This window comes from Ruegeria sp. AWH4_226, assembly GCF_056159225.1.
In genome coordinates this window covers 2,532,501-2,588,975 of sequence record NZ_JBSWUU010000001.1, presented here as the reverse complement: position 1 = coordinate 2,588,975, position 56,475 = coordinate 2,532,501, and the positions used below count along the sequence as shown (strand labels likewise).

General features: G+C 56.8%; 56 protein-coding genes and 1 tRNA gene (1 of these 57 cut by a window edge). 39 read left to right on the top strand and 18 right to left on the bottom strand.

Going from position 1 to position 56,475, the window contains the following annotated elements:
- The 5 genes from ACXAET_RS12830 to ACXAET_RS12810 all read left to right on the top strand — a co-directional run.
- Positions 1–442: the 3' portion of an aerobic carbon-monoxide dehydrogenase large subunit gene (locus tag ACXAET_RS12830; RefSeq protein ID WP_475185540.1), read on the top strand. The gene continues 1,976 nt to the left of window position 1, outside the view; only the last 442 of its 2,418 coding nucleotides appear in the window; the start codon falls outside the window, past its left edge; it ends in the stop codon at positions 440–442.
- Positions 443–546: 104 nt separating this feature from the next.
- On the top strand, positions 547–1,413 hold the full coding sequence (locus tag ACXAET_RS12825; RefSeq protein ID WP_475185538.1) for an AAA family ATPase: 867 nt from the start codon (positions 547–549) through the stop codon (positions 1,411–1,413).
- Positions 1,413–2,600 carry a vWA domain-containing protein gene (locus ACXAET_RS12820; RefSeq protein WP_475185535.1) on the top strand — a complete coding sequence of 396 codons (1,188 nt, stop codon included), beginning with the start codon at positions 1,413–1,415 and terminating at the stop codon, positions 2,598–2,600. Before ACXAET_RS12825 ends, ACXAET_RS12820 begins: the two co-directional genes overlap by 1 nt.
- A gap of 12 nt (positions 2,601–2,612) precedes the next feature.
- Complete coding sequence (locus ACXAET_RS12815) at positions 2,613–3,425, top strand: XdhC family protein (protein ID WP_475185531.1); 813 nt, start codon at positions 2,613–2,615, stop codon at positions 3,423–3,425.
- A gap of 106 nt (positions 3,426–3,531) precedes the next feature.
- Positions 3,532–3,984, top strand: coding sequence for an SRPBCC family protein (locus tag ACXAET_RS12810; RefSeq protein ID WP_224891260.1), 453 nt, complete (start codon positions 3,532–3,534; stop codon positions 3,982–3,984).
- 10 nt (positions 3,985–3,994) lie between these two features.
- Here ACXAET_RS12810 and ACXAET_RS12805 read toward each other — a convergent pair whose 3' ends face one another.
- Entirely contained in the window at positions 3,995–4,858 is an 864-nt protein-coding gene (locus tag ACXAET_RS12805; RefSeq protein ID WP_475185527.1) for an amidohydrolase family protein, read from the bottom strand.
- Positions 4,855–5,865: a nuclear transport factor 2 family protein gene (locus tag ACXAET_RS12800; protein WP_475185524.1), complete on the bottom strand. Its 1,011-nt coding sequence runs from the start codon at positions 5,863–5,865 to the stop codon at positions 4,855–4,857. Before ACXAET_RS12800 ends, ACXAET_RS12805 begins: the two co-directional genes overlap by 4 nt.
- 153 nt (positions 5,866–6,018) lie before the next feature.
- Between ACXAET_RS12800 and ACXAET_RS12795 the strand changes: the two genes are divergently transcribed.
- The 14 genes from ACXAET_RS12795 (at position 6,019) to ACXAET_RS12730 (ending at position 19,979) form a co-directional block, all read left to right on the top strand.
- Positions 6,019–7,065, top strand: a complete 1,047-nt coding sequence (locus ACXAET_RS12795) for an ABC transporter ATP-binding protein (protein ID WP_475185518.1) — start codon at positions 6,019–6,021, stop codon at positions 7,063–7,065.
- 74 nt (positions 7,066–7,139) lie between these two features.
- The gene (locus ACXAET_RS12790; RefSeq protein ID WP_475185516.1) at positions 7,140–8,351 is read left to right on the top strand and encodes an ABC transporter substrate-binding protein; all 1,212 of its coding nucleotides are present in this window, start codon (positions 7,140–7,142) and stop codon (positions 8,349–8,351) included.
- A 66-nt stretch (positions 8,352–8,417) separates the two neighbouring features.
- Positions 8,418–9,440, top strand: coding sequence for a carbohydrate ABC transporter permease (locus ACXAET_RS12785; RefSeq protein ID WP_475185510.1), 1,023 nt, complete (start codon positions 8,418–8,420; stop codon positions 9,438–9,440).
- 1 nt (position 9,441) lies between these two features.
- Positions 9,442–10,596 carry a carbohydrate ABC transporter permease gene (locus ACXAET_RS12780; protein WP_475185507.1) on the top strand — a complete coding sequence of 385 codons (1,155 nt, stop codon included), beginning with the start codon at positions 9,442–9,444 and terminating at the stop codon, positions 10,594–10,596.
- A 128-nt stretch (positions 10,597–10,724) separates the two neighbouring features.
- Positions 10,725–11,255, top strand: a complete 531-nt coding sequence (locus ACXAET_RS12775; protein ID WP_475185503.1) for an ester cyclase — start codon at positions 10,725–10,727, stop codon at positions 11,253–11,255.
- 11 nt (positions 11,256–11,266) lie between these two features.
- Positions 11,267–12,598: a histidinol dehydrogenase gene (gene hisD / locus ACXAET_RS12770; protein WP_475185498.1), complete on the top strand. Its 1,332-nt coding sequence runs from the start codon at positions 11,267–11,269 to the stop codon at positions 12,596–12,598.
- Positions 12,595–13,647 (top strand): ester cyclase, encoded by a 1,053-nt coding sequence (locus ACXAET_RS12765; RefSeq protein WP_475185496.1) that lies wholly within the window; start codon positions 12,595–12,597, stop codon positions 13,645–13,647. The genes hisD and ACXAET_RS12765 overlap by 4 nt, the downstream gene beginning before the upstream one ends.
- The gene (locus ACXAET_RS12760) at positions 13,647–14,411 is read left to right on the top strand and encodes an SDR family NAD(P)-dependent oxidoreductase (protein WP_475185492.1); all 765 of its coding nucleotides are present in this window, start codon (positions 13,647–13,649) and stop codon (positions 14,409–14,411) included. Before ACXAET_RS12765 ends, ACXAET_RS12760 begins: the two co-directional genes overlap by 1 nt.
- Positions 14,411–15,454, top strand: a complete 1,044-nt coding sequence (locus ACXAET_RS12755; protein WP_475185490.1) for a LacI family DNA-binding transcriptional regulator — start codon at positions 14,411–14,413, stop codon at positions 15,452–15,454. Before ACXAET_RS12760 ends, ACXAET_RS12755 begins: the two co-directional genes overlap by 1 nt.
- Positions 15,451–16,440 carry a nuclear transport factor 2 family protein gene (locus tag ACXAET_RS12750; RefSeq protein ID WP_475185484.1) on the top strand — a complete coding sequence of 330 codons (990 nt, stop codon included), beginning with the start codon at positions 15,451–15,453 and terminating at the stop codon, positions 16,438–16,440. Before ACXAET_RS12755 ends, ACXAET_RS12750 begins: the two co-directional genes overlap by 4 nt.
- 153 nt (positions 16,441–16,593) lie before the next feature.
- Positions 16,594–17,553: a cupin domain-containing protein gene (locus ACXAET_RS12745; protein ID WP_475185482.1), complete on the top strand. Its 960-nt coding sequence runs from the start codon at positions 16,594–16,596 to the stop codon at positions 17,551–17,553.
- The gene (locus tag ACXAET_RS12740; protein ID WP_475185477.1) at positions 17,550–18,152 is read left to right on the top strand and encodes a class I SAM-dependent DNA methyltransferase; all 603 of its coding nucleotides are present in this window, start codon (positions 17,550–17,552) and stop codon (positions 18,150–18,152) included. The genes ACXAET_RS12745 and ACXAET_RS12740 overlap by 4 nt, the downstream gene beginning before the upstream one ends.
- A gap of 10 nt (positions 18,153–18,162) precedes the next feature.
- Positions 18,163–19,287 carry a cobalamin-independent methionine synthase II family protein gene (locus ACXAET_RS12735; RefSeq protein ID WP_475185474.1) on the top strand — a complete coding sequence of 375 codons (1,125 nt, stop codon included), beginning with the start codon at positions 18,163–18,165 and terminating at the stop codon, positions 19,285–19,287.
- Complete coding sequence (locus ACXAET_RS12730; protein ID WP_475185471.1) at positions 19,284–19,979, top strand: alpha/beta fold hydrolase; 696 nt, start codon at positions 19,284–19,286, stop codon at positions 19,977–19,979. Before ACXAET_RS12735 ends, ACXAET_RS12730 begins: the two co-directional genes overlap by 4 nt.
- 46 nt (positions 19,980–20,025) lie before the next feature.
- Here the strand turns inward: ACXAET_RS12730 and ACXAET_RS12725 are convergent, their stop codons facing one another.
- A complete protein-coding gene (locus ACXAET_RS12725) occupies positions 20,026–20,910 on the bottom strand; it encodes a LysR substrate-binding domain-containing protein (RefSeq protein WP_475187215.1) in 885 nt (294 codons plus the stop codon).
- A 136-nt stretch (positions 20,911–21,046) separates the two neighbouring features.
- On the opposite strand from ACXAET_RS12725, the gene ACXAET_RS12720 reads away from it, so the two are divergent.
- The gene (locus ACXAET_RS12720; RefSeq protein ID WP_475185468.1) at positions 21,047–21,556 is read left to right on the top strand and encodes a DUF6647 family protein; all 510 of its coding nucleotides are present in this window, start codon (positions 21,047–21,049) and stop codon (positions 21,554–21,556) included.
- Between the two features lie 133 nt (positions 21,557–21,689).
- Here the strand turns inward: ACXAET_RS12720 and ACXAET_RS12715 are convergent, their stop codons facing one another.
- The 3 genes from ACXAET_RS12715 to ACXAET_RS12705 form a co-directional block, all read right to left on the bottom strand.
- Positions 21,690–22,202 carry a hypothetical protein gene (locus tag ACXAET_RS12715; protein ID WP_475185463.1) on the bottom strand — a complete coding sequence of 171 codons (513 nt, stop codon included), beginning with the start codon at positions 22,200–22,202 and terminating at the stop codon, positions 21,690–21,692.
- Between the two features lie 93 nt (positions 22,203–22,295).
- Positions 22,296–22,772 (bottom strand): pseudoazurin, encoded by a 477-nt coding sequence (locus ACXAET_RS12710; RefSeq protein WP_475185460.1) that lies wholly within the window; start codon positions 22,770–22,772, stop codon positions 22,296–22,298.
- A gap of 213 nt (positions 22,773–22,985) precedes the next feature.
- Positions 22,986–23,870, bottom strand: coding sequence for a LysR family transcriptional regulator (locus tag ACXAET_RS12705; RefSeq protein ID WP_475185457.1), 885 nt, complete (start codon positions 23,868–23,870; stop codon positions 22,986–22,988).
- Positions 23,871–24,124: 254 nt separating this feature from the next.
- Here ACXAET_RS12705 and ACXAET_RS12700 point away from each other — a divergent pair, with 254 nt between their 5' ends.
- The 3 genes from ACXAET_RS12700 (at position 24,125) to ACXAET_RS12690 (ending at position 25,288) form a co-directional block, all read left to right on the top strand.
- A complete protein-coding gene (locus ACXAET_RS12700) occupies positions 24,125–24,373 on the top strand; it encodes an EF-hand domain-containing protein (protein ID WP_475185454.1) in 249 nt (82 codons plus the stop codon).
- 18 nt (positions 24,374–24,391) lie between these two features.
- Positions 24,392–24,757: a hypothetical protein gene (locus ACXAET_RS12695; protein WP_475185450.1), complete on the top strand. Its 366-nt coding sequence runs from the start codon at positions 24,392–24,394 to the stop codon at positions 24,755–24,757.
- An 81-nt stretch (positions 24,758–24,838) separates the two neighbouring features.
- A complete protein-coding gene (locus ACXAET_RS12690; protein WP_224891241.1) occupies positions 24,839–25,288 on the top strand; it encodes a CBS domain-containing protein in 450 nt (149 codons plus the stop codon).
- Between the two features lie 103 nt (positions 25,289–25,391).
- On the opposite strand, the gene ACXAET_RS12685 is transcribed toward ACXAET_RS12690, so the two are convergent.
- Positions 25,392–25,562 carry a hypothetical protein gene (locus ACXAET_RS12685; protein WP_169794889.1) on the bottom strand — a complete coding sequence of 57 codons (171 nt, stop codon included), beginning with the start codon at positions 25,560–25,562 and terminating at the stop codon, positions 25,392–25,394.
- A 270-nt stretch (positions 25,563–25,832) separates the two neighbouring features.
- Here ACXAET_RS12685 and ACXAET_RS12680 point away from each other — a divergent pair, with 270 nt between their 5' ends.
- Together ACXAET_RS12680 and ACXAET_RS12675 are read left to right on the top strand one after the other, a co-directional pair.
- On the top strand, positions 25,833–26,333 hold the full coding sequence (locus tag ACXAET_RS12680) for a Dps family protein (RefSeq protein ID WP_157770059.1): 501 nt from the start codon (positions 25,833–25,835) through the stop codon (positions 26,331–26,333).
- A 477-nt stretch (positions 26,334–26,810) separates the two neighbouring features.
- A complete protein-coding gene (locus ACXAET_RS12675; RefSeq protein WP_475185445.1) occupies positions 26,811–28,136 on the top strand; it encodes an MFS transporter in 1,326 nt (441 codons plus the stop codon).
- Between the two features lie 202 nt (positions 28,137–28,338).
- On the opposite strand, the gene ACXAET_RS12670 is transcribed toward ACXAET_RS12675, so the two are convergent.
- A tRNA-Leu gene (locus ACXAET_RS12670) sits at positions 28,339–28,425 on the bottom strand.
- A 198-nt stretch (positions 28,426–28,623) separates the two neighbouring features.
- On the opposite strand from ACXAET_RS12670, the gene ACXAET_RS12665 reads away from it, so the two are divergent.
- Positions 28,624–29,607, top strand: a complete 984-nt coding sequence (locus ACXAET_RS12665) for a complex I NDUFA9 subunit family protein (protein ID WP_475185442.1) — start codon at positions 28,624–28,626, stop codon at positions 29,605–29,607.
- Here ACXAET_RS12665 and ACXAET_RS12660 read toward each other — a convergent pair whose 3' ends face one another.
- Positions 29,608–30,411 carry an undecaprenyl-diphosphate phosphatase gene (locus ACXAET_RS12660; RefSeq protein WP_475185439.1) on the bottom strand — a complete coding sequence of 268 codons (804 nt, stop codon included), beginning with the start codon at positions 30,409–30,411 and terminating at the stop codon, positions 29,608–29,610. It abuts the gene before it with no gap.
- A gap of 230 nt (positions 30,412–30,641) precedes the next feature.
- Here ACXAET_RS12660 and ACXAET_RS12655 point away from each other — a divergent pair, with 230 nt between their 5' ends.
- The 8 genes from ACXAET_RS12655 to ACXAET_RS12620 all read left to right on the top strand — a co-directional run bounded on the left by ACXAET_RS12655 (position 30,642) and on the right by ACXAET_RS12620 (position 42,872).
- The gene (locus tag ACXAET_RS12655; RefSeq protein ID WP_475185436.1) at positions 30,642–32,075 is read left to right on the top strand and encodes an NAD(P)-dependent oxidoreductase; all 1,434 of its coding nucleotides are present in this window, start codon (positions 30,642–30,644) and stop codon (positions 32,073–32,075) included.
- 29 nt (positions 32,076–32,104) lie between these two features.
- A complete protein-coding gene (locus ACXAET_RS12650) occupies positions 32,105–32,539 on the top strand; it encodes a GFA family protein (protein WP_475185433.1) in 435 nt (144 codons plus the stop codon).
- On the top strand, positions 32,536–37,068 hold the full coding sequence (gltB, locus tag ACXAET_RS12645) for a glutamate synthase large subunit (RefSeq protein ID WP_475185430.1): 4,533 nt from the start codon (positions 32,536–32,538) through the stop codon (positions 37,066–37,068). The genes ACXAET_RS12650 and gltB overlap by 4 nt, the downstream gene beginning before the upstream one ends.
- 180 nt (positions 37,069–37,248) lie before the next feature.
- Positions 37,249–38,163, top strand: a complete 915-nt coding sequence (locus ACXAET_RS12640; protein WP_475185425.1) for a Hint domain-containing protein — start codon at positions 37,249–37,251, stop codon at positions 38,161–38,163.
- A gap of 39 nt (positions 38,164–38,202) precedes the next feature.
- Positions 38,203–38,937 carry a monofunctional biosynthetic peptidoglycan transglycosylase gene (gene mtgA, locus ACXAET_RS12635; RefSeq protein ID WP_475185424.1) on the top strand — a complete coding sequence of 245 codons (735 nt, stop codon included), beginning with the start codon at positions 38,203–38,205 and terminating at the stop codon, positions 38,935–38,937.
- A gap of 58 nt (positions 38,938–38,995) precedes the next feature.
- Entirely contained in the window at positions 38,996–39,661 is a 666-nt protein-coding gene (gene fzlA / locus ACXAET_RS12630; protein ID WP_475185420.1) for an FtsZ-binding protein FzlA, read from the top strand.
- 97 nt (positions 39,662–39,758) lie between these two features.
- Positions 39,759–40,796, top strand: a complete 1,038-nt coding sequence (queG, locus tag ACXAET_RS12625) for a tRNA epoxyqueuosine(34) reductase QueG (RefSeq protein WP_475185416.1) — start codon at positions 39,759–39,761, stop codon at positions 40,794–40,796.
- Positions 40,797–40,868: 72 nt separating this feature from the next.
- Positions 40,869–42,872, top strand: coding sequence for a hydantoinase/oxoprolinase family protein (locus ACXAET_RS12620; RefSeq protein ID WP_475185413.1), 2,004 nt, complete (start codon positions 40,869–40,871; stop codon positions 42,870–42,872).
- A gap of 21 nt (positions 42,873–42,893) precedes the next feature.
- On the opposite strand, the gene msrA is transcribed toward ACXAET_RS12620, so the two are convergent.
- Both msrA and msrB read right to left on the bottom strand, forming a co-directional pair.
- Positions 42,894–43,403, bottom strand: a complete 510-nt coding sequence (gene msrA, locus ACXAET_RS12615; protein WP_475185410.1) for a peptide-methionine (S)-S-oxide reductase MsrA — start codon at positions 43,401–43,403, stop codon at positions 42,894–42,896.
- Positions 43,403–43,849: a peptide-methionine (R)-S-oxide reductase MsrB gene (gene msrB / locus ACXAET_RS12610; protein WP_068341137.1), complete on the bottom strand. Its 447-nt coding sequence runs from the start codon at positions 43,847–43,849 to the stop codon at positions 43,403–43,405. The genes msrA and msrB overlap by 1 nt, the downstream gene beginning before the upstream one ends.
- A gap of 143 nt (positions 43,850–43,992) precedes the next feature.
- Here msrB and ACXAET_RS12605 point away from each other — a divergent pair, with 143 nt between their 5' ends.
- Positions 43,993–44,514 carry a glutathione peroxidase gene (locus ACXAET_RS12605; protein WP_475185406.1) on the top strand — a complete coding sequence of 174 codons (522 nt, stop codon included), beginning with the start codon at positions 43,993–43,995 and terminating at the stop codon, positions 44,512–44,514.
- Here ACXAET_RS12605 and ACXAET_RS12600 read toward each other — a convergent pair.
- The gene (locus tag ACXAET_RS12600) at positions 44,490–45,377 is read right to left on the bottom strand and encodes a DMT family transporter (RefSeq protein WP_475185402.1); all 888 of its coding nucleotides are present in this window, start codon (positions 45,375–45,377) and stop codon (positions 44,490–44,492) included. The two genes, ACXAET_RS12605 and ACXAET_RS12600, sit on opposite strands and share 25 nt — an antisense overlap.
- A 336-nt stretch (positions 45,378–45,713) precedes the next feature.
- Here ACXAET_RS12600 and ACXAET_RS12595 point away from each other — a divergent pair, with 336 nt between their 5' ends.
- Positions 45,714–45,947 (top strand): hypothetical protein, encoded by a 234-nt coding sequence (locus ACXAET_RS12595; RefSeq protein WP_475185401.1) that lies wholly within the window; start codon positions 45,714–45,716, stop codon positions 45,945–45,947.
- A gap of 74 nt (positions 45,948–46,021) precedes the next feature.
- Here ACXAET_RS12595 and ACXAET_RS12590 read toward each other — a convergent pair whose 3' ends face one another.
- From ACXAET_RS12590 to ACXAET_RS12575, 4 genes are all read right to left on the bottom strand, one after another.
- The gene (locus ACXAET_RS12590) at positions 46,022–46,309 is read right to left on the bottom strand and encodes an HU family DNA-binding protein (protein WP_068341148.1); all 288 of its coding nucleotides are present in this window, start codon (positions 46,307–46,309) and stop codon (positions 46,022–46,024) included.
- 130 nt (positions 46,310–46,439) lie between these two features.
- Positions 46,440–47,903 carry an AMP nucleosidase gene (locus ACXAET_RS12585; protein WP_475185399.1) on the bottom strand — a complete coding sequence of 488 codons (1,464 nt, stop codon included), beginning with the start codon at positions 47,901–47,903 and terminating at the stop codon, positions 46,440–46,442.
- Positions 47,900–49,702: an adenine deaminase gene (gene ade / locus ACXAET_RS12580; protein WP_475185397.1), complete on the bottom strand. Its 1,803-nt coding sequence runs from the start codon at positions 49,700–49,702 to the stop codon at positions 47,900–47,902. The genes ACXAET_RS12585 and ade overlap by 4 nt, the downstream gene beginning before the upstream one ends.
- A 144-nt stretch (positions 49,703–49,846) precedes the next feature.
- A complete protein-coding gene (locus ACXAET_RS12575; RefSeq protein ID WP_475185396.1) occupies positions 49,847–50,722 on the bottom strand; it encodes a LysR family transcriptional regulator in 876 nt (291 codons plus the stop codon).
- Positions 50,723–50,838: 116 nt separating this feature from the next.
- Between ACXAET_RS12575 and ACXAET_RS12570 the strand changes: the two genes are divergently transcribed.
- Both ACXAET_RS12570 and ACXAET_RS12565 read left to right on the top strand, forming a co-directional pair.
- Positions 50,839–51,594 carry a class II aldolase and adducin N-terminal domain-containing protein gene (locus tag ACXAET_RS12570; RefSeq protein WP_475185395.1) on the top strand — a complete coding sequence of 252 codons (756 nt, stop codon included), beginning with the start codon at positions 50,839–50,841 and terminating at the stop codon, positions 51,592–51,594.
- Between the two features lie 11 nt (positions 51,595–51,605).
- Positions 51,606–52,595, top strand: a complete 990-nt coding sequence (locus ACXAET_RS12565; RefSeq protein ID WP_475185392.1) for a sterol desaturase family protein — start codon at positions 51,606–51,608, stop codon at positions 52,593–52,595.
- A 4-nt stretch (positions 52,596–52,599) separates the two neighbouring features.
- Here ACXAET_RS12565 and ACXAET_RS12560 read toward each other — a convergent pair whose 3' ends face one another.
- Complete coding sequence (locus ACXAET_RS12560) at positions 52,600–53,232, bottom strand: class I SAM-dependent DNA methyltransferase (protein WP_475185389.1); 633 nt, start codon at positions 53,230–53,232, stop codon at positions 52,600–52,602.
- 89 nt (positions 53,233–53,321) lie between these two features.
- On the opposite strand from ACXAET_RS12560, the gene ACXAET_RS12555 reads away from it, so the two are divergent.
- Positions 53,322–54,167, top strand: a complete 846-nt coding sequence (locus tag ACXAET_RS12555) for an SDR family oxidoreductase (protein WP_475185386.1) — start codon at positions 53,322–53,324, stop codon at positions 54,165–54,167.
- A gap of 3 nt (positions 54,168–54,170) precedes the next feature.
- Here ACXAET_RS12555 and ACXAET_RS12550 read toward each other — a convergent pair whose 3' ends face one another.
- Entirely contained in the window at positions 54,171–55,790 is a 1,620-nt protein-coding gene (locus tag ACXAET_RS12550) for a GMC family oxidoreductase (RefSeq protein WP_475185382.1), read from the bottom strand.
- Positions 55,791–56,475: the final 685 nt, after the last annotated feature.

The window sequence follows — 56,475 nt, the reverse complement described above, 5'->3', positions numbered from 1 at the left end:
TTGCGTCATGGAGATCGACGTGGATACCGGCGAATGGGAGGTCCGGCAATTCTACGCGCTGGATGATTGCGGTACCCGGATCAACCCGATGATCATCGAAGGCCAAGTCCATGGCGGCGTGACCGAGGCGCTGGCTATCGCAATGGGTCAGGAGATCGCTTATGATGACATGGGCAATGTGAAAACCGGTACGTTGATGGATTTCTTCCTTCCAACTGCATGGGAAACGCCTAACTACACGACCGATCACACCGTTACGCCCTCACCACACCATCCGATTGGTGCAAAGGGCGTGGGGGAGAGCCCGAATGTAGGTGGCGTGCCTGCATTTTCCAATGCGGTTCATGATGCGTTCAAGCCGTTCGGGCTGGTTCAAAGCCACATGCCGCATGACCATTGGCGGATCTGGAAAATCGCGAATGGGCTTGGGATGCACAGGTAATCGGTTTCGAACCGGCCTAGCCGGTCCGATCAAACGGAGGGGGTTCTACCCCCTCCGAACCTCCCCCGGGATATTTTTGACCAGATGAAGAATGGATCCTGGTTGTGACGCTGAGTGACGTAAAGAACGGATTGGTAAAGCAGGGGTATGTAGCCGATGACCGGCTGGCAATGGCCCTGCATCTGGCAGATAGCCTCGGCCGGCCCTTGTTGCTGGAAGGTCCTGCGGGTGTGGGCAAGACCGAAGTGGCCAAGGCGCTGGCGGCTTGGCGCGATACTCGATTGATCCGCCTGCAATGCTACGAAGGGCTAGACGCCAGTCACGCCATTTACGAGTGGAATTATCAACGTCAGCTATTAGCGATTCGGGCCAGTGAAGCGCAGGGTGGGACCAGTGAAGCACAGCTGTTTTCTGATGAATACTTACTGAAAAGACCTTTGTTAGAGGCTATATCAGAAGACAACCCCCCGGTACTTCTGATTGATGAGATTGATCGGGCGGACGAGGAGTTCGAAGCGTATCTTTTGGAAATATTGTCCGATTTCCAAATCACGATACCCGAGTTGGGCACGATTTCGGCACGGGTTAAACCTATCGTCATTCTCACCGCGAATGGTACGCGGGATCTGTCCGACGCCTTGCGGCGCAGGTGTCTGTACAGTTTTCTGGATTACCCGTCACGTGATACGGAACTTGCCATCTTGCGCGCTCGGATGCCGGAGGTCGAGGAAAGACTGGCTCGCCAGATCATCGGTGTCGTGCAAGCGCTGCGGAAAGAAGAGCTTGAGAAAACCCCCGGCATTGCCGAGATGCTGGACTGGGCTGCGGCGCTGTCCGGATTGGGGGTCAACGATCTTGCCAAATCAAGGGATGAGGTGCAGGCAACGCTTGTCTGCCTGCTGAAAACCGCCGCCGACTATGATGCGGCCCCGCCCGAGGTGATGGATCGGCTTATCGGGAAAGTGGCGTGATGCAGGTTACGCGTTTCCCCTCTCGTGCCGACGGTCTTTCTGACCGTATTTCGGGGTTTATCGCTCATCTACGCATGAATGGCTTGCGTGTCGGGCCGCGGGAAACAGGGGATGCGTTGGCTGCCCTGGCTGCGGTCAACGCGACCGACGTACGGCAAGCGCGGCAAGCCCTATGCGCCGTTTTGGCAGGCGATTCCGAAGACTGGCGCCGATTTGATGACCTGTTCGATGCTTATTGGTTCAACATGGGCAAACAACGCAAAGGTGCGGCACAGACGTCACATGTCCGGGTTCAAACCGCAAAGCCAATGATCTGGCAACAAAACGACCAGACAGAAGAGGGTGCGAACTCGGATACGGATCAGAGGGCCACAGCTGATCCGCGCGATAGGTCGGCCACGGGGATAGACGGGAAGCTTGTTGCAACCCGTCAGGCCGACCTATCGCGTCAAGACCTGCGCGAGTTGATGGACGAACAGAGCCTATTGAAGGCAGAAAAGGCCGCTATTGCGATCGCTCGTGCAATTCGCGACAGGCGCTCACGCAGACGTAAACAGGCGCTTCGCGGCCCGGCGCTGGATATTCGTCGTATTCAACGCGCCAGTCTCGCGCGGGGCGGAGAGCCGATTGACCTCTTTCACCGCGCTCGTCCACCGCGCCCTATGAAGATCGTGGCGCTGTGTGATGTCAGTGGGTCGATGACCATTTATTCGCGTGTCTTTCTGGCCTTCCTCAGAGGGTTGATCAGCAGCGGGACGCAGGCGGATGCCTATCTGTTTCACACGCGCCTGATGCGGGTCACAGACGCCTTGCGCGACCACGATACTCTGCGCGCGGCTGGGAGGTTGTCGCTGATGGCCGAAGGGTTCGGCGGTGGAACCGATATCTCGGGGAGCCTCAACACCTTTCTGACAGGCTATGGTGCGCGGGCGTTGAATGGTCGAACCATCGTGCTGATCCTATCGGATGGGTATTGCAGTTCGGATCCAAAGGCGCTGGGCGATGTACTGGCGCGTATCCGCCGCAAGGCAAGGCGGATCGTTTGGTTGAACCCGCTAAAAGGCTGGCGAGACTATCAGCCCATCGCTGCCGCGATGCAGGAGGCCAAACCCTACCTGGATGCGCATCTACCTGCGAACACGCTTGAAGCCTTGGCAGCGCTAGAGCCGCAGTTCCGAAAGCTGTGAGAGGAGTCTAATATGGGAAGTTTCGACATCTTCGACACCATCGAGCAGTTACGCAAAACGGATGAGGCGTTCTGCGTCGCTACGGTGTTACGAACGGCGGATGCAACCTCGGCCAAGGCAGGGGCCAAAGCCGCAATCACTCGGGACGGGCGCATTTTGGGGCATCTTGGCGGGGCCTGCGTTCAACGGGCTGTCCGGGCCTCGGCTCAGGAGGCCTTGAGCAGTGGTGCGCCGCGAATGATCCGTGTGAAACCTTCAGACAAGGTGGTGAAAATGACCGATCCTGATGGCGTGCAGACATTCAAAAGCGGCTGCCCGTCAGGTGGTACTGTCGATCTGCTTGTGGAACCTTATCAACACGCACCAAGGCTTGTGATCTTTGGCGAGTCGCTGATTGCCACGGCGCTTGCTGCGCATGGGGCGTTATCAGGGTTCCGTGTTTGCATAAGCGAAAGTGCCGAGATTGAAGGGGATTTTCAGCGCTTTACACCGGAGTCCATCGGGCAGTTGGGCGTCGAGGCGCGCGACTACGTTGTGGTTGCCTCTCAGGGTCGAAGTGATGCCGCGGCCCTGAAAGCCGCGCTGCAAACCGATGCTTTGCGCGTTTCCATGGTGGCCAGCCGCCAAAAGGCTGATACTTTGATGACGAAACTTATCGCTCAGGGGTTGGACCCGGTGCGGGCAGGGCGGCTAAAATCACCTGCGGGGCTGGATATCCATGCGATTGATCCGCACGAAATTGCCTTGTCGATCCTGGCCGAGATTGTGCTGTGGCGAAACAGTGATAAGACGACGGAGGCGTCTGATGATGAGAAACGCGCTTAACCGCCTGCGGGTCCTGTGGCCCCCGCGCCCTGAGCAAACGCCGAAAGAAGCGACGGAAACTGCACTTTTGGTCTATCCGAGATGTTGCTGAACAAAGGAAATCTGAATGGAACTGAGTGATGAAATCCGCATCGCAGCACCGCGTGATGTTGTGTATCGCGCTCTCAACAACCCCGAAATACTGCAGGAGTGTATTCCGGGGTGCGAAGAGCTGACCCAGAACTCACCCGAGGAACTTGCCGCGAAGGTTGTTCTCAAGATCGGTCCGGTCAAAGCAAAATTCGCCGGTGAGGTCACACTGGACAATTCCAACGCGCCTGAGAGGTTTTCGCTGACCGGTGAAGGTAAAGGCGGGGCAGCGGGTTTCGCCAAGGGCGGCGCCGATGTCACCCTGACCGAGGACGGATCGGAAACGATTTTGGCCTATACCGCCAAGGTCGATGTCGGCGGCAAGATCGCTCAGCTTGGCAGCCGTTTGATCGCCGGAACAGCCAAGAAGTTATCAGGCAAGTTCTTCACGCGATTTGGTGAGATCGTTTCGGAACAGTCGGTTTCCTGACCATCGCCAATCACATGCGATAAAATCGGCGGGCCGTCGCCCCGAAAATCTGGTCGTGCTGTTTTTCGGGAACCAGAGCGGTATGTCGGTCAAACAGTTCCGCATAAGTGGAGGAGAGGCTATCCACTGGAAAGTTTGACCCGAACATGCAGCGATTTGCCCCGAATTGGCTCAGGCATGTTTCGACGATTGGCCTGACGCTGTCAGCGTTCCAGTTGTGATCAAACATACCAAGACCAGACAGTTTGCAAATGACCTGCGGCAGACCCGAAAGGTTCCGCAGTGCTTGCGACCAGCTTTCCAGCCCCTGAGCTGACCGATCATGGGGTGAGCCTGCATGGCACAGCGCCACTTGGGTCGCGGGGGATTGCGCCAAAACGCTTGCGGTGTGTTCCATCAGTTCCGGCAGCAGTTGCAGATCGAAGCTTAAGTCATGATCGCCAAGCTGCTTCAGCCCGTCCAGAAACTTGGGGTTATCCAGCAGGTCATTTGTGCCGGACATTTGGTCCTCACCCGGTGCGCGACCGATGATCTGGCGCACACCGCGCACAGACGGCAGTGTTTGCAGGCGGTCAAGCTGTGCGCTCAGATCATCCGAAGTCAGGTCGCAAAACGCGACCTGCACAAGCGGCCAGTCAGGGTTTTCGTCGGCAACGGATTGTATCCATTGCGCCTCGGCCCATGGGTCGGACGCGCCGACCTGAATATGGACTGAGGCATCAAACCCCGCGGCATCACTGCGAAACTGGGGCAGAAGATAGTCGCGCTGAATCGGCGTTGGATCACCGAAAAAACGCACGGCACCCTTTTCCATCAGCCAGGGATAGTGGACAGTGCTCAGATCCCACAGATGGTGATGTGCGTCGACCCTCATGGTGTTTCAATCCCTGTCGTGCGGGTCAGAATATCCACCCCTTGTTGGTTCCAGAAGTGGAGAAGGTCGATGAAAATCCAGTTTTCAGCCAGCTTGTCACCTGACCGGCGATAGATATCGATTACGCGGAACTCACCGGGTTTTCCGGTGGCGGGCATTCCCATGAAGCCGCCAGAAGGTACAGCCGTAAAATTCGGCCAGCCGAAGAAACCGCCATAGTGCCCTTCGGCAAGGCGGCAGACATGCTTAGTTTTCGTCCTCTCTGCAAAAGCCGCGCGGAACGGGCCGGAATGCTGCCGCGCGTAGCGTTCGATCGTATAGGTAGCACCGACGCCTTCGGGACCCCACCAGATCATATCGTCATGCCATGTGCGCGCCAGCTCGTCGGTCAGGGATAGGCCGCTGTCCCATTGCCCAAGATCCGAGATCATAGCGTTGATGGCGTTCAGCGTTCTTTGCGCTTCATCTGCGGGTTGGTCTTCGAATAGCAAACCGTCATGGGTTATCGGTCCCGGCTGCACCAGATGCGCTGCGGTTTGCGGCGGAAACGGATTCTGACCTGCCTGCACCATCAGGTGCGGAATGTCGAAATACATTGCGGTTTCAGTGATCTGACCGTCCGCGACCTTGTGGAATGCGCAGTAACGCAGAAACGCCATCTTGCCAGTGGGGCGAATCCCCAGCCATGCCGCATCGAAAAGACCCATGAGGTGCCCCATCGACACCACCCATACGCCGTCATCGCTGAGTGAATTGGCGCCTGCAAAAAAGATATCCTGCCGCCGCTGCAACCGTGTGAGACTGTGTTTCAAGGGCTGCCAGAACCTGCGTGCCACCTCTTGCGGGCCGGTGATCTCGTTAAACGGATGAAAGCCGCGCCACAGCAGATTCGGCGCGCAGAAGCGGGTCATTACGGCGGTGAGGTCGGCCCCGCTTGCACTGTCGAGTGCGTCGTAGAAGGACAGGATCAACTTTTTTTCGGCTTGGAATCCCACAGTGCTTTCCATTTCATTTCAGTAGTTTGAGGTTTGAAAACCGTAAATCCGACTCGGTGTTCGGGCTTATACTTGCATACGTATGCAAAAAAGTCTTGCCTGATTTGATATATCCGAATTACAGTTTTGCAAACGTATGCAAATCGAATCCTTGCAGGGGGCACCATGGCGGAAATTCAATTGCGCAACGTCGGCAAGCGCTGGGGCTCGTTCGTGGGGGTTCACAATTTCGACCTGACCATCGCTGACCGCGAATTCCTGGTCCTTCTGGGTCCGTCAGGGTGCGGCAAGACAACCACGATGCGTATGATTGCGGGTCTTGAGGACGTAACCGAGGGCGACATTCTTGTGGACGGCAAGGTCGTCAACGATCTGGAGCCAAAGGATCGCGATGTCGCGATGGTGTTCCAAAGCTATGCCCTTTATCCCAACATGAACGTCTACGAGAACATCCGCTTTCCGCTGAAGGTGCGCGGGATCGATCCGTCGACCCATGACGAAAAGGTTCGCCGCGCCAGCGCAATGGTCGAGCTGGATGAATTCCTGCATCGCAAGCCCGCTGAATTGTCGGGCGGTCAGCGTCAGCGTGTGGCTTTGGCCCGCGCCATTGTGCGTGAACCCAACGTCTTCCTGATGGATGAGCCGCTGTCGAACCTTGATGCCAAGCTGCGGGTTTCGACCCGCGCACAGATCAAGAACCTCAGCCATGAACTTGCGGTAACAACCATCTATGTGACCCATGACCAGATCGAAGCCATGACTCTGGCCGACCGTGTCGTGGTGATGAAGCAGGGTGTCGTGCAGCAAGTGGGCAGCCCGACCGAAATCTACGACAGGCCCGCCAATACATTCGTCGCCAGCTTTATTGGCTCGCCCGCGATGAATCTGATGGATGGTGAGGTTTCGGGCGGTGTGTTCCGTACCAAGCATGTGGAGATTCCAGTGAACGCGCCGGACGGCCCGTTGACGTTGGGCTTTCGTGCCGAAGACGCCAGCCTTGCCGAGGGCGATGGTGAAATCTCCGCACCGATCTACACGCTGGAATTGTTGGGTGACGCGACCATGATCTCGGTCCGGGTTGGCGGTGCCCTTGTTTCAGTCAAGGCCGATAAATCTTTCCGCGCCGAGATTGGCGAGCCGGTCTCGTTCTCGGTGCCAACAGAAATCTGTCACCTCTTTGAAGCTGAAAGCGGTGCGCGGATTGGGGAGTAACCCCAAAACAGCCCATTCGGGCATAACACCGGTCCGGACGTCGACGACGGACCGATCCTGACAGGGAGAAACGCATGAAACTCAAATCACTTTTCATGGCAGGTGCCATGTCCCTTGCCGCTGGTGGCGCGTGGGCCGATTGCGCCTTTGAAAATGACGTGCCGTTGAAATCGCTTTCGGCAGGGTTCGAAGCCTGGAAAGCCGTGACCGATGCGATGGCTGAATGCGGCAACTTCAGCGCTTCGCTGGACCAAGAGTTCCGCGAAAAGCAGCCCGAAGCGTTTGCAGCCGATCCGGCGCTTTATCAGATTGGCGGTGTCTCGAACGCGACACTGGTGCCCCTGCTCAATGCAGGAACCATTCGTCCGGTGGATGACCTGGTCGAAAAATACGGCCAGAACCTTCTGCCGAACCAGTTGATCAAGGTGGACGGCAAAACCATGGCGATTGCGATGATGGTTAATGCCCAGCACCTGATGTATCGCAGCGATGTTTTGGCCGATCTAGGTATCGAAGAGCCCAAGACGTACGCAGATGTTCTGGCTGCTGCTGCCAAGATCAAAGAGGCAGGCGTCATGGAATATCCGATTGGCGGCACGTTCAAGACCGGTTGGAACCTTGGCCAGGAATTCGTCAACATGTACCTCGGAGAAGGCGGTGAGTTCTTCGGTGAAGGCAACATGCCCGCTATCAATAACGACCAGGGTGTCGCGGCGCTGGAAATGATGAAGGCCATGACTGAATACATGGACCCTGAATACCTCGTGTCAGACTCCACCTACGTTCAGCAGCAGTTTCAGCAAGGCAAGATCGCCATGGCGAACCTGTGGGCCAGCCGTGCGGCTGCAATGAATGATGAGGCCGAAAGCCAGGTGGTTGGCAAGGTTACGATGGCGGCGGCCCCGATGGGATCGGCTGCTCCTGCCACCACGGTTTGGTGGGACGGGGTCGTTTTTGCCACCAATATGAGCGATGAAGAAGCTGATGCCGCTTTCCGCGTGGCGCTTGAGGGCATGGATGAAGATACGGTTCGTGCCAACAATGATGCCGCCGTCTGGTTAAGCCCTGCCTATTCCGCAGGTGAGCTGGCCACAGGTGCAGCCGCATCTGCCGAAGCGGGCGCCAAGGCTTATCCGGCGTCGGGACCGATGGGCATCATGCACACCGCCTTGGGCAACGGCCTGGCCGATTACCTGACCGGTGCCAAGGACGCCCAGACAACACTGGCCGATATCGAGGCGGACTATACAACCGCCGCCAAAGAAGCCGGTCTGATCACAAACTGATCCTCCCGCGGGAGGGCTACGGCCCTCCTGCGCCTTCCCTCTGAGAACCATGAGAAAGGCAGAGCCATGAATTCCCGGACATTTGCCGCCTTTGTCGGCCCTTCTGTCTTTATGATGCTTCTCTTTATCGCGTACCCGCTGATCAGCGTGTTCATCCAGAGTTTCTATATCACGCAACCGATTTATGAGACGGTAGAGATAGAAACCTGTACGCCCGGTTTTCTGACACAGACTTGCATAACGGAACAAGTCTCTCAGCCCAAACTGGACGAGCACGGAGAGATCATCACCCAAACTGAATACGTAGGGCTGCAAAGCTATCGTAATGTGCTTGAGCCTGAACGGGCCTGGCGCGCGATCAGCAATGGCGAATGGAACGTGTTGTCCACGATTAACTTCTGGAAGGCTTTGCGTTTTACTCTGACGTTCACACTGATAACATTGCCGTTGGTGATTGGGTGCGGTCTGGGCATTGCGGTCCTGATCAACAACGCTGCCCGGGCCATTCGCGGGCCGGTGATTTTCGTCTCCTTGCTGCCTTTCATTATCACGCCTGTGATTGGGGTACTGTCGATCAACTGGCTGTTTCGGGGCGATGGTATTCTGACCGCGATGCTTGAGACATGGCTGAACCGCGACATCGCTTTGTTTGCACAGGCCTGGACGATCGAGATCCTGATGATGGTCTACCGTGTCTGGCACGTCGCGCCCTTTGCTGCCATCGTGTTCTATGCCGGATTGCAGACCGTCAACCAGGACAGCCTTGAAAGCGCGGTCATCGACGGTGCGACCCGCTGGCAGCGGATGAAGTACATCGTGATCCCGCATCTGATGCCGCTGATCATTTTTGTGTCGATGATCCACCTGATGGACAGCTACCGGGTGTTTGAAGAAATCGTCGGCTTCTCAAGCCAGGGTTATGTCATCTCGCTGCAATGGCTGACCTACGACTTCCTGGTGCCAGATCAGGCCGGCAACCGGTCGATCAGCCGGGCCTCGGCCAGTGCCATGCTGACCATGATCGGCGTCGTCATCCTGCTTATCTTCCCGCTGCGCCGGACATGGCGTGATCATAAAGGAGGTCACTGAGATGTCTTCACGTGCGCTTCGCCAACCCCTCAGCTTAAGGCTGACGTCGAACATCTTCCTTGCATTCTGGTGCATCGTGGCCGTGTTTCCGATCCTTTGGATTACGGTCATGAGCTTCAAATCGCCGGTAGATGCTTTTGACAGCAATGCGCTGAACGTCATCTTTGGGCCAGCAACACTGGCCAAAGGGCAGGGAATATCGATACTCGATATTATTGCGGGTATCGCGGTTTTCTGGGGCGCCATCCTTGTTTCAACGAAAACGCTGCCCTCGATGGTCAGGTCATACACCAAACCCGGACAAGCGTGGTTTGGATGGGTGATTGGTGTATTGGTGGTGATCGTCGGCTTCCTGCTGGTGTTTTTCGTAATCCTGCCCGCAGTTCTGGGGGTGCTGAACCCGATTTTCGGCCCGCTCGGAAAAGATGTGCTGGGTTTGACCACCGAGCACTACAAAACAGTTTGGATCGACCGCGGTTTTTCCAGCAATTTCCAAAACTCGCTGATCGTAACGACTGGAGTTGTCACGCTGTCACTGACCGTGGGTACACTGGCCGGGTATGGGCTGGCGCGCTCCGGCTCGACATTGGCGTTCTGGATCCTGATTGTTGCGCTGATTTTCCGGGCTTTGCCCCCTTCGGTTCTGGTTTCGGGTTACCTGCCGGTCTTTATCTCATCGGCGGAATGGCTGGCCCCGATCCTTGGGGAAAACGCGCCTACGCTTTACGGAAAACCATTTGCCGTCATTGCGGTACTTGTGGCGATAAACCAGCCCTTTACCATCTGGATGCTGCGATCATTCTTCCAGAACATCCCGTCCGAACTGGATGAGGCCGCGCGGGTTGATGGTTGCAGTCACTTTCAGGCGTTCCGGCGTGTTATCATGCCGGTGATGTGGCCGGGTGTGATCACCACGGGTTTGTTCAGCTTCCTGCTGGCATATAACGACTTTCTGGTTACGTCCCTGCTTCTGGACGCGCAAAACCAGACGATGGTTCCGGCCATTGTTGGTATGTTCAACCGTGAAACGACGACTACCGATCAGGTCGTCGCCGTGGCGGCTGCCGTATCGATCACTGCACCGCTGATCTTTCTTGTTCTGATCTTCCAACGCCAAATCGTCAGCGGCCTGACCGCCGGAGCCGTGAAAGGCTGATGAGTAACCACGCCCGACACAGCGCCATGGCGCGCCATCCTGCCTTAAACAGGTTGCCAAGGGACTTCCTGAGCTTTGGGGGTTTCTCCTCAAAACTCATCCCTGAACAACCTGAAAGGATATGAAGAATGAAAGGCTCCCGCCCCGAACAAGCGGTTTTGACCCGCGACACGGACCTGAGCAAGACGGAAGAAACACGCCATGTCATCGAAACCATGGTCGATGGGCTGAACGACCACCGAATTGACGATATCGGCGAGTTTTTTTCGCAGGGTTTTCGATGGATGGGCAACCAGGGCTGCGGCACCAAGACCGGCTTGAAGGAGTTTCAGAACAACTGGCAGCGCCCGTTTCAGGCGGCGTTCTCGGACAAGACCTGTATCGACGAAGCCCGGCTGTACATGGGTGAATGGGCGGCTGCGTTTGGTCGTCAGGAGGCCACTCATTCAGGCGAGTTTCTGGGTATCGCCCCGACAGGTAAACGGGTCGAGATTCGGTACATGGATTTCTGGAAAGTGGTCGACGGCAAGATCGTGGACAATTGGGTGAATGTCGATTTCGCCCATGTTGCGGCGCAGTTGGGCGTGGACGTGTTCAACGGACAAGGCTGGGAAGCATTTGACCGGGGCGAAAAAACTCCGCCTCGGCCCGAAAACTGAGGATTGGAAACATGACAATCAAGTATCTGAAACGCGGGAAGTCTGACGCCGACCGGGCCGAGGATGACGCCAAGACACGGGCCGTTGTTGAAGCCACGCTGAAAGACATCGAAACCCGCGGCGATGCCGCTGTGCGTGAACTGAGCGAGAAGTTCGACAGCTATTCTCCGCCCTCGTTCCGGCTGTCGCAGCAGGAGATCGACGATCTCATTGGTCAACTGACTGACCGCGAATTGGCTGATATCAAGTTCGCGCAGGAACAGGTGCGCAACTTTGCGCAGGCGCAGCGCGACTCAATGCTGGATATTGAGGTTGAGACATTGCCCGGTGTCATTCTGGGCCACAAGAATATCCCGGTTCAGTCGGTAGGATGCTACGTGCCCGGCGGTAAGTTTCCGATGGTGGCCTCGGCACATATGTCGGTGGCGACGGCCTCGGTCGCAGGTGTGCCTCGGATCATCGCCTGCACGCCGCCGTTCAACGGCAAGCCAAACCCGGCGGTGATTGCTGCCATGCATCTGGGCGGGGCGCATGAGATTTATGTGATGGGCGGCATTCAGGCCATCGGTGCTATGGCACTTGGGACCGAGACGATCGACCCCGTTCACATGCTGGTCGGCCCCGGCAATGCCTTCGTGGCCGAAGCCAAGCGTCAGCTGTTCGGCCGTGTCGGTATCGACCTGTTCGCAGGCCCCACCGAAACAATGGTGATTGCCGACGAGACCGCTGCGGATGCTGAGCTTTGTGCAACCGACCTGCTGGGTCAGGCTGAGCATGGCTATAACAGCCCCTGCGTGCTGCTGACCAATTCGCTCAAACTGGCTGAGGACACCATGGCCGAGGTTGATCGCCTGCTTGGCATCCTGCCAACGGCTGGCACTGCAAAAGTGTCATGGGACGAGTACGGCGAAGTGATTGTCTGCGACACCTATGACGAGATGTTGCAGGTCGCCGATGACATCGCGTCCGAGCATGTTCAGGTGATGACCGACCGCGATGACTGGTTTCTGGAAAACATGACCTGCTACGGCGCGTTGTTCCTTGGTGCGCGCACCAATGTCTCGAACGGGGACAAGGTGATCGGAACAAACCATACCCTGCCAACGAAGAAAGCCGGGCGCTATACCGGCGGACTTTGGGTAGGCAAGTACCTCAAGACGCACAGCTATCAGAAAGTGCTGACGGATGAGGCGGCGACGCTGATCGGTGAATATGGGTCACGCTTGTGCATGCTCGAAGGATTTGTTGGCCATGCTGAGCAATGCAATGTTCGCGTGCGCAGATATGGCGGCATAAATGTCCCCTATGGCGAACCTGCCCCCTATCGGGATGCCGCTGAATGAATGACCCGCATACCCAACACAAGGCCCTGATCGCGCCGCTTAGGGCCGCGATGTACGACTTTTCCGAGGCCGGTGTTCGCGAAGCGCTGGCTGAGGTTACGGCTAACGATGCCGTATTTCACCTGTGCCATCCTTTGGGGGATAGCATTGGCAGCGACGCATTCTATGACCGCGCCTACAAGGATCTTCTGGATGCCTGGCCCGATCTGGAACGGCGCGACTATATCGTCATGGCTGGACCGGATGAAGATGGCGCCGATTGGGTCGGTTGTGGAGGTTACTACACCGGTACTTTCACGGGTCCGTGGCTGGATATCCCACCGACGGGTCATCAAGTGACCATGCGGTTCCATGAATTCTTCCGGTTTGTGGACGGCAAGATTGTTGAGGTTCAGGCGCTTTGGGACATTCCTGAGGTGATGATGCAGGCAAACGCCTGGCCGATGGCCCCCAGCCTTGGTCATGAATGGCATGTGCCCGGACCGGCGACACAGGACGGTCTTGTGCCCGGTCCCTATGATGCGGCCAAGGGCAAGGCGACCTGTCAGCACATTATCGACATGCTGGAACACCTGAAAAAGCACCCCTCGCAAGGTGGACCTGAAGTTATGGAGATGGAGCGTTTCTGGCATCCGCGGATGAACTGGTACGGCCCATCGGGCATCGGCACCGGGCGCGGCTACGCGGGTTTCCGCAATTGGCACCAGATTCCGTTCCTGAACGGCATGCCGGATCGCGGGCAGTACGTGGATGACATCACCTATCACTTCTTTGGCGATGGAGAATATGCGGCGGTGACCGGCTGGCCGAACATGATACAGACGGTGACGCATGATGGCTGGATGGGGATCGCGCCTTCCGGCAAAAAGATCACCATGCGCAGCCTCGACTTCTGGCGGCTGGAAAACGGCCGTATCCGTGAAAACTGGGTGCTTGTCGATATTCTGGATGCTTACCGGCAGCTTGGCGTTGACGTCTTTGCTCGTCTGCGGGAATTCAACAAGGCCCGGAATCTGGGCCGTATTGAAACGCCTGATGGAATGAGCTGATGACTGACCTGCCCCGTACTCCTTCGTTTTCGCTAAAGGATAAAACCGCCCTTGTAACTGGAGCGTCCTCGGGGATCGGGCAGGGCTGTGCCGTGGCGCTGGCCGAGGCTGGCGCCCACGTAGTCTGTGCCGCGCGCGGTGCCGACCGCTTGGCCGACACTGTTGCCGCGTTGCAAGGGCAGGGCTGGTCAGCCGAGGCCGCGGTCTTGGATCAGGGTGATCTGAACGCTCTGAAACACCTGTTCGAAGGCCGTGTGTTTGATGTGGTTGTGAATTCTGCCGGAACCGCGCGCCACAGCCCGGCGGTTGAGACGACGCCTGAGGATTTTGACGCCGTTACGGATGTAAACCTGCGGTCCGCCTATTTCCTGTCGGCCTATGCAGCCAAAGCACTGATGGCCGCGGGCAGACCAGGGTCGATCATTCATATCTCAAGCCAGATGGGTCACGTGGGCGGTGTTGACAGGGCGCTCTACTGCGCAACCAAGCATGGGCTTGAGGGTATGGTCAAAGCCATGGCGATCGAATGGGGCAAGCAGCGCATTCGGATCAACACAATCTGCCCGACCTTTATTCGCACGCCTCTGACCCAATCGACTTTTGACAATCCCGAACGGGCCGCCTGGATCCTTGAGAAAATCAAGCTGGACCGTGTGGGTGAGGTAGAGGACATCATGGGTGCGGTCACGTATCTTGCCTCGGACGCCTCGGCGCTTGTCACCGGGACTTCGATGCTGATTGACGGCGGGTGGACGGCGGACTGATGCCCGAGAAAGTCACCTCTCTTCAGGTTGCACAACTGGCCGGTGTCAGCCAGTCGGCGGTCAGCCGGGTGTTCACCCCCGGTGCGTCGGTCAGCAAAAAGACCGAAGAAAAGGTGCGCGAGGCTGCAGCAAAACTGGGCTATCGTCCTAACGTTCTGGCGCGGGCGATGGTGTCTGGCAAAAGCCGCATCATCGGCTTGGTGGTCGGGTATCTGGACAATTACTTTTATCCCGAAGCGCTTGAGAAGCTTTCGAATGCCCTGCAAGAGCGGGGCTACCACGTTTTGATTTTCATGGCTTCACGCTCGGCCGGGAATATCGACGATGTGATGGATGAAATCCTGGATTATCAGGTGGACGGGGTCATTCTGGCCTCGGTCCCCATGTCATCGGACATAGCCATGCGCTGCCAGCAGGCGGGCGTTCCGGTGGTTCTGTTCAACCGCAGCCAGGATATCGAAGGGATCACCACCGTCACGTCCGATAACTACGCGGGGGGTCGCAAGGTGGCCGAGTTCCTGGTGGCGGGGGGCCATGAACGGATTGCTTACATCGCAGGTTGGCAGGGCGCTTCGACTCAGCGTGACCGCGAGGCCGGATTTCGCGCGGCGCTGAACGCGGTCGGGCATGACCTGTATGCCCATGAGGTTGGTGAGTTTCACACCGAAAACGCCCGCGCCGCCGCGCGCAGGGTGTTCGATGTAGACCCCAATAAAAGGCCGGATGCCGTATTTGTTGCCAACGATCATATGGCCCTGGCGGTGATGGATGTGATCCGCTTTGAACTTGGCCTGCGCGTGCCCGAGGACGTCTCGGTCGTGGGCTATGATGACGTGCCGCCCGCAGGTTGGCCCGCCTATAACCTGACGACAATCCGGCAGCGGGCCAACATGATGGTGGCCGAAACCGTGGCCGCACTTTTTGAACATATCGACTCCCCTGCGACGATCGAGCCGCGCAAGGTGGCCATTGATGGGCCATTGGTCGTGCGGACCTCGGCCCGGTTGCCAAAGGGGTGGACACCACAAAGGACAGAGACATGAAAGGCTTCGATCCGAAGTTCCGGGATTTTCCGGATTACATCATCGGTATCACCAAGGAAATCTGGGAAGACCGGGGTATAGCCACACTGCATGACTATTACAGCGAGGATATCGTTGTACGGTCGCCCGCGTCGGTGGTCGTGGGCAACCAGAATGTCATCGGCGCAACCATGGCGACGCTGGCCGAGTTTCCTGACCGGCAGCTTCTGGGCGAGGATGTGATCTGGTCCGGCACGCCCGAAGACGGAATGCTGAGCTCTCACCGGATTATCTCGACCGCGACGCATCTGGCCGAAGGTGTGTATGGCAGGCCAACCGGCACCAAGCTGCGCTACCGGATTCTGGCGGATTGCCATGCCATAGACAATCAGATCAACGATGAATGGCTGATCCGTGATCAGGGTGCCATCGTGCGGCAAATGGGTTGGGACCCCAAGGAATATGCCGCAGACCTGATCGCGCGCGAAGGTGGGCCGGACACCTGCGTCAAACCCCTGACGCCCGAAACCGATAATCCCGGACCCTACACTGGCACTGGCAACGACAATGAATGGGGTCAGCGCTATGCCGATATACTGACCCGGATCATGAGCGCCGATATGCGCGTGATCGAGGCCGAGTATGACCGCGCCGTGCAGTCCGAATATGTCGGCGGTGTCACGGGCCACGGGTGGAACTCGGTGGATCGGTTCTGGATGGGCCTGCGCGCCAGCTTTCCGAATGCCGAGTTTAAAATCGAACACCAGATCGGTCGCGACGATCCGAACATGGCCCCTCGTGCCGCCGTGCGTTGGAGCTTGTGGGGCAAGCATGACGGGTGGGGTGTTTTTGGTGCGCCGACTGGTGCGCAGGTCTATGTTCTGGGCATCAGCCATGCCGAGTTTGGCGAGTTGATCACGGGCCATCCGCAATTGCGCCGCGAATACACGTTGTTTGACGAAACCTCGGTCTGGAAACAGATTCTACTGCAAGGCGGCGAAGGCTGAGTGACCGCGATGGTATCATCACTGAACTCTAGTCAGGCGGCGCAGAGATATCATGCGCACCGCGCGTCGCTGCGCGCGCGGCGTCTGAACAATCGTCCTCCGGGGGGTGCGGATTGATCCCATCACACCCCTCAATCCCAAGGAGACACAGTCATGAGTACCATTCAACAACGCATCGTCCGCTATGGCGAATTGCAGCCCTGTAAAACCGCCTTTATCGATGCGCATACGCCGGGCAGCGATCAAAAGGAAAACTTTACCATCATCGGTGGCGGCGTGTCGGAGTCGCCGGATCAGCACGTACATATCACCGACAAGATCGGCTTTAACATCGGTGCGGCGGGTCAGCCGCCGAAATGCCGCAACTCGCTGCACAGCCACACCACAGCCGAGGTGTTTTTCGTTGCCAAAGGACGCTGGCGGTTTTTCTGGGGCCGCTATGGGACGGCGGGTGAGTTCATTGCCGAAGAGGGTGACATTTTCAACATTCCTACCGGTATCTTCCGTGGTTTCGAAAATGTGGGTCAGGACTACGGGATGATTATGTCGATCCTTGGCGGCGATGATGCGGGCGGGGGTGTCACATGGGCACCGCAAGTTATCCAGGACGCACAGGCGCATGGTCTGATGCTGGGTGACAATGGCGTCTTGTACGACAGCAAGAAGGGTCAGGACCTGCCGCACAATGTCCGCCCGATGCCTGTTTTGACCGAAGAAGAGTTGAAAAACTATCCCGAGGTTCCAGTCGATGCTGTAGTTGGCAAATACGTGGCCCGATACTGGGACTTGATGGCGCTGGCAGCAGACAAACCGGCGCTGGTGATCGGCGAAACTGGTATCATCAAGGACAAACCGGGTTTTGAGGTTGATTTCCTGACCCGTGGCTCGTCCGTCACCGAAGCGGTCAAGGCCGATAGGCCAGTGGTTCTGATGCCAGCCAGTGGCCATTGGCGCATCTCTGTCGACGGGTACGAGACAGTACTGTCCAACGGTGATACCGTGCTGGTCATGCCGGGTGAGGCATACAGAGTCGCGCCGTCTATGACCGGGCAGGCAGGTCTGTATCGGATCACGGCAACCGACGATCCCGCCGGAGCCACCTGGGTCGGATGACGCTTGATCCCGACAATACCCGCGCCGTCTATGACCGGCAGGCCAGAACCTATGATGAGCAACGTTCGCGGGTTCTGTTCGAAGCGCGCTGGCTTGCGCGCTTCACCGCCAGTCTGAAACCCGGCGATCACGTTCTGGATCTGGGCTGCGGCACGGGTGAACCCATCGCGCGCTGGTTCATGGCCGAGGGGTTCACTGTCACCGGCGTCGATTTCTCGGACGCCATGCTAGAGATTGCCCAAAGCCGTTGGCCCGATTGCGATTGGCGGCAAGCGGATATGCGCGATTTTGAGCTGAACCAGACCTTTGATGGGATCATCGCCTGGAACAGCTTTTTTCACCTGACGGCTGATGAGCAGACAAGCTGTATCGCCCGAATGTCACGCCATCTGCGCCCGGGCGGTATGCTGATGCTGACCGTAGGCCCAAGCGCCGGTGAGGAACACGGCACAGTCGGCGGTGAGGCGGTGTATCACGCGTCCCTTTCGCCCGCAGGCTATGCGACTTGTCTTGAGGAAAACGGGATGATCATGACCGGCTTTCTGGCAAAAGATCCGGAAACCCAAAGCCATACAGTTCTGATGGCGCGCAAGATGTAACGGAGGGGCCATGCCTGTAAAAACAACACATGTCGGGTCTTTGCCGCGCTCGCAAGAGGTGGTCGATTTTATCTTTGCCCGCGAACGTGAAGAGCCTTTCGATCAGGCCGCTTTTGACGTGTGCATGTCGAAAGCCGTTTCTGAGACGGTGCGCAAACAGGTTGAGGCGGGCGTGGATATCGTCAGTGATGGCGAGACATCAAAGATATCCTACGCCACCTATGTCAAGGATCGCTATACCGGATTTTCAGGCGACAGCCCGCGCAATGCTCCGGCTGATCTGAAGATGTTCCCGGGCTTTCTGAAACGGCTGGCCGATGACGGTGGCACACCTAAATACGCGCGGCCCCAATGTACCGGCGAGGTGCGCTCAAAGGGGCAGGGAGAGCTGGAGAAGGATATCGCGAACCTCAAGGCCGCCATGGCGCAGCACGGGGCCGAGCGCGGATTTATGAACGCGGCATCTCCGGGCGTGATTTCGCTTTTCCTGCAAAATGATTTCTATCCCACGCGTGACGCATATCTGGCCGCGCTGGCGGATGCGATGAAGGATGAGTACGAATCCATCGTGGCCGCCGGTCTGGATATCCAATTGGATTGTCCCGACCTTGCCCTGTCGCGCCATATGTTGTTCACCGACCTGACAGACGAGGAATTCGTCAAGATCGCGGATATGCATGTCGAGGCGCTGAACCATGCGTTGCAGAATGTACCGCAGGATCGGGTGCGGGTGCATATCTGTTGGGGAAACTATGAAGGCCCGCATTGCTGCGACATTGCCATGGACAAGGTGTTCACGACGCTGATGAACACAAAGTCTCGCTATGTTTTGTTCGAAACTTCGAACCCGCGCCATGCGCATGAGTGGACGGTGTTCCGTGACCGCAAGGGCGAGATTCCCGAAGATAAGATTCTGGTTCCCGGTGTCGTCGATACCACGACGAACTTTGTTGAGCATCCCGAACTGGTGGCGCAGCGGATTGAACGGTTCACCGATATCGTTGGCGCAAACCGTGTGATTGCAGGTAGTGATTGCGGTTTTGGCACCTTCGCGGGCTTTGGTGCGGTGGATCCGGATATCGCCTATGCCAAGCTGACAGCATTGTCTGAGGGCGCAAAGCTGGCCCGGGCATGACTCCGCTGGTTCTTTTACCCGGAATGATGTGCGACGCGCGGTTATTTCAGCCGCAGATCGCCGCTCTGTCGGGTTCGCGGCCATTGATGACTTTTCCACTTTCGGCGCAGGACAGCGTGCAGGCGATGGCGGCCGAAGTTTTGTCCAATGCACCGCCAGTTTTCGCGCTGGCGGGTCTTTCCATGGGTGGCATCGTGGCGATGGAGGTGGTGCGGCAGGCACCAGAGCGGGTTGAGCGGTTGGCCCTGCTGGACACCAACCCGCTGGCCGAAAAGACGCAGATCAAGGCGCGTCGTGGGCCGCAGATGGCTGCGGTGAAGGCGGGCCAACTGCGCCAGGTGATGCGGGATGAGATGAAGCCCAACTATCTGGCCGATGGCCCCGACCGGGGTGCCATCCTGGACCTGTGCATGGCCATGGCGATGAATCTTGGTCCCGATGTATTTCTGCGCCAATCGCGCGCTTTGATGGATCGCCCCGACCAGGGTGAGACCCTGAAAACCTATACCGGTCCCGCACTGGTTCTGTGCGGGCGCGAGGATGGCCTGTGCCCGGTCGAGCGGCACAGGTTGATGCATGAATTTCTGCCAAACAGCATATTGGAAATCATAGAAGAGGCCGGGCACCTGCCTACTTTGGAAAAACCTGATGATACGACAGCAGCCCTGATCAGGTGGTTGGAAGCCACATGATACGACCCGACGCGCAGGGTAAGTGCTGCAGCGTCCGCTCGTTAATCTAATTGGCGGCTTTAATCAGCGTTTCTGAGGCCTTGTGATCTCTGGCTTCAAAAAGAAGCCAATCATGGAAGGACCTGATGAGGGGATCCGCCCGTCGCGCTGATTGTGTCGCAATAGCATAGATAGTGAATGGAAGCGTCGTGGCGTCGAACAGTCTGACAAGCCGACCTTCCTCAACCGTCGCCCGCACAACGACTTCGTAGGCCAGCGAGATGCCCAAACCGGCCTCTGCCGCGGTCGAGGCATATTCGCAGTTTGGATAGACAGGATCACCATCCGAAAGCTCAGCCACAACGCCTGCGGCGCGGAACCATTCAGGCCATTGGTCGTCAACTTCGTCTCGAAACAGTGTTAGACGCAGCAGATCGCGCGGATGGGAGATGCGCTCGCGCTGCAGCAGCGATGGTGACGCGACCGGATAGCGCGCCGAACGCAGAAAAGGCGTGACATCAACACCATTTTCCGGGTCATCGCGCCATTTGATGACAACGTCAGCGTCATTGGTTGCAAAATCCGTCGAAGGGGCACCCTCTGCAATGCGTAATCGAATGGACTGCGCGTGCTCAAATCGTCCCAGACGTGGCAAAAGCCAGCGGGCCGCAAAGCCCGGTGTGGACAATACCCGCAGAGTTTGCCCGTCCTCGTCACCCTTTGCCGCCCGCGTGCTGTCGTCGAGATGATCGAGCAATTGCGTAAGCCGCCCTGCGTAACCTCGCCCCGTGGCGGTCAGACTGATCCTGTTGCTTTCACGGTGAAAAAGAGCCGTTGCAAGATAGTCTTCCAGGGCCCGGATTTGATGCGAAATTGCGGAGGGGCTCAAACAAAGCTCTTGCGCGGCATCCTTGAAACTTAGATGTCGAGCCGCGGCCTCGAATGCTTTCACAGCCGAGAAGGGAGGCAATTGCCGTTTCTTCACGCGTGAATTTCCCTCACTGGGTGATGAAAAACCATCTTTTGCCCGCAATCATACCAGCCGGCTAAGCTTACCGCAAATCCACACCTGTCAAATGGAGGGGCCCATGTCCTCTTTCAGACGCGCCGCGCTGGTCGCGGCCGCCCAGCTTTTTGTTGTGGCCAATGCGACAACTGCGGACACGCCGGAAATCTCGGCAGCGTTGGTTGAAGAGCTTCACATTTGGATTGATGCCGCCTCGGACCTTCCCCGCGCCCGTGAACCGGCCAGCATCGTGTTTGCGGAGCGTAGTGACGTTTCGGACCCCGGCGAATTGGCTTCCATGATCGGGACAGAACCGCGCGGTTTGTACGATCCAATGATCGGTGAAATCACGTTGGTTCTGCCGTGGAACGCATCAAACCCACAAGACATATCGGTGCTACTGCACGAGCTTGTGCATCACCGTCAGAACGACCGACACTACTATTGCCCCGCGGCCAAAGAGCAAACCGCCTACACCTTGCAGAGGGACTGGCTGGCTGAGCGCGGCATGGGCCTTGATGTTAATTGGATTGCAGTCATCCTTGCGTCCAGCTGCGCACCGCGTGACGTCCACCCCAGGGTTGCAGACTAACCAATCCAGGCAGCCCTTCCCCGCGAGCGGATGAGACTTCGTGCTTTGAGTGGCAACCGTCACCTTTAATAAAGCCCGACGCGATGTGCGCGTCAGGCTCTAGATGTCGCACTCTTAAGACATGCTGGCTTCATCAGGCGCGCTGTGTGGCATTGCGCCCGTATTTGTTACCGCGCAGAAGCATGAATGCTGACAGACCCAAGGCCATTACTTGAAGGTCAGCGATTGTAAGCGCGCCCCAGTAAAAATAAATGATGACCCCGGTAACAGCTGCCACACCTGCAAAGCCTCCAAGACGGGTCAGGGCATCGCCAGCAAGCCGGAACTTACCCAGTTGCGGTCTGAACGTTTCGATCACACCACCTACGATCAGTGCGGCAGCGCCAAAGATTTCAGCAAATGCGGCAAGAATGTACAATGCCGCCGGTACACCAAAATCGCCCGGTGACGTGAACACGGACGGAAACTTTTGTTGGCCGTAGTAGAACAGTAGTCCCGCGAGTGGGATGCGGATTGTCCAGTGCGCGATGCGATCACTCCAATCGAATCCGGGCACCCGGCCCTTGCGCCGCCCAATCGTATAGACCACTTGTGCAAGTCCCTGACGTTTCGATGTGTTTGAGTTTACCGTCATGTCGCTCGGCATGTCATTCCTTCCTTATGTTGCTGAAACTGTGTTGGGTTCTCCGTCCATCGTGCAGCAGGACCTGTGCGTCCCGCTGCCATTTGTGCCATTTCTTTAGCTGCTTTGATCAGTGCCGCTTTCGTCGGAGGTGATCAAAGACTTTGCTTCTTCCACAAGTGCCTCAAGCTTGTCGCCACCTTTTCCGGGCACGCGTGCGTTGAGGATGTCATCGGCGTTTGACAGGTCATCCCCGACTACAACCAATGCGACCATACCCATGGCCTGATGCGGCAAGCACACAACAGCAGTAAGGCCGGTTTCTGTTACTTCATACTCAATTGCCTGGTTTACGCGTCCTCGGAACGGTTCCTGTCCTTCGGGAAGCGCGTCTTTAACGGATTGAGCGTTGTGTGACTTGTCAGTTGGAACGAAACGGATGATGTCACCGACTTCGGCACGGATCAGTTCCTGGCTGAAGACCATTCGGTCCCCGTCCTCGTTCTTGTTCAACATCTCGATCTCGATGATGTCAGCAAGCGCAGGTGCGGCAGATGCCACAGTGAGTGCGATAGCGAGCAATGTCGTTTTCATAGCAGTCTCCCGATTATTGATCTGACAGCAGATAGCGAGCGCTGTTGAGAAGTCCGGTGAGGAACCGAAAATAGCGACGGTTTAGCGCACCACGGGTGTCGTGTGCATGCGGGCCGGCATTAATCGGACCCTTTTCCCGAATGCTAGATTGAAGGCTGCAGGATACGCCCGGTTTGGCCAATGCTGTTCACGCATCGAACCAGTCTGACGTTCCTAGTCAATGATCCGCCGAACCGTACGTGATGCGTTTTCAAACGCTTTTGCAGCGTTGAGAAGCCGTCTTGCGGCTTGCCCCGGAAATCCTTCTTCCTCGCCCTCGTCGAATACCGCGTAGGCAGCATATGCAAATCGGGGGGCTTCCTCGATCAGGCTTAACCAGCCTTCTCTCAATGCCGGTTCAACAACACGTCGCGGAAAATAACCGGCCGAGGGCACAGACCTCAGGTACTGAAGGCCAAGCGTGCCAATCCCCAATTGCAGGCGTGGCGCATCAAGTTCGGGAAAATTCAGCAAATGGTCAGCCCGGAATTCCGGGCCCCAATCTATCAGAACGTATGATTCACCCAGTTCAGTCGGCAGTTCGTTTGGTCCACTGCTTACCAGGACAAACTCATCCTGAAAAAGTTGAAGGGCAGAGAGGCCGGAGGCTTTGCGAGGGCGGTACATGATAGCAAGGTCAAGGCCGCCCTCTGAAATCTCGCGCGACAGGGTTTGAGGGGACGCTGCCGATGCCCGTATCGCGACATCCGGCAGTGCTGCCATTAGATCGGGTAGGGCTTCGATAAGATACCCGTCCCAAAGGCTGGGAGCGGCCCCGATTTCTAGCGCGGCGGCCATTGTCACGGGCAGGCCCGCATCCAGTTTTGCTTGCGTCCACGTTCGTACAAGTATTTGGGCGTGCTTTAGAAAATGCCGCCCTGCCGGCGTCAGGGTTGCGCCCGATTTGCCGCGTTCGAATACCGCTTGTCCCAGCTGTTGCTCGAGCGTTCGAATGCGCATACTGACCGTCGATTGCGTAACGTGCACCTTGTTTGCCGCATCAAAAAAGGTGCCTGTTTCAACAACGGCCAGAAATGTTCGGGCAAGCTCTATATCCACGGTTCACCTATTTGAATATCCGATATTATCGACGACATAAATTCGTTATTCAATACGATACGACTGTGTCATAGTGCCGGCGTAGCGCAAAAGTGCCCCCACCAGATCGGAACACCAATCAACGGAGTTCATTTTGTAGTGGAGATCCCGACCTGCGGAGCCGTTGCAACCTGAACACCCGGTTATGCACCGACACCAGCGCGCTACACCAACCCTGAAACGGGCAAGCTGCCCATGTTTCCCGGAGACCAAAAATGGGTCGAGTTTCAATTGTTACTCTGCTCTCACCGCTGTTCGCTCTGCCTGCGTTCGCCGTGCCTGCCGATCCCGATATGGATGGCGACGGGTTGGCGTCTTTGGCAGAGCTGCAGACGAAGTATCCTCAGATAACCGAGGATATTTTCCTTGATATTGACGCAAACTCAGATGGATTCGCCAACGAAGTCGAATTGATGGCCGCCGTTGAGGCCGACCTTCTGCCCGCGTCCATCACCGATCAGTAAGCCAGAGGCGATCAAGCTATGAGAAAGCCAATCCCACCCTACAGGTGGATGCTTGCAGCGTTGGGTATCTGGTTGGTCATGTCTCCATTTCTTCTGTTTAGCCAAGAGGTTCTGCTAGGGGGCTTGGCTGATCGGAAAATGCTTGTTTTCATGACCTTCGGATTTGGCATCCTGCTCATGTGCAGCAGAGCTACCCAAGGTCACCTTTTCATGCGGGTGGCTCCGGTCGTGGCGACAGGGGTTGTTTTGATTGCGATGCCAACGGTGCTGGGTTTCACCGGACACCATGTGGCTGCAGCCAATGCGTGGGTGTCCGGTTCGGTTCTGATTGCGCTTGCCGCGTGGGAGGCGTTGGTGAGCCAAAAACAGTACACGATCGTTTAGAATGACACGGGGCGCGGGATGTCGTCCCGTGTTATTCTGAAATGGCGCCATGAACCGAGAACTCGCAAATGAGGCATAGCCATGACCATCGCCAGCATAGTTGACGCGCAGAAATTCAAGCGCCGCCCCTTCTGTGATACCGACACAACCGTTTTTGATGCGGCCGTAACGATGGCCCTTCTCGAAGTCAACGCGCTGGCTGTTATTGAGGATGGGCAACTGGCCGGAATTATCACGGATCATGATATCCTTCTGTGTCTTGCGGATTCCGGCTCGTCCTTTTACGAGCAAACCGTAAATGACTGGATGACCGAGAACCCGGTTGCCTGTCCGACGGGCGCTAAGCTGTCCACCGCTCTGAACCTGATGGCCAAGCACGAGGTCCGCAATCTTGTAATTACGAGGCGCGGTGACCCGTTGACCGTGGTGAGCAGCAAGGAAATCCTTGCGCGCATTCATGAAGAGGATGAGCTTGAACTGGCGGTGCTTAGGGGCATGGCTCGCAAACCCTCGGATCGGCCAAACGCCTGAAATTAAGCCGAAATGCAATTGTTTATGGAGGTCAGTGAACGACCCGTTGAACAGTTTCAGCTTTTGAGAAAGCAGTTTGCAAGGTCAGGCAAAACGATTTGTCTTAGTCATCCGTTACTCGGAACTCACCAGACGCTGCATCGGTCGGAGGTTCATCAAACTCCTGCGAGATGAGGCCCCTGCGGATAAGCTCGCGGATTGCGGCTGCTCTGGATGGCAAACGGTTTTCAAACCGCCAGTCATCGATCGCTTTCAGCTCTTCCAAGTCTAGCATCAGCTGGAGTTTTTCAGTTCTTTTCGGCGGCCGGGATTGGTCAGACACTGAAACACCCTCAATTACATACGTCACTTACTCCAAATATGTATGACAGGGCATCTCCATTTCTACAACCGCATGCGTCAGCGCTGTTCGACACCTTGTTCATGGCGCCTCATGAACCTGAGTGGTTGATGGCGTATACGTCTGTTAACTATCTGTTTTTATTTGATTTTAAGTGAATATACATACATGTTGAGTGCAGTTGGTTAACAAAAAGGATTGAACATGACGTATCAAGTTCTGAAACCCGAAGCGCAAGACCAAACCCATGATACGGGCATCGGCAAAAACACCTGGATCGCCAATGCCGTCACCGAAGTGCTGGCTGACAGCATGCTGCTGATGGTGAAAACCCAAGGGTGCCATTGGAATGTCGTAGGTCCGCTGTTTTTACCGATACATGAGCTGACCGAGCGCCAGTACCGTGATCTTTTTGAGGCTGTTGATGACTTGGCGGAACGTATCCGCGCGTTGGGTCATGTTGCGCCGATTTCATTCACTGACATGATAAGCCAAGCGACGCTGGCGGAAGAAGAGACCGTCAAAGACGCTCATGGTATGATCAAACAACTGATTGCAGATAACGAAACAATCGTGCGCAACCTGCGGGAAACGGCGGCGCTTGCGTCTCGACACGGCGATGGAGCGACCGAAGACCTGATGAATGCACGCATGGTCAAACACGAAGAGGCGGTTTGGATGTTGAAAGCTGTCGTGGCATCCTGACGTTGCGCCGTTCGGTACACAGAAGTTGTTCGCAATCCAGCTGGTTAGAACCCAAGCAACTTCATAGTTGAAAGCTGTCTACGCATTGAGCAACACAGCCGCCTCACCGCCCTCTTTGCGGTGAGGCGGCTGCCCTCTATGCGGTGTTTGCCGTGAGTTTCAGGTACCGCCCTCTATCAACGCCAGTGCCATCTTAACGAAAGTCACACCGAAAACGGTAAAATCCCGCGTTTCCTGCGAAACCGAACTCAGTTTACACTTAGGTCCTATCAGAGCCTCAAAATCGGAAAACCTTCTAAGTCATCACGCAACGTTCAGAGCGCTTTATCACCAGCGTTTTTAGTTGCTTGTTTCCAGCTTCTGACTTACCGCAATCTTGCTGATGTCATGAGGCGTCGGTTGATCGACACAGTGAAAATACAAGAGTATTTTTTCAAAGTTTAAACATTGGCAACAGGTGGCCTTTGGAACGTTTTCATGTTTCTCAAAGGCCCGTTGCCCGTTAATCTGTACAGCATGGTCCGACATCTTTTTCCCATCTCATCTTTGCTTTTTGGATCGGGTCTTCTTTTGTTCGCGGGCGGCGTGCACGGCCTCATCCTCCCGGTTAGGGGATCAATGGAGGGCTTTTCCCCAAGCGCTCTTGGTCTTTTGGGAACGGGATGGGCCATCGGCTATGTTGGGGGATGTCTTGTCGTCCCAAGGCTGGTCGGGGCCGTCGGTCACATACGCACCTTTGGTGTAATGTGCGCGCTGGCTGCAGTAACGATCCTGTTTCAAGCCATATTCATCAACGCATGGGCATGGATACCGACCCGCGCGATTTCTGGATTTTGTTTTGCCGGCGCTGCGATGATCGTTGAATCGTGGCTGAATGACCGGGTTGCGCCCAACAACCGCGGAACGATTTTCGGCGTGTATACGATGGTGAATTTAGGGGCAGTTACAGCCGGACAAATGGCTATTTCCCTAGGCGACGCGACGGGATTTGTCTTTTTTGCGATCGGAGCAATCGTGTATTGCCTGGCTCTTATTCCAACCGCCTTGTCCACATCGGCTTCGCCGGCACCGCTGACATCCGTAAGGCTAGACCTGCCCGCGCTGTGGAGAAACTCACCCGTTGCGGTCGCAGCGGTTTTTCTTGTCGGGATTTCGAATGCGGCTTTCGGCACGTTGGCTGCCGTCTATGCAGACCGCGTGGGCCTGTCACTTACCGCCATTGCGTTGTTTGCGAGTATCCCGGTTCTGGCCGGAGCCCTGGCGCAGTTGCCAATCGGATTTATAAGTGACCGCATGGACCGACGGAAGGTCCTGCTTTTCACGGCTATACTGGCCCTTGCATCCGATTTGGCGTTCGTCATCCTGGTACCGGAGTCCCGGTTCATGAACCTTGTTCTTGTCGGCGCGTTTGGTGCAGCGATTTTTGCGATGTACCCGGTTATCGTCGCCCACGCGAATGACCATGCGCCTGCGGGCACCTCGATCCAGGTTTCAGGTGGTTTGCTGATGGTTTTTGGCCTGGGTTCGATTATTGGCCCGTTGATCGCTGGTGTGGCCATGGCTGGCGTTGGGCCGCAGGGGCTGTTCATGACGACGGTTGCCGCGCATTGCCTGATGATCGCGTTCACTATCTGGCGCATCTTTGCCAAATCCGCCGTGCCTGAGAGTGAGAAAACAGCGTTTCGTGTCAGCGCTCCGGCCCGTGGCGTCACGCCCGAGACCGCCGTCCTTGCCGTTGGCGAGGACGAGGCAACGTCTTTAGCTGAGGCAGAGAATGAACTGTCCCGCGCCCGAGAAAAGTAAGATGGCCGGGATTCCGGGTTTAACACCCAGATAAGAAGCTTAGCGCCTTGTTGGACAGGTTGGTTCAGACTCGGAACAATGCGGCTGCTGCAGCCAACGAGAAGCAAATTTCTTGAATTCAGCAGAAGCACAGGAGTTTGAACCCCGTAACTCACCAATCCATTCAGGCTTTTAGAACTTGCTTAAAGATCAAATGGAAATTTGGTGCCCAGGAGAGGACTCGAACCTCCACGTCCATACAGACACTAGCACCTGAAGCTAGCGCGTCTACCAATTCCGCCACCTGGGCAGGTGTCGTGGAGGGGCGTTTAAGCCTACTGACGGGGGGCGTCAACCGGATTCGGGAAGTTTTTGGAAAGTTTTTTGTCACGTAACCAGGTTGGGTCAAAGCCTGCCGAGAATTCGCATGCTCGCGGCGTTATTGCGCCTTGTTTGCGGGGGCTTTGAGCGCTAATTCAGGTCAAACCCAGTCAATAGGAGCCCTCGCATGTCCAAACTGGTCACGATTTATGGCGGATCGGGATTTGTCGGTCGGTATATCGCTCGACGCATGGCAAACGAAGGATGGCGCGTGCGTGTTGCGGTACGGCGGCCGAATGAGGCGATGTTCGTCAAGCCATACGGTGTGGTGGGTCAAGTCGAACCTGTGCTGTGCAATATCCGCGACGATGCGTCTGTTGCGGCGGTGATGCATGGCGCCGATGCCGTGGTAAACTGCGTGGGTGTTCTGAACGAACTGGGGAAGAACGCATTCGATGCCGTGCAGGCTGACGGCGCGGCGCGCATTGCACGTATCGCCGCAGATCAAGGCGTTGCGCGCATGGTGCACATCTCGGCGATTGGTGCGGATGCCGGATCGAACAGCGCATATGCCCGCAGCAAGGCGGATGGTGAAGCCGGTGTGCTGGCGCATATGCCAAGCGCGGTCATTTTGCGCCCGTCGATTATTTTTGGCACAGAAGACCAGTTCTTTAACCGTTTTGCCGGAATGGCGCGAATGGGGCCGTTGCTGCCGTTGGTTGGGGCTGAGACCAAATTTCAACCGGTTTACGTGGATGATGTGGCCAAGGCCGCCGTAAAGGGCGTGCTGGGTCAGGCCGAAGGCAGCGTCTATGAGTTGGGCGGGCCCGAGGTAAAAACGTTCCGCGCGTTGATGCAGCAGATGCTGGACGTGATCAATCGCCGACGTGTGATCGTCGGTATACCCTTCTGGACGGCATGGATCATGGCGAACGTGCTCGATTTTTTGAAATTCGTAACGTTCCAGTTGTTCTCAAATCCCATCTTGACCCGTGATCAGTTAAAAAACCTGCGGCGGGACAATGTGGTGGCCGATGGTGTCAAAAGCTTTGCGGATCTGGGCATTGCTCCTGCGACGCTGGAGTCTGTACTGCCGGACTATCTGTGGAAGTTCCGCCCCTCGGGCCAGTATGACGAGATCCAGAAGTCGGCTGATAATCTGCGATCCTAGTCAGCTATATGCGATGACCAATAGGATCGCGCCCAGGATCACGCGGTAGACGACATAGGGTGTAAAACTGACACTACGCAAAAGGCGCATCATTAAGGTCAATGCCAAGAGCGCGGAAAAAAACGCAAAAACGGCAGCTATTGCGCCATCTTTGACCAGTTGCAAGTCAGCCTGATGGATGACATCCGCCGAAAGCAACACACCCGAGGCTGCAATCGTGGGAATTGACATCAGCATTGCCAGCCGCGCCCCGTCTTCCCGTCTGTAGCCAAGGTGCCGTGCGCCGGTGATGGTGATTCCCGAGCGCGATGTGCCGGGGATCAACGCCAGCACTTGCCACAGCCCCATGATCATCGCATCCCGCAGACCCCAGTCGCCGGTCTTTTTGGTTTGCGTGCCTTTCTGGTCCATCCAATACAGCAAAAGCCCGAATCCCAGCATGGCCCACCCGATGACTGCCATTGAACGAAGGGACTGGCTGAGGCCGGTTTTGAACAAGATGGCCCCGACGATGACGGTAGGAATCGTTGCTATGATCAAACTCATCGCCAACCGTGCCTGCGGGGTATCAAGGCGTCCAGTCAGGGCGCGAGGCAGGCCTGCAGCAGCCTGTTTCACATCCGGCCAGAAGTAAAGAATGACCGCACCCAACGAGCCAACATGGACCGCGACGTCGATCACAAGCCCTTGGTCATCCAAGCCGGTCAGGCTGGGTAAAAGGATCAGATGGCCCGATGATGAGACAGGCAAAAACTCGGTCACGCCCTGAATAATCGCCGCGAGAATCAGCTGAAATAGACTCATTTAACCTGCCGTGCTGCCGTCACGTTACCTTTGCGAGCAATGGGTATAAGTGCGGTATCAAAAAGGAAAGCATGTAAATAGGTCCGATTCGGATATAAAATCTGCGATTTTTTCAAGATTCTGATCCAGGTGCTCCACATTTTTCGAAAATAGGTAAGCACAATTGACTTTTAATATCTCAACCTATCCTTTAAACAGTCGCGACGAAGCCAATTCATGGAGTCCGACCCGTGGCCAAGCAAGCGATGCTGAAATTTGTGCAGATCGACCGCGTCATGCCCGAGAAGCGTGCCGCCGAAGACCGCAAAGACGACTTTGACGAAATCTATGCCGAATACGCTTCGGCCAAGGCGGAAGAACAGGCCAGCCGCTGCAGCCAGTGCGGTGTTCCGTATTGCCAGTCTCACTGCCCGCTGCATAACAACATTCCGGATTGGCTGAACCTGACCGCTACGGGACGGTTGCAAGAGGCCTATCAGACCAGCCAGGCTACAAATACCTTCCCCGAAATATGCGGTCGCATCTGCCCGCAGGACCGTCTGTGCGAAGGCAATTGCGTGATTGAGCAATCGGGTCATGGCACGGTCACCATCGGCTCGATTGAGAAATACATAACCGACACGGCTTGGGAAAAAGGCTGGGTTCTGCCCGTTTCTCCGCAAGCTGAGCGGAGCGAGAGTGTTGGGATCATAGGTGGCGGCCCCGGTGGTCTGGCCGCTGCGGATATGCTGCGTCGTGCTGGGATTCAGGTCACCGTCTACGATCGCTATGATCGCGCTGGCGGTCTGCTCATGTATGGCATTCCGGGCTTTAAGCTCGAAAAGGACATCGTGCAGCGCCGCAATGAATTGCTGGCTGATGGAGGGGTCGAGTTTTTTCTGAATTGCGACGTGGATGCGGCCAAGTTCGACGAAATCCGTGCCAAGCATGACGCCGTGATCATCGCAACGGGCGTATACAAATCGCGTGATCTTTCCATGCCCGGCAGCGGTCTGAATGGTATTGAAAAGGCTATCGATTTCCTGACCGCCTCGAACCGCAAGAGCTTTGGCGACACTGTCGATGATTTCGACAACGGACGCCTGAATGCCAAGGACAAAAAGGTTGTCGTGATCGGTGGTGGAGATACTGCGATGGACTGTGTGCGCACATCTATCCGTCAGGGTGCGACCTCGGTCAAATGCCTGTATCGCCGAGACCGCGCCAACATGCCCGGCTCGCAACGCGAGACACAGAACGCCGAGGAAGAAGGCGTCATCTTTGAATGGCTCAGCGCGCCCAAAGGATTCACCGGCGATGACAGCGTCACCGGTGTGATGGTACAAAAAATGCGACTGGGTCAGCCCGATGCCTCGGGTCGTCAGGCGCCTGAAGTTATCGAAGGTGCGGATTATGTCGAAGACGCGGATCTTGTGATCAAGGCGCTGGGCTTCGAGCCCGAGGATCTGCCCACTCTGTTCGGACAGCCAGACCTGCCCGTAACACGATGGGGAACCGTCAAGGCCGCCTTCCAGACCGGTGCGACCGAGATGGATGGCGTCTACGCGATTGGTGACATCGTGCGCGGCGCGTCTTTGGTCGTTTGGGCGATCCGAGACGGACGCGACTGCGCCAATGCGATCATCGACACTTTCAACAGCAAGGCCGCAATTGCGGCCGAGTAACAGTCACGCCCAGCGGTAGGAGGAACGGAGTGTCCGAATTGCAAGGCCAATGTATGTGCGGTGCGGTCACAGTTACCGCGACCCCGGCGCGTGATGCGCTTGGTGCGTGCCATTGCGACCAATGCCGCCGCTGGACCAGTTCGATGCTGATCACGTTCCCAGCCGAGCATGGCTATGCCGCTCTGGGTCCGGTCAAGACCTTTACCTCATCCGACTGGGCAGAACGCGCCTTCTGCTCCGAATGTGGGTCGGCCCTGTGGTACCGGATCACACTGCCGGGTGAGATGTATGGACACACACAAATGGCGGCGGGCCTCTTCGAAGACATCGACCACCCGCTGAAACTTGAACTTTATATCGACAAGAAACCCAAGGGTTACGCGTTCGCGGGTGAGCGCCAGCAAATGACCAAAGCCGAGGTTGAAGCCATGTATGCCCCCTCGGAAGAAGGAGACAGCCAATGACCAAATATGATGCCAATTGGGTGCAGGCCGAAGAAGCCAAGCGCAAGTGGATGGCGGAAAACGGTCTCTATTCCGAGCAGGAAGAACATTCATCCTGTGGTGTCGGGCTTGTTGTATCCATTGATGGCAAGCCATCGCGCAAGGTTGTGGATGCCGGGATCAACGCGCTCAAGGCGATCTGGCACCGTGGTGCGGTGGATGCCGATGGTAAAACAGGCGACGGCGCTGGTATCCACGTTCAGATCCCGGTTCCCTTCTTTTACGACCAGATACGCCGCACTGGTCATGAACCGAACATGGGTGAGCTGATTGCGGTCGGTCAGGTGTTCTTGCCCCGCACCGATTTTGGTGCGCAGGAACGGTGCCGAACGATTGTAGAAACCGAAGTTCTGCGCATGGGCTATTACATCTATGGCTGGCGCCACGTGCCGGTGGATGTGACCTGTCTTGGCGAAAAGGCCAACGCGACCCGGCCCGAGATTGAGCAGATTCTGATCTCGAATTCCAAGGGTGTGGATGAAGAGACGTTTGAGCGTGAGCTTTACGTCATCCGCCGTCGCATTGAAAAAGCAGCCATCGCTTCGGGCATTTCGGGTCTGTATCTTGCATCGCTGTCATGCCGTTCGATTATCTACAAAGGCATGATGCTGGCCGAGCAGGTTGCCGTCTTCTATCCCGACCTGATGGATGAGCGGTTTGAATCGAACTTTGCGATCTATCACCAGCGCTATTCGACCAACACGTTCCCTCAATGGTGGCTGGCACAGCCATTCCGCATGCTGGCCCATAACGGTGAGATCAACACGCTGAAGGGCAACATCAACTGGATGAAAAGCCATGAAATCCGCATGGCATCGGCGACCTTTGGCGACTATGCCGAAGACATCAAGCCGATTATCGCCGGTGGGTCTTCGGATTCCGCTGCATTAGACTCAGTTTTTGAGGTTCTTGTGCGTGCCGGCCGTTCGGCCCCGATGGCGAAAACCATGTTGGTGCCTGAAAGCTGGTCCAAACAGGCGGTGGAACTGCCGGAAGCCTGGCGCGATATGTATTCCTACTGCAACTCGGTGATGGAGCCTTGGGATGGACCCGCCGCACTGGCGATGACCGACGGGCGCTGGGTTTGTGCTGGCCTGGACCGCAATGGCCTGCGCCCGATGCGTTACGTCGTGACCGGCGATGGTCTGGTCATTGCGGGGTCCGAGGCGGGCATGGTGCCGATTGATGAGGCCAGCGTGACCGAAAAAGGCGCGTTGGGACCGGGTCAAATGCTTGCGGTCGATATGAAAAAGGGCAAGCTGTACCGCGACAAGCAGATCAAGGACAAGCTTTCGCGTGCGTTGCCTTTTGGCGAGTGGGTCAGCAAGATCAACGATCTGGACGAGTCGCTGGCTGGTGTGACCGAAGCGCCGATTTTCTCGGGCGAAGAACTGCGCAAGCGTCAGATTGCGGCCGGCTACTCAGTTGAAGAGCTAGAGCAGATTCTTGCCCCAATGGCTGAGGACGGAAAAGAATCCATTGCCTCGATGGGTGACGATACACCGTCGGCCGTCCTGTCCAAGCAATACCGCCCGCTGAGCCATTTCTTCCGCCAGAACTTTAGTCAGGTGACCAACCCGCCGATTGACTCACTGCGTGAATACCGGGTGATGTCGCTGAAAACGCGGTTCGGAAACCTTAAGAACGTGCTGGACGAGGATAGCAGCCAGACCGAAATCATCGTGCTGGAAAGCCCCTTTGTTGGCAATGCGCAGTGGGACAAACTGGTTGAAAACTTTAACGCTCCGTTGGCTGAGATCGATTGTAGTTTTGAACCTGGACGGGGTGCACTTAGCGCCGCTTTGACCCGTGTTAGAGCCGAAGCAGAGGAAGCCGTGCGATCGGGTGCGGGGCATCTGGTGCTGTCTGACATGAACTCGGGATCAGGACGCGTCGCGATGCCAATGATCCTGGCGACCAGCGCCGTGCACTCGCATCTGACCCGTCAGGGGCTGCGGACCTTCTGCTCGTTGAATGTTCGCGCCGCGGAATGCGTGGACCCGCACTATTTCGCCGTACTGATCGGCTGCGGTGCGACCGTTGTAAACGCCTATCTGGCCGAGGATTCGCTGGCAGACCGTATTGATCGCGGTTTGCTGGATGGCACCCTGACGGAAAACGTCGCGCGCTATCGCGAAGCCATCGACCAGGGCTTGCTGAAGATCATGGCCAAGATGGGCATTTCGGTGATTTCCTCATATCGTGGCGGTCTGAACTTTGAAGCCGTGGGTCTGAGCCGTGCCATGGTTGCCGAGTATTTCCCGGGCATGACCAGCCGGATATCCGGGATCGGCGTCACCGGTATTCAGACCAAAGTCGAAGAAATCCACGCCAAAGGCTGGGAGAGCGGTCTGGACGTGCTGCCCATCGGCGGGTTCTACAAAGCCCGGACATCGGGTGAGACCCACGCGTGGGAAGCAACGTCAATGCACATGATGCAAATGGCCTGCAACCGCGCATCTTACGAGCTGTGGAAGCAATACTCGGCCAAAATGCAATCGAATCCACCGATCCACCTGCGTGATCTGATGGATTTCAAACCGCTGGGCAAGCCCGTGCCAATCGAAGAGGTCGAGTCGATCACCTCGATCCGCAAACGCTTTGTCACGCCGGGCATGTCGCTGGGCGCGCTGTCGCCCGAGGCGCACAAGACGCTGAACGTGGCGATGAATCGGATCGGTGCGAAATCTGACTCGGGTGAAGGTGGTGAAGACCCGGCGCATTTCGTTCCGGAGCCAAATGGCGACAATCCGTCGGCCAAGATCAAACAGGTTGCTTCGGGCCGGTTTGGCGTGACCGCCGAATATCTGAACCAGTGTGAAGAGTTGGAAATCAAGGTAGCCCAGGGTGCAAAACCCGGTGAGGGTGGCCAGCTGCCCGGCATGAAGGTCACTGACCTGATCGCACGCTTGCGTCACTCGACCAAGGGTGTGACCCTGATTTCGCCGCCACCGCACCACGATATCTACTCGATCGAGGATCTGGCGCAGCTGATCTACGACCTGAAACAGATCAACCCACGCTGCAAGGTGACGGTCAAGCTGGTGGCGTCGTCCGGCGTTGGCACGATTGCCGCCGGTGTCGCCAAGGCAAAAGCGGATATTATCCTTATTTCGGGTCACAATGGCGGCACAGGTGCGTCGCCCGCGACCTCAATCAAATACGCTGGTCTCCCGTGGGAGATGGGCCTGACCGAAGCGCATCAGGTTCTGGCGATGAACAACCTGAGGGATCGCGTCACGCTGCGAACGGATGGCGGTTTGCGTACCGGGCGCGATATTGTCATGGCCGCGATGATGGGGGCTGAAGAATACGGCATCGGTACGGCCGCTCTGATCGCGATGGGCTGTATCATGGTGCGTCAGTGTCAGTCGAACACATGCCCGGTTGGTGTCTGTACGCAGGATGACTCCCTGCGCGCCAAGTTCACCGGTAACGCGGATAAAGTGGTCAACCTGATCACCTTCTATGCTCAGGAAGTGCGCGAACTATTGGCCAGCCTTGGCGCGCGTTCCATGGACGAAGTAATCGGGCGCGCGGATTTGTTGGCACAGGTCAGCCGTGGCTCGGCGCATCTGGACGATCTGGATCTCAACCCGCTTTTGATCACGGTCGATGGCGCGCAAGACATCGTTTACAACCGGGACAAGGACCGTAACGCGGTGCCGGATACGCTGGATGCTGAGATCGTCCGCGATGCCGCGCGGTTCCTGAAAGACGGCGAAAAGATGCAGCTGTCTTACGCGGTGCAGAATACGCATCGGACCGTGGGCACCCGCGTCTCAAGCCATATCGTTCAGAACTTCGGTATGCGGAATACCTTCCAGCCCGACCACCTGCATGTAAAACTGCAGGGCTCGGCCGGGCAGTCGCTGGGGGCATTTGCTGCGCCGGGCCTGAAGCTTGAGGTATCGGGCGATGCCAATGACTATGTCGGCAAGGGCCTGTCGGGCGGCACAATTGTGGTGCGCCCACCGCAGGTCAGCCCGCTGAAGGCGGATGAAAACACCATCATCGGCAACACGGTTCTGTATGGCGCCACTGACGGTCACCTGTTTGCTGCCGGACGCGCCGGAGAGCGTTTTGCGGTTCGGAACTCGGGCGCAAAGGTCGTGATCGAAGGCTGCGGCTCGAACGGGTGTGAATATATGACGGGCGGTGTTGCGGTGATCCTGGGCGATATCGGTGCCAACTTTGGCGCGGGCATGACTGGCGGCATGGCCTATCTCTACGACCCGGAAGGCAAGGCGGAAAAACTGATGAACAAGGAAACGCTAGTGACCTGCCCGGTGACGGTTGACCATTGGGAAAACCAGTTGAAATCGCTGGTTCAGGCGCATCAGACCGAGACCTTCAGCCGCAAGGCAGCAGATATCCTGCAGCATTGGGATGTTGAAAAGGCGAACTTCCTTCAAGTCTGTCCGAAAGAGATGCTGAACAAGCTCAGCTATCCTTTGACCCACGAAGCCACTGCGGTGCCGGCAGAGTAAGCCGGTCAGTCATTGCTGCTGACAAACCCGCGTGTCGTAGAAAACACGCGGGTTTTCTATTTTTCTCAAATTTATATGCACTTATTGATTTATCATCAGGCGCTCGTACAAAAGTCCAAGTTCCTTCACAATTTGCTGCCAAGCTGCTGTGCAATGTGACGAAGAGGCAAGAGCGAACCTATGCCGACGACTTATACTGATCAGTTTTTTGATATGGACCCTGCGGTTCCACCGCCAGCCGGAACAACGCTGACTGTGCAGAGCTACACGCTGGTCGATCAAAATGACGATGATGATATTGACCGGTTCAACAACGATACGGTGAATGGTCAGGATGTGACCCGCTCGTGGCCCGGCGATACTGTTACGATCAACGTCTCAGGCGTGGGGAATGTAACCTATACCGGCACAACATTTTATCTTGCCGACGGTACACGGGTTTTTACACCAACCGATGGTCAGGTTCTACAAACTGGAACATTTGTATCGTCTTCATTCGTTACGTCGCAGGGGCCGTTGGATGTTGGCGATCTTGGTCCGCCCTGTTTCACGCCCGGTACGCTGATCGAAACGCCGAGTGGATTGCGCCTTGTCGAAGACTTAAAGCCTGGTGATCAGGTGTTGACTGCGGATAACGGCACGCAGCCTGTTTTGTGGGTTGGTCGCACCACTGTTAAGGCCGAAGGAAAACTGGCTCCAGTTCGGTTCGAGGCTGGCGTGCTGGGTCTGGATCATGCGCTGATCGTATCTCCTCAGCATAGGATGCTGATCGAAGACTGGCGCGCGCCGTATCTGTTTGGCTACTCAGAGGTGCTGATCGCAGCGCATTGCCTGGTTAACGGCGACACTGTCACCCGCGTCGAATGCGATGAGGTTACATACATCCACCTGCTGTTCTCACGGCACGAGATACTTATCGCTAATGGGGCGAAAAGCGAAAGCTACTATCCCGGACATGCGGTAAGCACGTCGGACCGGAATACGCAGGCTGAACTGCTATCTCTGTTTCCGGAGTTGCGCACCCGCAACCCGGTTCTGCCGGAAACCGCCCGTCCGGTCATCCGCCCGCGCGAAGCGCGCGCCTTGGCGATTTAAGCCGTTTTCAAGCCTTGCGCTGCGTCGTATAGCAAGAGGATGGCAAAAAAGGCAGTACGCAAGTCGGGCAGCAAGAAACGCAAGGCGTCCAAAACACAAAAACAAAAATCCACGCGGATTCGTCTTTGGGCGACTCGTACTGTGTTGGGTGTGGTTGTTTTTGTTGTTGGGTTGGTGGCGCTTTATTCTGTGGTGAACCCGCCGTTGACTCATACCATCTGGTCCGAATGGCGCCGGTTGGGCAAAGTAGAGCGGAATTGGGTGCCGATCGAGGACATCTCTCCGGTCATGGCGCGTGCCGTTGTTGCGGCCGAGGATGCAAATTTCTGCCTGCATTGGGGTTTTGACGTTGAGGCGATCCGCGATGCGCTGGAGGATGGAGGGTCTCGCGGTGCATCGACTATTTCTCAGCAAGTGGTCAAAAACGTGTTCCTGTGGCAAGGGCGCAGCTGGGTTCGCAAAGCTCTGGAAACCTCGCTTACGCCAGTGGTTGAGATTTTCTGGAGCAAGCAGCGCATCCTTGAGGTTTATCTGAACGTGGCTGAAACCGGAGAAGGCGTATTTGGAGTTGAGGCAGCAGCCCAACGGAATTTCAAGGTGTCTGCCGCCCAGCTTAGCCCGGTGCAAGCGGCCCGGATTGCCGCCATCCTGCCTTCACCGCGTAACCGATCCGTCACGGACCCTTCGGTTCGCACCCGCAGGCGGGCTGCGGCAATTCTGGATGGAGCGGCCACCATCCGCGCAGATGGTCGCTCAAACTGTTTCGAGGATTGAAACTTATTGCCCCTCAAGGCTAAAGCTGGGGGGTCCACACTGGTTCGATTGGAAGCCCATGGCGCGTCTGTTTCATGTTCCCCTGTCCCCTTTTTGCCGTAAGGTCCGCCTGTCCCTGGCGGAAAAGAAGATCGAGGTTGAGCTGGTTGAAGAAAAATACTGGGAAAGAGACCCGGATTTTCTGCGCCGAAACCCTGCGGGAAAAGTACCAATCTTGCGTCTGGATGGGCGGATCATGGCAGAAAGCACCGCCATCTGTGAGTATATTGAGGAAACGCGCCCCGAACCCCCGTTGATGCCAAAGAACCCGGATGCGCGGTATGAGGTTCGGCGCTTGGTAGGGTGGTTCGATGATAAATTCCACCATGAGGTCACATCGAAACTGCTGTACGAGCGGGTCAACAAGAAAGTAACTGGCGAAGGCTATCCAGACAGCAAGAACGTCAAGGAAGGTGCCCGCGCGATCAAGTACCATCTGGATTACATGGCTTGGTTGCTGGATCATCGCCGCTGGTTGGCCGGGGATACCATGACTTTGGCGGATTTCGCGGCAGCGGCGCATTTTTCAGCGCTGGATTATATCTCGGATGTGGATTGGAACCGATCGCAGGCGGTTAAGGACTGGTACGCAAAGATTAAGTCACGACCTGCATTCCGATCGATTCTGGCGGATCAGGTTCCGGGATTCCGGCCTCCGTCCCATTACGCCGACCTGGATTTCTGATAACTGCATCCGGAGGCTGTTGGCCTGATTTTGGTGTAAATCGTCCACAAAAAGATTGGGCTTTCGCCGTTTACCGCCCGAGGATTACTCTAACCAGATGACGAACGGATCGAGCTTAAAGGAAAAGCTGGTGTCGCAGGCGCTGACCGAAGGGTTCGCGTCATGCCGCGTGTGTCGTCCTTGGGACGTTCCCGAAGTTCCTGCTCGCCTTGAGGCGTTTCTGGAGGCTGAGTATCACGGGCAGATGGGTTGGATGGCTGAGCGGACCCATTGGCGCGGCGATCCCGCGGCATTGTGGCCGGATGCACGGTCGGTGATCATGCTGGCCGAAAGCTATACGCCTGAACACGATCCGACAGAGGTTCTGAACCATCCGGACAAAGCCGCGATTTCCGTTTATGCGCAGAACAAGGATTATCATGATCTGGTCAAGAAGCGGCTGAAACGGCTGGCGCGTTGGCTGATCTCTGAAGCCGGCGGAGAGGTGAAGGTGTTTGTTGATACCGCACCGGTTCCGGAAAAGGCGCTGGGCCATGCTGCGGGGCTCGGCTGGCAGGGGAAGCACACCAATCTTGTCAGCCGGGACTGGGGCAATTGGGCTTTTATAGGGTCGATCTTTACCACTTTGGACCTGCCAGCTGACATGGCAGAGGTGGATCATTGCGGATCATGCCGGGCCTGTCTGGATGCCTGCCCTACGGATGCTTTTCCCGCGCCGTATCGTTTGGATGCGCGACGGTGTATTTCCTATTTGACCATTGAATACAAAGGCCCGGTGGATGAAGAGTTGCGGTCGAAACTCGGCAATCGGATTTATGGCTGCGATGATTGCTTGGCCGCGTGTCCGTGGAACAAATTCGCGGTGGCAGCGAGCGATATCCGCTATGCAGCCCGTGATGATTTGAAGGCATCGTCGTTGGCAGAGCTGGCAGCGCTGGACGACACTGCATTCCGCGCAAAGTTTTCCGGCTCACCCATCAAGCGGATCGGGCGTGATCGGTTTGTGCGCAACGTGCTCTACGCAATCGGTAATTCTGATATGGCCGAATTGTTGCCGGTGGCGCAGGAATTGACTAACGATCCGGACCCTGCCGTGGCAGATGCGGCCCGCTGGGCTGTCAAACAACTGCTGTAAGTGCCGCAAACAGGCTGGACGTGTCGGTCCAAACCGTTACACCCAACGACAGCGAACAGGAAGGAGTTCCCGATGGCGCTGGCTTTGGGGGTGGATACGGGTGGAACCTACACGGACGCGGTTCTGATCCGGGATGAGCGTGAGGTGATCGCCTCGGCCAAGTCCCTGACGACGCGGTCTGATCTGGCAATTGGCGTCGGTAAGGCGATTCAGGCAGTTCTGGACGCGGCGCAGGTGGCGCCAGAGCAAATCTCGATGGCATCGCTGTCGACCACATTGGCGACGAATGCACTGGTCGAGGGGCAGGGCGGGCGCGTGGCGCTGATCTATATCGGGTTCAAGGAAGACGACCTTGATAAGCACGGTCTGAAGGATGCGCTGAAAGGTGACCCGGCCCTCGTCTTATCAGGCGGTCATACCCATGCCGGAGGACAGGCTGCTCCACTGGACATTGCGGCGCTGGAGTCGTTTTTAGTCTCTCACAAAGGCATTTCTGGCTTTGCGGTGGCCGCTCAATTCGCCACGCGCAACCCCGCTCATGAGTTAGAGGCCGCGCGACTCATTGCGGAAAGGACCGGTGCGCCGGTGACGTGTTCGCATCATCTTTCAGCCAAGCTAAACGGTCCGAAACGCGCCGTTACAGCGGTATTGAACGCCCGCTTGATCGGTATGATTGACCGCTTGATCGGGCGGGCTCAGGATCAGCTATTGGAACTTGGAATAACCGCCCCGATGATGGTTGTACGCGGCGATGGCGCATTGATGAGTGCCGAGCAAGCGCGCGAGCGACCGATTGAAACGATCCTAAGCGGTCCGGCGGCGTCCATTGTTGGCGCTAGCTGGCTGACGGGGGCCGAAAATGCGCTGGTTTCTGATATTGGTGGCACGACCACGGATGTTGCACTGATCCGGGATGGGAAACCGGCGATAGATCCAGCAGGTGCACAGGTCGGCGGGTTTCGAACCATGGTCGAGGCCGTGGCGATGCGGACGCATGGGTTAGGTGGTGACAGTCAGGTGCATGCGGTGACCGAAGGCTTGGGCGGCGGCGTGTTTCTGGGGCCGCGGCGGGTGGTGCCTGTCTCGTTGATTGCGTCAGAAGCCCCCGAAATCGTTCATGCAGTTTTGGATGCGCAGCTACGGTCGACCACTGTTGGTGAACATGACACGCGCTTTGCGCGGCTTGTTCCCGGTATTCACGCCGGGGGGTTGGGTGGACGCGAAGAGGCTTTGATCGAGCGGTTGGGAGACCGGGTTATGCCGCTGAGCGATCTGTTGCGCACCCGTATGGAGAACGGCGCCCTGACGCGTCTGGTGGATCGAGGGATCGTTCAGGTTTCGGGCGTCACCCCATCAGATGCCAGCCACGTACTGGGTCGACTGGATAGCTGGGATGCAGAAGCTGCCGGGAAAGCGTTGGAACTGATGGCGCGCAAGCGTGTGGGAACTGGTGACAGATTGGCAGCCACCCCCGGAAACCTGGCGGAGATGATTGTAAATGAGCTAACGGAACAGACCGTTTTGACCTTATTAGAGACTGCTTTTGCCGAAGAAGCAGAGCATTTCGGTCTGCCACCCGCCGAATTAGCCCGCCATGTACTGACGCGCAGGGGCTTGTCAAAGCATCGCGGGCTTTTGGCGCTGGATGCAGCGTTGAATGTGGATGTGGTGGGGCTTGGCGCGTCGGCCCCCAGCTATTACCCGGCAGTTGGCAAACGCTTGCACGCCCGGATGATCCTGCCTGAGCACGCAGGCGTGGCCAACGCCATCGGTGCCGTGGTCGGGCGGTTGACCCTGCGCCGGTCCGGGACGGTGACATCCCCGTCCGAGGGGCGCTATAGGGTTCATCTTCAAGATGGTCCGCAAGACTTTACCGAATCCGAAAAGGCACTGGACATGCTTGAATCTGTGCTGCGGGATCAGGCAGAAGGCGCCGTTCGCGAAGCCGGGGCTGCGGATATCCGGGTCGTGGTCGATCGGGACATCCGCACCGCACGGATCGAAGCGCAAGACGTGTTCGTCGAGGCGATGGTCACTGTTGAGGCCAGTGGTCGGCCTCGCGTGGCGTCAGGGTAGCCCCGCCAGGGGGCTGCCCCACTATTCTGCCGCGTCGCGCTTGGGCAGAACCCAATCGGCACGTGGGAAATGGCAGGTATAGCCGTTCGGGATACGCTCAAGATAGTCCTGATGCTCGGGCTCGGCCTCCCAGAAATCACCGACAGGCTCGACTTCGGTTACAACCTTGCCGGGCCATAGCCCGCTCGCATTCACGTCGGCAATCGTGTCCAGGGCCACTTGTTTCTGCGCGTCGTCAACATAGTAAATCGCCGAACGATAGCTCATCCCGCGATCATTGCCCTGACGGTTCAGCGTTGTTGGATCATGAATCTGAAAGAAAAACTCCAGCAATTCGCGATAGGTGATTTTTGTTGGATCGAAAAAGATCTCGATCCCTTCGGCATGGGTCCCGTGGTTGCGATAGGTTGCGTTTGGCACGTCACCGCCGGTATAGCCGACACGGGTGCGCGACACTCCCGGCAGTTTGCGGATCAGGTCCTGCATGCCCCAGAAACAGCCCCCGGCCAGTACGGCACGATCTTCGGTCATCAGATATCCTCCACATGGTTCAGGTAGTCGCCATACCCTTCGGCTTCCATCTCATCGCGATGAATGAACCGCAGCGCGGCAGAGTTGATGCAATATCGCAGGCCGCCATGCTCGCGCGGCCCATCAGGAAACACGTGGCCCAGATGGCTGTCGCCGTGTTTTGAGCGTACTTCGACCCGCACCATGCCAAGACTTGTGTCAGATTTTTCCAGCACGTGTTCATCAATGATTGGCTTTGTAAAACTGGGCCAGCCGCACCCGGATTCGTATTTATGGGTCGAGGCAAACAGTGGCTCGCCAGATACGATATCCACGTAGATGCCCGGTTCCTTGTTGTGCAGGTACGCGCCCGTTCCCGGACGTTCAGTGCCGTTGCGTTGCGTCACGCGAAGCTGTTCGGGCGTCAAGGCAGCAATGGCTTCACTGGATTTGGTGAAACGCGTCATGGTTCCTCCCGCTTGGTTTGACTGTTATGTAATCTGGTGCGCCAAAGAGGAAATAAAAACCCCATTTCAGCGGCCTCGCGGTGTCGTGTGAATGATCCACGTAGGCGGTTGCCGCGTATATTAATTACATCGGAGGGGTAGAAATGGTTCGTGTACTTCTTTTGACTGCTTTAATCCTGATTGGTCGCACCGTTCAAGCGTCACAGATGAGTGGCGAATTCCCGTCGATCGACGGGGGCACATTGTCGATAGAGGATTGGCGAGGTCAGGCGGTTCTGGTGGTGAACACGGCGTCGCAATGTGGATTTACCGGCCAGTACGAAGCACTCCAACAAGTCCATGAAGAGTATTCGGACCGTGGATTGGTCGTGTTAGCCGTTCCGTCGGATTCGTTCAATCAAGAGCTGAACTCGGCCGAAGATGTTAAGCAGTTTTGCGAGGTGAATTTTGGCTTGACCCTGCCGATGACCGATATCACACCGGTCATCGGGCCGGATGCGCACCCTTTTTACAAGGGAGTTCTGGCCGAGACCGGGTTTGCACCGCGTTGGAATTTCAACAAGGTGCTACTTGATCAAAATGGCTCTGTCGTCGCCACGTTTGGATCGAATGTCAGGCCGGATTCGACAAAGCTGCTGCGTCAGGTCGAGGCCGTGCTTCCCTGAGATGGCTGCCGCGACAGCTGCACAGCCAGAATGCCCAAAGTGGTGATCCCCACCCCGACAAAATCCAGCGGTCCGAGTTGTTCCCCCAAAAGGATCGCCGCGATGCTGACGCCGAACACCGGATTGAGAAAATGGAAGGTTGCGGCACGGGTCGCCCCGATCCGATCCAGCAACAACACCCAGATCAAAGTGGCCAACAGACCAGGGAAAATCGTCGTATAAGTGAACGCCAGCGCAAGGGGCACCGTTGGGTGAATAAATATTGTCTCAAACATGGGCGCGGCAACAAACAGGACCGCCGACCCCACGAGCATCTGCAACCCGACCACCATCATGAAGTTTCCACCGGATGTGGCGCCGCGAATGGTGAGCGTTGCAAATGTCAGCGCCAAAGCGCCGATGCAGCACAGTGCGACACCGAATAGATCGACACCACCGCCGATGCGGGAGCTCAGGATAAGTGCGACGCCCGCGAATCCGGCAAACAAACCTAATACCGCGACAGGTCGTAACTTTTCGCCCAGAAACAGAAAACCCGCAAATGCCACCAGCAGGGGCATGGTGGACGCGATTATTGCCGCAACCGATGCCTCGACCGTTTGCATTGCATAGAAGTTTAGACCCAAATAAAGGGCGTTTTGGCAGATACCGAACAAAATCGTTGCACGCCATTGGGATCGTGTCAGGTGCCAGCTTTGTCCCATCACACGGGCAATGACGACCCCGAGGCACCCTGAGATCAAAAACCGCAGCGCCAATGAAAACAAGGGTGATGCATCCGCGACGATGATCCGGGCCGAGGTGAAGGCTGACGACCAGATGAAGGCAAAAACCAGCCCCATGGCGATTGCGCGAAAATCCATTGGTCCCCCATTAACTCGGTGGGACTTTTTCTGATTTTCAGGTGGGTCGCAAGCATCCTTGTCAAAAATACCATGCCTTCAGGACAGGTATGGCAGTCACGATTTTGTTGGTTGGCGTTGCGTTACAAGACGCGCACTTGTCAAAAAACAAAACGATAGCTTAGGCGCGCGTTACACACTGTTCTCAATCTAGATTTCCGAACGATCTGATCGGCTCACTGACCAAACCCTGAACGAAAACAGAGTAAATTCGCCCGGGTTTTGTTTTGCGGGTCAGAGTTGGCAGCGCCCGCTGCTACGCTATCTTCCAATAAGGGCAACTGGGATAACCACAGAATGTTGGAAGAAAAACGCAAAGATCTTGATGCTGAAAAGCAAAAGAAACTGTTGCTGCGGCTTGTTAACGAACTCAGCCAGTCCTCTCCGGACTTGTACTACAGACCGACAAGCGACATTGCCGCATATCTTGAGAAATACATTCGTGGCGACGCAAAGCTGACGGCGGATGAACGTTCGTTGATGACGCGACTCAACCGGCGCGATCTGGAAGTATTGTTGAGCCTTCACTGACGCCGTCAAAACTGACATCATAGAAAAAGGGCCCCCGAGTGGTGGCCCTTCATCGTTGTTCATTTTACCTGCGATCAGCCATTGACGCTGTCTTTAAGAGCTTTCGCAATGGTCATTTTGACCACCTTGTCAGCTTCTTTCTTGAACTGCTCGCCGGTGGCGGGGTTGCGCACCATGCGCTCGGGGCGTTCGCGGCAATAGATTTTGCCGACGCCAGGCAAGGTCACCGCACCGCCAGCCGATACTTCGCGGGTAATCAGGCCAGTGATAGCCTCCAGCGCGCTGTTGGCGGCTTTCTTGTCGGTTCCCATTTCCTCAGCGAGAGCAGCAACCAGCTGAGTCTTTGTCATAGGCTTTGCCATTTCTTGGTCTCCTTAACGTGCCCGATAGATTGGGCCTCACCGCGTAACTGTAACGGGATATTGTGGTCAAACACAACGAATAGTAGCGCTGAAAACCCTAAAAATAGGGGGATTTCGTTGCTTTTTTGCGTCAGAGAAAGGCTGTTTCGTCAAACGAACGCAATTTCCGGCTGTGTAAACGCTCTAGCGGCATGCCGCGCAGGTGTTCCATCGCTCGTATTCCAATCGCCAAATGACGGCTGACCTGCGTGGTATAAAACGCCGAAGCCATACCGGGCAGCTTAAGTTCGCCATGCAACGGTTTGTCTGACACACACAGCAAAGTGCCATAGGGCACCCGGAATCGATAGCCGTTTGCAGCAATGGTGGCGCTTTCCATATCCAGCGCGATCGCGCGGGATTGGCTGAGTCGCTGTACCGGGCCAGACTGGTCGCGCAATTCCCAGTTGCGGTTGTCGACCGAGGCAACTGTACCGGTTCGCATGATCCGCTTGAGTTCATAACCTTCCAGCTCCGTGACCTCGGCTACGGCCTGTTCCAGCGCCACCTGAATCTCGGCCAGTGGCGGGATCGGCACCCAGACCGGCAAATCATCATCGAGAACCTTGTCTTCACGCAGATAGGCATGGGCCAGAACGAAATCCCCCAGCGCCTGCGTGTTGCGCAACCCGGCGCAATGGCCGACCATCAGCCAGGCGTGCGGGCGCAGTACGGCTATGTGGTCAGTGGCAGTTTTGGCGTTCGACGGTCCAACGCCGATGTTCACCAGTGTGATCCCGGACCCATCGGCGCGTTTCAGGTGGTAGGTGGGCATCTGCGGCAGTTTCAAAGGCTGCTCAATCACGCCATCGGGGTCCGTGATTTCGGCATTTCCGGTCGAGACGAAGCTGGTATAGCCGCTGTCGGGGTTCGCCAGTTGCGCACGGGCGTAGCTTTCAAACTCGGACACATAGAACTGGTAGTTGGTGAACAGAACGTGGTTCTGAAAGTGATCAGGGTCAGTTGCGGTGTAGTGCGAGAGCCGCGCAAGCGAATAGTCTACGCGCTGCGCGGTGAACAACGAAAGCGGTCCAGGCTTATCCTCGGCATCGTGTACGCCGTTGACGATGTCGTCATTGGTTGACGTGAGATCCGGTACGTCAAACACATCGCGCAGGGTGAAACTGGCCGCCCCCTGATGTGGAACCACGAGGTCTGGATTGTTGGCCACGGCGAAATGCACCGGAATCGGTGTGTCGGATGCCCCGATTGTTACCGGTTGATCGTGGTTCTTGATCAGCAGCGCGATCTGCTGCGTCAGGTATGAGCGGAACAGATCAGGGCGGGTGACGGTCGTCGCATGAGTGCCTGGTTCCGATACATGACCAAAGCTCAGTCGGCTGTCGACCTGCGCATAAGATGAGGTCTTGATGCGAATCTCTGGGTAATAGGCCCTGTATCGTTCGGTTGGTGTCTCGCCATCCATCGCGTCTGCAAAGCTGTCGCAGAGGAATTGGGTGGCTTGGGTATACAGCTCTTCCAGGCGAGCAACTGCTTTAGCGGGGTCTTTGAATGTTTCCGGCGTCGGAACATCAGGTGTTCTTATAATCGTCATGCAAGGGGTTCCAGAAGGTCGATCTTTTTAGATGTCCGCACGTCCACCAGACCAAGGTCTGAAATCCGCAGCTCGGGGATCACGACAAGGGCCAACAGTGAATGCTGCATATAGGCGTTGTTCAATTGGCAACCGCAAGCCTGCATTGCAGCAACCATCTGTTCTGCTTTTGCCGCGACATCGGTTGCCAGGCTGTCTGACATCAGGCCCGCGATCGGAAGCTCAACCAAAGCCAATTCTTCGCCATCGCGATAAATGGTGATGCCGCCGCCGACCTCGGCCAGACGGTTCGCGGCCAGTGCCATCTGCTCGCGGTCCGTGCCGACCACGATCATGTGGTGACTGTCATGCGCAACGGTTGAGGCCATCGCCATTTTGCCCTGATACCCGAAGCCCGAGACAAAGGCATTGGTCACGCCCCCGGTCGCGCGGTGACGCTCGACCAACGCGATCTGGCAAACGTCTCCTTCCCCTTCGACAAGCCCGCCAATGATCGGAAGCTCGGCCTTCAGCGCCTTTGTGGGTGCTTGGTTCTCAACAACGCCAATCACATTGGCCTGCACACGGTTGGCACCAACGGGCGCTTTGATTTCGAAATCTGTGTCTGTCAGTGTATGGCCCAGATGCACGGTATTGCGTGCGGTGCCTGGCCAGTTCAGATGTGGGCAGTCAACTGTGATCGCGCCGTTCTCGGCCACCACCTGACCACGGGCGATGACCATTTCGATGGGCAGCTCCGTCAGGTCCGAACTCAGCACAACATCTGCTCGCCGTCCCGGAGTGATTGAGCCGATCTCACGCTCCAGCCCGAAATGCGTTGCGGTGTTTATGGTCGCCATCTGCAAAGCCACAAGCGGATCACAGCCGCAGGTAATTGCATGGCGTACAACGCGGTTCATGTGCCCTTCGTTGACCAACGTGCCCGAGTGGCAGTCATCCGTACACAGGACAAAGTTCCGCGGGTCCAGCCCCTTTTCAGTAATAGCCGTGATCTGGCTTTCGACATCATACCAGGCCGAGCCCAGTCGCATCATCGACCGCATCCCCTGCCGAACCCTTGCAATTGCGTCAGCCTCGCATGTCCCTTCGTGATCATCCGCCGGACCTCCGGCCACATACGCTGCGAAGTCTGGCCCTAAATCGGGCGATGCATAGTGTCCGCCTACGGTTTTGCCGGCGTTCTGCGTTGCTGCGATTTCGGCCAGCATCTTGGGGTCGCCCTGGATGACACCGGGGAAATTCATCATCTCACCCAGTCCGATGATACCGGGCCAGGTCATCGCGTCGGCAACGTCCTCGGGCGTGATCTCGTACCCAGTTGTCTCGAGCCCCGGTGCTGAAGGCGCGCAAGAGGGCATTTGGGTATAGATGTTAACGGGCTGCATCAGTGCTTCGTCATGCATCATGCGTACGCCATCCAGCCCCAACACGTTGGCGATTTCATGCGGGTCCGTGAACATCGATGTCGTACCATGAGGAATCACCGCACGGGCAAATTCGGCCGGGGTCAGCATGCCCGATTCGATATGCATATGTGCGTCGCAAAGGCCGGGCAACATATAACTGCCCTGCGCCTCGATGATTTGTGTATCAGGACCCACGCAATGGGATGCATCCGGTCCAACAAATGCGATGCGCCCTGCCGCGATGGCGATATCGTGGTTGGGCAAGGTCTCACGGCTGTGCACATTTACCCAGATGCCGCCACGGATAACCAAATCCGCAGCCTCTCGCCCTGCGGCGACGGCAATTAATCGAGGGGCGACTTCGGGCCAGCTTGGGAAGGGTGTGTATTCCATGACGCAACTTTCCTGAATGCTGAGAAAGGTGCAACCCCCGTCGAACAGCTATCATGAAACCGTCACGCAGCGCGTCAGCGCTGCCGGGCCCAACCTAAGGAGATGTCGCGCAGCGGCGTCGACGATGGGCGGGAGCACTTTTGATTACCGTAGTTGGTCCACCTGCATCTCACGGCGAACCCAATCGGCAAATGCGACAGCGCCCGGAGTATCTTCGGCTTGGGGCGACAGCAGCAGGTAATAGGCCTCGGGCATTTCGGCACGATAGGAAAAGGGTGCCCGCAGCCGTCCCTGCTCAATCAGGTCGCGCGCAATTGTATCATGTGTCAGGCACAGCCCACCGCCGGACATCGCAACCGATAAGCTAACGAGATAGGTGGTTGAATATACAATGGGCGGATTTTCCCACGTCAGACCCTGATCTTGAACCCAATTCCTCCAAGTGGACATCAGGTTTGAGCAGTCAAATAGTGGTTTTTGTTGCAGCGTGTCCAACGTCACCTGATAGCCCGGCGCGCAGACCGGGTAATAGTAGTCGGTTCGCAGCAATTCTGTCCGCACCGTATCGGATGGTCGCAGCGAATAGCGTATCTCTACCGCAGCCCCCTCGGCCATTTCGCGGGGTTCCCACAGGTCGGTGAAGATGTTCAGCTGCACCTCGGGATGCTCGGCTCTGAATTTCGGCAGGCGCGGAGCCAGCCAGTTTACAGCAAAACTGATGTTGCTTTGGACCTGAACCGCATTCTGCTGCGCGCCCGTGACCGCCTGTGTGCCACGCACCAGTGTCCGAAAAGCGTCACGCACAACAGGCAGATAGGTGATGCCTGCCTCGGTCAGTTCCAGCGCCCGTGGCCGACGTAGGAACAAGGGCTGGCCCAGATACCCTTCAAGAGACTTTATCTGCTGACTGACCGCGCTTTGGGTCATGTTCAAATCACGGGCCGCACCGGTGAAGGACATATGGCGCGCTGCAGCTTCGAACGTGCGCAGCCAGCCAAGCGGCGGAAGCGGTGTCTGCATGACATAACCTTGCCATTAGTTCAGCTAATGCTCTACCTGCGTATTTTTCGTTGGTCAAACTCTGGTTGCCAAGGCACCCTGTCCCTCAGTCCTTGTCAGCCTGATCGGAGACGCCAATGACCGTCACAAACCTGCGCCCTAACATCGACTACTGGACAGAACGAGTAGATCTGGCCGCGACCTTTCGCTGGACAGAGCGGCTGAACATGCATGAAGGCGTGGCAAATCATTTCAGCCTGGCTGTCAATGACGAGGGAACACAGTTCCTGATGAATCCCAACCAGATGCATTTTGCCCGCGTCAAAGCATCGAATCTGCTGTTGCTTGACGCCAATGACCCGGATGTCATGTCCCAGCCCGGTGCCCCGGATTCGACGGCATGGGGGCTGCACGGCTCGATCCATCGCCAATGCCCGCATGCGCGGTGCGTGATGCATGTGCATTCAATCTTTGCCACCGTACTGGCGTCTCTGGCGGATAGCAGTTTGCCACCAATTGATCAGAACACGGCGACGTTCTTCAACCGGTATGTGGTTGATGAGGAGTTTGGCGGGCTTGCTTTTGAAAGCGAAGGCGCGCGCTGTGCCTCAATGCTGTCGGATCCGAAAAAGAAGGTGATGATCATGGGCAACCACGGGGTCCTGGTGATCGGCAGCGACCCGGCGGACACCTTCAATCGCCTTTACTATTTTGAGCGCGCGGCGGAGACCTATATCCGCGCGCTTCAAACCGGCCAACCCCTGCGTGTGCTGTCCGACGAGATCGCCGAGAAGACCGCGCAGGAATTGGACGACTATCCCGACCAAGCCGAAGCGCATCTGCGCGAGATCAAAGCTCTGCTGGATGCCGAAGGCTCCGATTACGCCACATAAAGGGTATCGACATGACCGACGCCTCACAGGATCCCGAAACCGCCCGCTGGCACTATCACCCGAAAGAGCCTGTAGGGCTGAACCCGTTATTCAGTTGGCCCCCTCGACCTAGTGCTGTTCTGAAATGGTATAGCGGTGCGTGGTTGCAAATCACGTCACTGACGCTGTGCATGGTGCTGGCCGTAACAGCATATGTTTTCTTTTTCCCTCCGTTAGAGACAATGCAAAGCTTTGCTCCGGGTTGGATGTTTCGCATCTGGCTGCTGAACATGGTGCCCCAAGTGTTAATCGCGGGCGGTCTTCACTGGTGGCTGTACATGCGCAAAGGACAGGGCATGTACAAGAAGTTCGACCGCCGGGACCTGACGCGGAACAATGGCAATTTCACCTTCCGCAATCAGGTCTGGGACAATATCTGGTGGACCCTTGGCAGTGCGATGACTGTGGCGACCGTGTACCAGTGGATCATTTATTGGGCGATGGCCAACGGATATGCGCCCACCATGACCTGGGCCAGCGCGCCGGTTTGGTGTGTTGTCTGGATGGCATTCATTCCGATGTGGTCAGGCTTGCACTTTTACTGGGTGCATCGTCTGGCGCATCACCCCAAGCTCTACAAACACGTCCATGCCGTGCATCATCGTAACGTGAACATCGGGCCGTGGTCGGGCATTTCGAACCACTGGTACGAGAACCTGCTATATTTCTCTGGCTACTTTATCCACCTGATCGTGCCGTCGCATCCGCTGCACGTGCTATTCCACACGTATTTCCAGCAGATCAGCCCTGTTCTGTCGCATTCCGGCTTCGAAAAGCTGAGGGCTGGAAACACCGATGCCGCCCGCGCTGGTGATTTCTTTCATCAACTGCATCACCGGTATTTCGAGTGCAACTATGGCACCTCCGAGATTCCGTTCGACAAATGGTTTGGCACCTATCATGACGGCACCGCCGAAGCGACGATCCGCACCCGCGCGTTCAAAAAGCAGATGTACACCTAGGGGGTCAGGTCCGTTCGAACAACGCAATCAGCGCCGTGTCATCCTTGTTGGGCCCGGCGGCGAGTTCGCCGTAAATGCGCACCTCTGGCAGGGTAAGGTTTTGTATCTCGCCCTGCGTTAGTCTTTGCAGAGTTTCGGCGAAGTGCATCTTTTCATAGTGCTTTGCATTGATCGACAACGCGAATTGTGCGCCGGGCCGGGCGATACGCAGCAGGGCGGGCAACGCTTCGGCGCCCAGATGACCGTGGGTGAACGTGCCAGACGAGACAATGCCCGCATAGCTGTTGTCCGGGACTGGAATGCCCTGGTTCAGATCGGCTTCGATCGCGTCTCGATAGATGGCCTTGCGCATGGCTTCGCCCAGCATCTCGGCGCTGATATCGGTTGCATCAATCGGACCGACGCCCAGCCCAGCCAGAATCGCGCCACACAAGCCTGTGCCTGCACCTACATCCAGAACGGGTCCTTGGCCGCCAGCGGCCACAAACGCGCGCGCTGTATGGATATGCAGCTGATAATCTTCGAGCGCGGCAAAGCCTTCGTCATAGTCTCCGGCCCATTCGGCATATAACCGTTTATGGTCTTCCGGAGTGTCCAGTGCGTAGGCGGCGTGTAGGTTGGGTGTTTTCTTACTCATGCTTCAATGAAAAGCGCATCGAAGGATTCGATCAAGTATTCTGACGCAGATGCTTGCATCCACCGGGATTGCGGAGCATCAAGGGCGCCATGACAGGTACTCTTTTTTCCTTCGGCCACGGGTATTCGGCACAGGCTTTGTCCCGCCTGTTGTCACCCCGAGGCTGGACCATTCGCGGGACTACACGCGATCCGGCCCAATTCCACACGATTCGAGCATCCAGCGCGGAGCCTTTCGTTTGGCCGGGGCAGTCTCCGGACTTGAATGGGGTGACGCATCTGTTGATCTCGACCGCGCCGAATGCAGAGGGCGATCCGGTTCTGGCGGACTTGAAAGAAGAAATCGCCGCGCGGGCTGAGCAGTTTCAATGGGTCGGATATCTGTCGACTACAGCAGTTTATGGGGATCATCAGGGCGCATGGGTGGACGAAACCACGCCTGCGACTCCGACGGCCAAGCGGGGCAGATGGCGGCTGAAGGCTGAGCAGCAATGGCTTGGCATCCCGGAACTGCCCGTACATGTCTTTCGACTGGCCGGTATTTATGGCCCCGGCCGCGGACCGTTTTCCAAGCTCAAGCGTGTGGGGATGCGTCGCATCATAAAGCCCGGGCAGGTGTTTTCGCGCATTCACGTGGCAGATATCGCGCAAGTTCTTGCGGCGTCGATGGCTGCGCCGAATCCCGGCGCGGTTTACAATGTGTGCGATGATGAACCGGTGCCGCCGCAAGACGTAATCGCCTATGCGGCCGAGCTGCAAGGGCTGCCCTTGCCCCCGGCCGTGCCGTTTGACGAAGCTGACCTGACACCGATGGCCCGAAGCTTTTACAGCGAGAACAAGCGCGTCAGGAATGACCGTATCAAGGATGAACTGGGCGTGCGCCTGCTGTACCCGGATTATCGCAAAGGGTTGCAGGCACTGATGAGCGATGGCTGACCTTTAACGCGCAGCGGCCTTGATCAGGTCAGCCGCCTTTTCGGCGATCATGATCGTTGGTGCGTTGGTGTTGCCAGAGATCAGAGTCGGCATAACCGAGGCATCGACAACCCGCAGCCCCTCGATCCCATGCACGCGCAATTCGGGGTCAACCACGGCCATGTCATCCACACCCATCTTGCAGGTTCCGACAGGGTGATAGATCGTATCGGCCCTGTCTCGGATGTGACCTTCCCAATCTGCGTCCGTCTGGGCGGTGTCGGTTCCAAACATCTCTTTGTGCCGGTATTTCTCAAGGGCAGGCGCCTGAATGATGTCGCGCATCATGCGCGCTCCTTTGATCATCGTCTCCAGATCACGATCATCGGACAGGAAGGCTGGATCAATGGCCGGTGGTGCAAACGGGTCGGAGCTGGTTAGCCCGACGGTCCCCCGGCTTTCGGGGCGGAGTTTGCAGACATGGCAGCTGAAGCCGTGGCCATAATGCAGCTTTCGGGCGTGATCATCGACCAGAGAGATAACGAAGTGAAGCTGAATATCGGGTCGATCCAGATCCGGGGACGTTTTCAGGAACCCCGCCCCCTCTGCGAAGGGCGTGGCCGCCATTGAAACTCCGGTTTGACGCCAGCGCCACAGGTGGCGCAGCAGGTTGGCTGTCGCAAACGCTCCGATCCCAAAATTGTCGGTATCCCTGGTTTTATAGGACAGTATGAAATCCAGATGATCCTGCAGGTTCTTGCCAACGCCAGGAAGGTTGTGACGCACGGCGATGCCATGTCGGGTCAAGTCCGTGCCCGACCCGATCCCTGAAAGCTGCAACAATTGCGGCGACATGAAGGCTCCGGCGCAGATCAACACCTCGCGCCGCGCTGTGACCGTGATGTCTGCGCCTTTGGCTTTCTTCTTGTAAACTACTCCGGTTGCGCGTTTTCCTGCAAACGTCAGTTCCTTGGCGTGGGCATGAGTTATGACCGTCAGGTTCGGACGCTCCATCACCGGATGGACATACGCTGCAGCGGCAGAACAACGTTCACCGTTTCGCGCCGGGTCGTGGAATTGCGTAACCTGGTAAAGACCAACGCCTTCGTTGTCGCCGCGGTTGAAATCTTGCCTGCGGCGGTGCTGCATCTGTTGAGCCGCCTCAATGAACGCGTGCGTAATAGGGCGGGGCTCTTTTTGGTGTGAGACCTGAAGCGGGCCGCTGTCGCCATGTAGGTCATCGGCACCATCCTCATTATTTTCGGACCGTTTGAAATATGGCAGGACGCTGTTCCAGTCCCATCCGGTGCAGCCGTGTTCGGCCCACCCGTCATAGTCCTGACGCTGCCCCCTGATATACAGCATTGCATTGATCGCGCTGGACCCGCCCAGCACCTTGCCGCGCGGCTGATACCCGCGGCGCCCGTTCAGCCCTTGCTGTGGCACGGTTTCCAAAGCCCAGTTGTTGATCTTTGGCCGCCCCGGCAGCGCAGCAACCACGGCTGCCGGCATCCGCACCACAATACCGTCGCCACGCCCGCCGGCCTCAAGCAGACATACATGCGTGTCGGGGTCTTCGCTCAGCCGGTTTGCCAAAACAGAACCTGCGGACCCTCCGCCGACGATCACATAGTCAAATTCCATTCCGCTCTCCTTGGTGCTGGAACGGGCATGGTTCTGCCCGCCTTATACTTCTGGACAGAGAGTGGCGTAACTGCGAAAAAACACAATCTCCACAAATGCTTTGTGACCCAAGGTTACAAAGGGACGCAGTTGCGGAACCGATTGCTGCCCTGGCTTCCGCCGAAGTTACCGCGATTTCAAACTAAAGAATTGCCATCAAACACAGTTTTTCGCGTTGTCATTGCTAAATTCGTCCGTGACTTCATCTTGATCGGTGTTTTCCCTCGCGTACGGCTTTTGTGTATACCAAGCATTGGGTACGATTTCGCCGAAATGTCGCCTGTTCTCCTGCTTCAAGCAGCGCTTGTGCGATTTCACGATGAAAAAATATAATTTACCAATTTGATTTCATTGAGTTTAATTGGTTTCTCTTGAGAAATGTGAAGTTTTTTCAAAATGGGGGTTGCAGGTCCCAGACCTAATCCGTAAATACCCCTTCACCGGCGCTGCTGAGGTGGTTGTTGGGTCGCTGGAGACGGCGGGACGCACTGGAGAGACAGTGGGACGCTCGGGAGAGACTGGGGGCATCTTGGGTTTATGATTGGGCGGGGGCGCTGATGTTTTGGCGCGCTGGTCTGGTTTTTGGCTCTTGGTGTTATGTTCTTTGACATTGATGGATAACTGAAGAGATATGTGGGCGGTTTGG

Bases quoted from the DNA above. Each gene is read 5' to 3' on its own strand.
- ACXAET_RS12820 (WP_475185535.1), top strand. From the start codon at position 1,413: ATGCAGGTTACGCGTTTCCCCTCTCGTGCCGACGGTCTTTCTGACCGT.
- ACXAET_RS12815 (WP_475185531.1), top strand. From the start codon at position 2,613: ATGGGAAGTTTCGACATCTTCGACACCATCGAGCAGTTACGCAAAACG.
- ACXAET_RS12810 (WP_224891260.1), top strand. From the start codon at position 3,532: ATGGAACTGAGTGATGAAATCCGCATCGCAGCACCGCGTGATGTTGTG.
- ACXAET_RS12805 (WP_475185527.1), bottom strand. From the start codon at position 4,858: ATGAGGGTCGACGCACATCACCATCTGTGGGATCTGAGCACTGTCCAC.
- ACXAET_RS12800 (WP_475185524.1), bottom strand. From the start codon at position 5,865: ATGGAAAGCACTGTGGGATTCCAAGCCGAAAAAAAGTTGATCCTGTCC.
- ACXAET_RS12795 (WP_475185518.1), top strand. From the start codon at position 6,019: ATGGCGGAAATTCAATTGCGCAACGTCGGCAAGCGCTGGGGCTCGTTC.
- ACXAET_RS12790 (WP_475185516.1), top strand. From the start codon at position 7,140: ATGAAACTCAAATCACTTTTCATGGCAGGTGCCATGTCCCTTGCCGCT.
- ACXAET_RS12785 (WP_475185510.1), top strand. From the start codon at position 8,418: ATGAATTCCCGGACATTTGCCGCCTTTGTCGGCCCTTCTGTCTTTATG.
- ACXAET_RS12780 (WP_475185507.1), top strand. From the start codon at position 9,442: ATGTCTTCACGTGCGCTTCGCCAACCCCTCAGCTTAAGGCTGACGTCG.
- ACXAET_RS12775 (WP_475185503.1), top strand. From the start codon at position 10,725: ATGAAAGGCTCCCGCCCCGAACAAGCGGTTTTGACCCGCGACACGGAC.
- hisD (WP_475185498.1), top strand. From the start codon at position 11,267: ATGACAATCAAGTATCTGAAACGCGGGAAGTCTGACGCCGACCGGGCC.
- ACXAET_RS12765 (WP_475185496.1), top strand. From the start codon at position 12,595: ATGAATGACCCGCATACCCAACACAAGGCCCTGATCGCGCCGCTTAGG.
- ACXAET_RS12760 (WP_475185492.1), top strand. From the start codon at position 13,647: ATGACTGACCTGCCCCGTACTCCTTCGTTTTCGCTAAAGGATAAAACC.
- ACXAET_RS12755 (WP_475185490.1), top strand. From the start codon at position 14,411: ATGCCCGAGAAAGTCACCTCTCTTCAGGTTGCACAACTGGCCGGTGTC.
- ACXAET_RS12750 (WP_475185484.1), top strand. From the start codon at position 15,451: ATGAAAGGCTTCGATCCGAAGTTCCGGGATTTTCCGGATTACATCATC.
- ACXAET_RS12745 (WP_475185482.1), top strand. From the start codon at position 16,594: ATGAGTACCATTCAACAACGCATCGTCCGCTATGGCGAATTGCAGCCC.
- ACXAET_RS12740 (WP_475185477.1), top strand. From the start codon at position 17,550: ATGACGCTTGATCCCGACAATACCCGCGCCGTCTATGACCGGCAGGCC.
- ACXAET_RS12735 (WP_475185474.1), top strand. From the start codon at position 18,163: ATGCCTGTAAAAACAACACATGTCGGGTCTTTGCCGCGCTCGCAAGAG.
- ACXAET_RS12730 (WP_475185471.1), top strand. From the start codon at position 19,284: ATGACTCCGCTGGTTCTTTTACCCGGAATGATGTGCGACGCGCGGTTA.
- ACXAET_RS12720 (WP_475185468.1), top strand. From the start codon at position 21,047: ATGTCCTCTTTCAGACGCGCCGCGCTGGTCGCGGCCGCCCAGCTTTTT.
- ACXAET_RS12715 (WP_475185463.1), bottom strand. From the start codon at position 22,202: ATGCCGAGCGACATGACGGTAAACTCAAACACATCGAAACGTCAGGGA.
- ACXAET_RS12710 (WP_475185460.1), bottom strand. From the start codon at position 22,772: ATGAAAACGACATTGCTCGCTATCGCACTCACTGTGGCATCTGCCGCA.
- ACXAET_RS12700 (WP_475185454.1), top strand. From the start codon at position 24,125: ATGGGTCGAGTTTCAATTGTTACTCTGCTCTCACCGCTGTTCGCTCTG.
- ACXAET_RS12695 (WP_475185450.1), top strand. From the start codon at position 24,392: ATGAGAAAGCCAATCCCACCCTACAGGTGGATGCTTGCAGCGTTGGGT.
- ACXAET_RS12690 (WP_224891241.1), top strand. From the start codon at position 24,839: ATGACCATCGCCAGCATAGTTGACGCGCAGAAATTCAAGCGCCGCCCC.
- ACXAET_RS12685 (WP_169794889.1), bottom strand. From the start codon at position 25,562: ATGCTAGACTTGGAAGAGCTGAAAGCGATCGATGACTGGCGGTTTGAA.
- ACXAET_RS12680 (WP_157770059.1), top strand. From the start codon at position 25,833: ATGACGTATCAAGTTCTGAAACCCGAAGCGCAAGACCAAACCCATGAT.
- ACXAET_RS12675 (WP_475185445.1), top strand. From the start codon at position 26,811: ATGTTTCTCAAAGGCCCGTTGCCCGTTAATCTGTACAGCATGGTCCGA.
- ACXAET_RS12665 (WP_475185442.1), top strand. From the start codon at position 28,624: ATGTCCAAACTGGTCACGATTTATGGCGGATCGGGATTTGTCGGTCGG.
- ACXAET_RS12660 (WP_475185439.1), bottom strand. From the start codon at position 30,411: ATGAGTCTATTTCAGCTGATTCTCGCGGCGATTATTCAGGGCGTGACC.
- gltB (WP_475185430.1), top strand. From the start codon at position 32,536: ATGACCAAATATGATGCCAATTGGGTGCAGGCCGAAGAAGCCAAGCGC.
- ACXAET_RS12640 (WP_475185425.1), top strand. From the start codon at position 37,249: ATGCCGACGACTTATACTGATCAGTTTTTTGATATGGACCCTGCGGTT.
- mtgA (WP_475185424.1), top strand. From the start codon at position 38,203: ATGGCAAAAAAGGCAGTACGCAAGTCGGGCAGCAAGAAACGCAAGGCG.
- fzlA (WP_475185420.1), top strand. From the start codon at position 38,996: ATGGCGCGTCTGTTTCATGTTCCCCTGTCCCCTTTTTGCCGTAAGGTC.
- queG (WP_475185416.1), top strand. From the start codon at position 39,759: ATGACGAACGGATCGAGCTTAAAGGAAAAGCTGGTGTCGCAGGCGCTG.
- ACXAET_RS12620 (WP_475185413.1), top strand. From the start codon at position 40,869: ATGGCGCTGGCTTTGGGGGTGGATACGGGTGGAACCTACACGGACGCG.
- msrA (WP_475185410.1), bottom strand. From the start codon at position 43,403: ATGACCGAAGATCGTGCCGTACTGGCCGGGGGCTGTTTCTGGGGCATG.
- msrB (WP_068341137.1), bottom strand. From the start codon at position 43,849: ATGACGCGTTTCACCAAATCCAGTGAAGCCATTGCTGCCTTGACGCCC.
- ACXAET_RS12605 (WP_475185406.1), top strand. From the start codon at position 43,993: ATGGTTCGTGTACTTCTTTTGACTGCTTTAATCCTGATTGGTCGCACC.
- ACXAET_RS12600 (WP_475185402.1), bottom strand. From the start codon at position 45,377: ATGGATTTTCGCGCAATCGCCATGGGGCTGGTTTTTGCCTTCATCTGG.
- ACXAET_RS12595 (WP_475185401.1), top strand. From the start codon at position 45,714: ATGTTGGAAGAAAAACGCAAAGATCTTGATGCTGAAAAGCAAAAGAAA.
- ACXAET_RS12590 (WP_068341148.1), bottom strand. From the start codon at position 46,309: ATGGCAAAGCCTATGACAAAGACTCAGCTGGTTGCTGCTCTCGCTGAG.
- ACXAET_RS12585 (WP_475185399.1), bottom strand. From the start codon at position 47,903: ATGACGATTATAAGAACACCTGATGTTCCGACGCCGGAAACATTCAAA.
- ade (WP_475185397.1), bottom strand. From the start codon at position 49,702: ATGGAATACACACCCTTCCCAAGCTGGCCCGAAGTCGCCCCTCGATTA.
- ACXAET_RS12575 (WP_475185396.1), bottom strand. From the start codon at position 50,722: ATGCAGACACCGCTTCCGCCGCTTGGCTGGCTGCGCACGTTCGAAGCT.
- ACXAET_RS12570 (WP_475185395.1), top strand. From the start codon at position 50,839: ATGACCGTCACAAACCTGCGCCCTAACATCGACTACTGGACAGAACGA.
- ACXAET_RS12565 (WP_475185392.1), top strand. From the start codon at position 51,606: ATGACCGACGCCTCACAGGATCCCGAAACCGCCCGCTGGCACTATCAC.
- ACXAET_RS12560 (WP_475185389.1), bottom strand. From the start codon at position 53,232: ATGAGTAAGAAAACACCCAACCTACACGCCGCCTACGCACTGGACACT.
- ACXAET_RS12555 (WP_475185386.1), top strand. From the start codon at position 53,322: ATGACAGGTACTCTTTTTTCCTTCGGCCACGGGTATTCGGCACAGGCT.
- ACXAET_RS12550 (WP_475185382.1), bottom strand. From the start codon at position 55,790: ATGGAATTTGACTATGTGATCGTCGGCGGAGGGTCCGCAGGTTCTGTT.